This is a genomic window from Candidatus Dependentiae bacterium (assembly GCA_026389065.1).
Lineage (GTDB): Bacteria > Babelota > Babeliae > Babelales > Chromulinivoraceae > JACPFN01.
Map to the genome: position 1 here is coordinate 1 of JAPLIP010000034.1, position 43,692 is coordinate 43,692.

General features: G+C 36.2%; 44 protein-coding genes. 25 read left to right on the forward strand and 19 right to left on the reverse strand.

The genetic code is table 11. From position 1 onward, the window contains the following. The 4 genes from NTU89_01790 to NTU89_01805 all read right to left on the reverse strand — a co-directional run. On the reverse strand, positions 1–403 hold a 403-nt coding region (locus tag NTU89_01790; GenBank protein ID MCX5923277.1), incomplete at its 3' end, for a hypothetical protein. Positions 404–418: 15 nt separating this feature from the next. After that, entirely contained in the window at positions 419–1,258 is an 840-nt protein-coding gene (gene prmC, locus NTU89_01795) for a peptide chain release factor N(5)-glutamine methyltransferase (protein MCX5923278.1), read from the reverse strand. Positions 1,259–1,275: 17 nt separating this feature from the next. Then, on the reverse strand, positions 1,276–2,193 hold the full coding sequence (gene ftsY / locus NTU89_01800) for a signal recognition particle-docking protein FtsY (protein MCX5923279.1): 918 nt from the start codon (positions 2,191–2,193) through the stop codon (positions 1,276–1,278). A 97-nt stretch (positions 2,194–2,290) separates the two neighbouring features. Next, complete coding sequence (locus NTU89_01805; GenBank protein ID MCX5923280.1) at positions 2,291–3,151, reverse strand: glycosyltransferase family 2 protein; 861 nt, start codon at positions 3,149–3,151, stop codon at positions 2,291–2,293. A 193-nt stretch (positions 3,152–3,344) separates the two neighbouring features. Here NTU89_01805 and NTU89_01810 point away from each other — a divergent pair, with 193 nt between their 5' ends. Further along, positions 3,345–4,097 carry a hypothetical protein gene (locus NTU89_01810; protein ID MCX5923281.1) on the forward strand — a complete coding sequence of 251 codons (753 nt, stop codon included), beginning with the start codon at positions 3,345–3,347 and terminating at the stop codon, positions 4,095–4,097. A gap of 3 nt (positions 4,098–4,100) precedes the next feature. Here the strand turns inward: NTU89_01810 and NTU89_01815 are convergent, their stop codons facing one another. Together NTU89_01815 and NTU89_01820 are read right to left on the reverse strand one after the other, a co-directional pair. Next, entirely contained in the window at positions 4,101–4,712 is a 612-nt protein-coding gene (locus NTU89_01815; GenBank protein MCX5923282.1) for a hypothetical protein, read from the reverse strand. After that, positions 4,675–5,334, reverse strand: coding sequence for a ribonuclease HII (locus NTU89_01820; GenBank protein ID MCX5923283.1), 660 nt, complete (start codon positions 5,332–5,334; stop codon positions 4,675–4,677). Before NTU89_01820 ends, NTU89_01815 begins: the two co-directional genes overlap by 38 nt. 151 nt (positions 5,335–5,485) lie before the next feature. On the opposite strand from NTU89_01820, the gene NTU89_01825 reads away from it, so the two are divergent. The 7 genes from NTU89_01825 (at position 5,486) to NTU89_01855 (ending at position 10,008) form a co-directional block, all read left to right on the forward strand. Continuing rightward, the gene (locus NTU89_01825) at positions 5,486–6,160 is read left to right on the forward strand and encodes a helix-turn-helix domain-containing protein (GenBank protein ID MCX5923284.1); all 675 of its coding nucleotides are present in this window, start codon (positions 5,486–5,488) and stop codon (positions 6,158–6,160) included. Between the two features lie 132 nt (positions 6,161–6,292). After that, positions 6,293–6,883, forward strand: a complete 591-nt coding sequence (locus NTU89_01830; GenBank protein MCX5923285.1) for a 30S ribosomal protein S6 — start codon at positions 6,293–6,295, stop codon at positions 6,881–6,883. Further along, the gene (gene rpsR / locus NTU89_01835; protein MCX5923286.1) at positions 6,861–7,148 is read left to right on the forward strand and encodes a 30S ribosomal protein S18; all 288 of its coding nucleotides are present in this window, start codon (positions 6,861–6,863) and stop codon (positions 7,146–7,148) included. Before NTU89_01830 ends, rpsR begins: the two co-directional genes overlap by 23 nt. Before the next feature lie 12 nt (positions 7,149–7,160). Next, positions 7,161–7,925, forward strand: coding sequence for a tRNA pseudouridine(38-40) synthase TruA (gene truA, locus NTU89_01840; GenBank protein MCX5923287.1), 765 nt, complete (start codon positions 7,161–7,163; stop codon positions 7,923–7,925). After that, on the forward strand, positions 7,912–8,487 hold the full coding sequence (locus NTU89_01845; GenBank protein MCX5923288.1) for a GNAT family N-acetyltransferase: 576 nt from the start codon (positions 7,912–7,914) through the stop codon (positions 8,485–8,487). The genes truA and NTU89_01845 overlap by 14 nt, the downstream gene beginning before the upstream one ends. A gap of 135 nt (positions 8,488–8,622) precedes the next feature. Beyond that, on the forward strand, positions 8,623–9,252 hold the full coding sequence (locus NTU89_01850; GenBank protein ID MCX5923289.1) for a hypothetical protein: 630 nt from the start codon (positions 8,623–8,625) through the stop codon (positions 9,250–9,252). Positions 9,253–9,258: 6 nt separating this feature from the next. Continuing rightward, the gene (locus NTU89_01855) at positions 9,259–10,008 is read left to right on the forward strand and encodes an RsmE family RNA methyltransferase (protein MCX5923290.1); all 750 of its coding nucleotides are present in this window, start codon (positions 9,259–9,261) and stop codon (positions 10,006–10,008) included. Positions 10,009–10,016: 8 nt separating this feature from the next. Here NTU89_01855 and NTU89_01860 read toward each other — a convergent pair whose 3' ends face one another. From NTU89_01860 to ruvX, 4 genes are all read right to left on the reverse strand, one after another. After that, positions 10,017–10,304: a hypothetical protein gene (locus NTU89_01860; GenBank protein MCX5923291.1), complete on the reverse strand. Its 288-nt coding sequence runs from the start codon at positions 10,302–10,304 to the stop codon at positions 10,017–10,019. Between the two features lie 86 nt (positions 10,305–10,390). Then, on the reverse strand, positions 10,391–10,798 hold the full coding sequence (locus tag NTU89_01865) for a nucleoside triphosphate pyrophosphohydrolase (protein ID MCX5923292.1): 408 nt from the start codon (positions 10,796–10,798) through the stop codon (positions 10,391–10,393). Between the two features lie 47 nt (positions 10,799–10,845). Further along, entirely contained in the window at positions 10,846–11,496 is a 651-nt protein-coding gene (tsaB, locus tag NTU89_01870; protein MCX5923293.1) for a tRNA (adenosine(37)-N6)-threonylcarbamoyltransferase complex dimerization subunit type 1 TsaB, read from the reverse strand. Positions 11,497–11,751: 255 nt separating this feature from the next. Continuing rightward, positions 11,752–12,147 carry a Holliday junction resolvase RuvX gene (ruvX, locus tag NTU89_01875; GenBank protein MCX5923294.1) on the reverse strand — a complete coding sequence of 132 codons (396 nt, stop codon included), beginning with the start codon at positions 12,145–12,147 and terminating at the stop codon, positions 11,752–11,754. A gap of 163 nt (positions 12,148–12,310) precedes the next feature. On the opposite strand from ruvX, the gene NTU89_01880 reads away from it, so the two are divergent. The 7 genes from NTU89_01880 (at position 12,311) to rho (ending at position 21,805) form a co-directional block, all read left to right on the forward strand. Beyond that, positions 12,311–13,648 (forward strand): amino acid carrier protein, encoded by a 1,338-nt coding sequence (locus NTU89_01880; protein MCX5923295.1) that lies wholly within the window; start codon positions 12,311–12,313, stop codon positions 13,646–13,648. Further along, positions 13,641–15,095, forward strand: a complete 1,455-nt coding sequence (locus NTU89_01885) for a UDP-N-acetylmuramoyl-L-alanyl-D-glutamate--2,6-diaminopimelate ligase (protein MCX5923296.1) — start codon at positions 13,641–13,643, stop codon at positions 15,093–15,095. The genes NTU89_01880 and NTU89_01885 overlap by 8 nt, the downstream gene beginning before the upstream one ends. Next, the gene (locus tag NTU89_01890; protein ID MCX5923297.1) at positions 15,085–15,915 is read left to right on the forward strand and encodes an A/G-specific adenine glycosylase; all 831 of its coding nucleotides are present in this window, start codon (positions 15,085–15,087) and stop codon (positions 15,913–15,915) included. Before NTU89_01885 ends, NTU89_01890 begins: the two co-directional genes overlap by 11 nt. A 90-nt stretch (positions 15,916–16,005) precedes the next feature. Then, positions 16,006–18,807, forward strand: coding sequence for a DNA polymerase I (polA, locus tag NTU89_01895; protein ID MCX5923298.1), 2,802 nt, complete (start codon positions 16,006–16,008; stop codon positions 18,805–18,807). A 252-nt stretch (positions 18,808–19,059) separates the two neighbouring features. Beyond that, positions 19,060–19,335 (forward strand): 50S ribosomal protein L27, encoded by a 276-nt coding sequence (rpmA, locus tag NTU89_01900; GenBank protein MCX5923299.1) that lies wholly within the window; start codon positions 19,060–19,062, stop codon positions 19,333–19,335. Between the two features lie 57 nt (positions 19,336–19,392). Beyond that, complete coding sequence (secF, locus tag NTU89_01905) at positions 19,393–20,262, forward strand: protein translocase subunit SecF (GenBank protein ID MCX5923300.1); 870 nt, start codon at positions 19,393–19,395, stop codon at positions 20,260–20,262. A 91-nt stretch (positions 20,263–20,353) separates the two neighbouring features. Further along, a complete protein-coding gene (gene rho / locus NTU89_01910) occupies positions 20,354–21,805 on the forward strand; it encodes a transcription termination factor Rho (GenBank protein ID MCX5923301.1) in 1,452 nt (483 codons plus the stop codon). Between the two features lie 102 nt (positions 21,806–21,907). Here rho and NTU89_01915 read toward each other — a convergent pair whose 3' ends face one another. The 4 genes from NTU89_01915 to NTU89_01930 form a co-directional block, all read right to left on the reverse strand. After that, positions 21,908–22,264 (reverse strand): hypothetical protein, encoded by a 357-nt coding sequence (locus NTU89_01915; protein MCX5923302.1) that lies wholly within the window; start codon positions 22,262–22,264, stop codon positions 21,908–21,910. A gap of 10 nt (positions 22,265–22,274) precedes the next feature. Then, positions 22,275–22,640, reverse strand: a complete 366-nt coding sequence (locus NTU89_01920; GenBank protein ID MCX5923303.1) for a hypothetical protein — start codon at positions 22,638–22,640, stop codon at positions 22,275–22,277. A 165-nt stretch (positions 22,641–22,805) separates the two neighbouring features. Then, positions 22,806–23,828: a tRNA (adenosine(37)-N6)-threonylcarbamoyltransferase complex transferase subunit TsaD gene (gene tsaD, locus NTU89_01925; GenBank protein ID MCX5923304.1), complete on the reverse strand. Its 1,023-nt coding sequence runs from the start codon at positions 23,826–23,828 to the stop codon at positions 22,806–22,808. 1 nt (position 23,829) lies between these two features. Then, the gene (locus NTU89_01930) at positions 23,830–24,492 is read right to left on the reverse strand and encodes a hypothetical protein (GenBank protein MCX5923305.1); all 663 of its coding nucleotides are present in this window, start codon (positions 24,490–24,492) and stop codon (positions 23,830–23,832) included. A 146-nt stretch (positions 24,493–24,638) separates the two neighbouring features. On the opposite strand from NTU89_01930, the gene smpB reads away from it, so the two are divergent. Together smpB and NTU89_01940 are read left to right on the forward strand one after the other, a co-directional pair. Beyond that, positions 24,639–25,094: an SsrA-binding protein SmpB gene (smpB, locus tag NTU89_01935; protein ID MCX5923306.1), complete on the forward strand. Its 456-nt coding sequence runs from the start codon at positions 24,639–24,641 to the stop codon at positions 25,092–25,094. Positions 25,095–25,121: 27 nt separating this feature from the next. Continuing rightward, positions 25,122–27,092, forward strand: a complete 1,971-nt coding sequence (locus tag NTU89_01940; GenBank protein ID MCX5923307.1) for a sodium-translocating pyrophosphatase — start codon at positions 25,122–25,124, stop codon at positions 27,090–27,092. 90 nt (positions 27,093–27,182) lie between these two features. On the opposite strand, the gene NTU89_01945 is transcribed toward NTU89_01940, so the two are convergent. Then, entirely contained in the window at positions 27,183–28,028 is an 846-nt protein-coding gene (locus NTU89_01945; GenBank protein ID MCX5923308.1) for a hypothetical protein, read from the reverse strand. 170 nt (positions 28,029–28,198) lie between these two features. Continuing rightward, the gene (locus NTU89_01950) at positions 28,199–28,690 is read right to left on the reverse strand and encodes a thioredoxin family protein (protein ID MCX5923309.1); all 492 of its coding nucleotides are present in this window, start codon (positions 28,688–28,690) and stop codon (positions 28,199–28,201) included. Positions 28,691–29,102: 412 nt separating this feature from the next. On the opposite strand from NTU89_01950, the gene NTU89_01955 reads away from it, so the two are divergent. Next, the gene (locus NTU89_01955; GenBank protein MCX5923310.1) at positions 29,103–31,640 is read left to right on the forward strand and encodes a ribonucleoside-diphosphate reductase subunit alpha; all 2,538 of its coding nucleotides are present in this window, start codon (positions 29,103–29,105) and stop codon (positions 31,638–31,640) included. A gap of 64 nt (positions 31,641–31,704) precedes the next feature. Continuing rightward, positions 31,705–32,700, forward strand: coding sequence for a ribonucleotide-diphosphate reductase subunit beta (locus tag NTU89_01960; protein MCX5923311.1), 996 nt, complete (start codon positions 31,705–31,707; stop codon positions 32,698–32,700). A 34-nt stretch (positions 32,701–32,734) separates the two neighbouring features. Here NTU89_01960 and NTU89_01965 read toward each other — a convergent pair whose 3' ends face one another. Continuing rightward, positions 32,735–33,640 (reverse strand): hypothetical protein, encoded by a 906-nt coding sequence (locus NTU89_01965; GenBank protein MCX5923312.1) that lies wholly within the window; start codon positions 33,638–33,640, stop codon positions 32,735–32,737. Continuing rightward, on the reverse strand, positions 33,633–34,385 hold the full coding sequence (locus tag NTU89_01970; protein MCX5923313.1) for a hypothetical protein: 753 nt from the start codon (positions 34,383–34,385) through the stop codon (positions 33,633–33,635). Before NTU89_01970 ends, NTU89_01965 begins: the two co-directional genes overlap by 8 nt. A 226-nt stretch (positions 34,386–34,611) precedes the next feature. On the opposite strand from NTU89_01970, the gene NTU89_01975 reads away from it, so the two are divergent. The 5 genes from NTU89_01975 to NTU89_01995 all read left to right on the forward strand — a co-directional run bounded on the left by NTU89_01975 (position 34,612) and on the right by NTU89_01995 (position 40,565). Next, positions 34,612–37,041, forward strand: a complete 2,430-nt coding sequence (locus NTU89_01975; GenBank protein ID MCX5923314.1) for a hypothetical protein — start codon at positions 34,612–34,614, stop codon at positions 37,039–37,041. A 32-nt stretch (positions 37,042–37,073) separates the two neighbouring features. After that, complete coding sequence (locus NTU89_01980) at positions 37,074–39,233, forward strand: hypothetical protein (GenBank protein MCX5923315.1); 2,160 nt, start codon at positions 37,074–37,076, stop codon at positions 39,231–39,233. 133 nt (positions 39,234–39,366) lie between these two features. Beyond that, entirely contained in the window at positions 39,367–39,528 is a 162-nt protein-coding gene (locus NTU89_01985; protein MCX5923316.1) for a hypothetical protein, read from the forward strand. Between the two features lie 87 nt (positions 39,529–39,615). Then, entirely contained in the window at positions 39,616–40,176 is a 561-nt protein-coding gene (locus NTU89_01990) for a hypothetical protein (GenBank protein ID MCX5923317.1), read from the forward strand. Positions 40,177–40,271: 95 nt separating this feature from the next. Beyond that, positions 40,272–40,565 (forward strand): hypothetical protein, encoded by a 294-nt coding sequence (locus NTU89_01995; GenBank protein ID MCX5923318.1) that lies wholly within the window; start codon positions 40,272–40,274, stop codon positions 40,563–40,565. Between the two features lie 59 nt (positions 40,566–40,624). Here NTU89_01995 and NTU89_02000 read toward each other — a convergent pair whose 3' ends face one another. Then, entirely contained in the window at positions 40,625–41,260 is a 636-nt protein-coding gene (locus NTU89_02000; GenBank protein ID MCX5923319.1) for a hypothetical protein, read from the reverse strand. Between the two features lie 164 nt (positions 41,261–41,424). Between NTU89_02000 and leuS the strand changes: the two genes are divergently transcribed. Further along, on the forward strand, positions 41,425–43,692 hold a 2,268-nt coding region (gene leuS / locus NTU89_02005; GenBank protein ID MCX5923320.1), incomplete at its 3' end, for a leucine--tRNA ligase.

The window sequence follows — 43,692 nt, forward strand, 5'->3', positions numbered from 1 at the left end:
AGATAGCTTTCCAAATAGGCGTTCTATTAAGTCCCTCCCCCGAAGGTTGGTTGGGATTTGCACCAGCCTTTAAAAGCAACTCGCACATTTGGTAGTTGTTTTCCAATGCTGCATAATAAATTGCCGGTCTGTTTTCTACCCGTATATTATTAACATCGCATCCATGTCCATCTGATTTTTTTAAAGATAAAAGATGCTTAAGTTCTTCAATATCTTGACGCTTAATTGCCTTGCGCACCCATTTATCAATGCATTCATCAGCAAATTGATCGTCAACTGATGATTGTATTTTTGGAAATTGAAATTTTGCAAAAAAAGCTAAGGCAGATTGCAAGCCCCACCAAGGTGCTTGTAGGCTGCAAGAAAAAAGAGAGAAAAGAAGGGCAATTTTGTAAGCATTCATGCTAAATAACCACTATCAAGTATTTTTTTTGCACCAAAGGGTGCGCCAATTTCCAAAAGAGTCTTTACATGCGGTTGCAGACCAGTCATAATTTTGCGCGCAGGACAGAGCACCGTCTTTGTGGTATTGGTCGATTTCTAAAACGAGCTGAAAAGGCATATTCAAGCAAGGTTTTAAAAAGTCATCCGCTTGTTGCAAAATTTTATCAATAATTGCCATTCCTTGATTGTCTGCAAAAAGAGCCGCGTGATCTTCCCAGTCTTTAACTTGCTTTGAAAGAGAGTGAATCATGCTTGGGTCGATGTATGGAGGATTTGAAACGATAAGATCAAATCTAGATCCTGAGGGGATAGATGCAAAAAGATCAGACTGAATAAATGTGATGTTTGAAATGCCATTTGTTTTTGAGTTGTGGCGAGCGAGTTCTAGGGCCGATCTGTTTATGTCAATAGCTGTGATATGTGCGAGTGGGAACTGCTTGGCAATCGCTAGGGCGATGCATCCTGAACCGGTTCCGATATCAAGAATTGAAAAATTCTGAGCAGGCTTATTTTTTAAAGTTTCAATCAACTCTTGTACCCATTGCTCTGTTTCTTGCCGAGGTATTAAAATAGGCGGCTTTATATGAATTTTTAGGTCTAAGAAGGGTACAAAGCCTAAAATGTATGCCAGTGGCATATGCTCATCTTTCATCTTTAAAATGAGACTTTGTAGGCTTAATTGCTCTTGCTCACTTAAAGAGCCTTGCGTGATTAATGTTTCTTTTTTCTTGCCAGTTACATGCTCGAGAAGCCACCAAGCTTCTTGGGTTGATAAGCTTGTTTGGGCTGTTATTGTTTTTATAAAACTATTCATTTAGTCTGCCTTATTTTTTATCGATTCTTGTTCGATTGAAAAGAGACTTCACCTAGTAAGTTTTGTATGTATGCTTCTGGCTCAAAAGTAGTCATATCATCAATGTGTTCACCCCAAGAAAGATAGGCGATTGGTATGTTTAATTTTTCAACAATAGCAAATAGTATTCCGCCCTTTGCGCTCCCGTCAATTTTGGTTAAAACTATCCCGTCAAGGTTTGTTGATTGGTGAAATATTTCTGCTTGCTCAAGGGAGTTTTGTCCAAGCATTGCGTCAACTGTTAGAAGGGTGCAAATTGTGTGGCTTGGTAATTGTTTGCTAATTATTCGCTTTATTTTCTCTAGTTCTTTCATCAAAGAATCTTTGGTTTGCAGTCGACCAGCGGTATCAATTATTAATGTGTCAAATTGTTGTTTTTTAAATGTTTCACATGCGTCAAAAGTAACGGATGCGGGATCTTGGTTTGGTTTTCCGATAACGAGTTGAGATCCAGACTGGTTAGCCCATGATGCTAACTGCTCAGGTGCTGCAGCTCTAAAAGTATCTGCGGCGGCAATTAAACAACGTTTGTTTTGCGCAGAAAAGTGTTTTGCGAGTTTTCCAACAAAGGTTGTTTTGCCGCTACCGTTAATTCCAACTAAAAGAAAAACCGCAGACTCTTTGCATGGTTTTGGTTTTTCTAAAATCTTTGCAAGTTCTTGATGTAGTATTTTTTGCATGTCGCTGCCTTCTTTCAGGCTGCCATCTTGATATGATTTTTGTAGGTGATCAATGATTGCTTTTGTTGGCACTACCCCTGTGTCAGCTTTGAGCAAAAGTTCTTTAATTTCATTAATCGTTGATTGATCGATTGCTTTTTGTTGGAAAATCGTTTGTAGCTGTGCAGTTAAGCCAGAATAAACTTTTTTTAATTTGTCTTTGATAAATTGAAACATTTCGTTGGCCTTGGTTTATAAATTTAAAGTAAATTTAGTATTCCATAGATTTTAGGTTTAGCCAATCACGAGTGTAAAAACAAATTAAAAAAGGCTTTTATTGGTTGTTTGTCCATGAAAGAACCCCGGGAACCGTGGTTTCTTGTTCAAGCTCTTGGGCGGTTTCAGCAAAAGTAATGAGCCCATAGACGTCTCGATTATCGATATACTGATCAATGTTGTTTTTTCTGGCAACATCGCTAAAAATAACATACTCATATCTATAGCTGTTGTCGTCATAAGACATAAATGGAAGGGCGCTATTTTGAATAAAGTATGAGCAGTGAACAACTGGAACTTTGTGGCATCCAGGGTCTATTTGATTGAAGATATCGTAATATAATTGGCATCCTTTAAAATATCCATGATCATCAACATCTGCATGATAATTTGAATAAAGAATTGGCCTTGCAAGCTTTAAAAAAGGAGCAACTATAGGAAGGTTTGCTGATGCAAGAGACTCAATTGTATGAGCCTTGATAAAATTGTCGCAATCTACCACAAAGTAATCAGAATCATTTTCAATTGCCCATTTTATAGAGTTGCCTCTTATTTTTCCAAGCACTTTAAATCTAACGCTGTTCCAGGTGTGCTGAGAGAATTGTTCTATGTTTTCTGTAACATTTTCGCAGTCAAAGTAGATTTTTGGGTATCGGTCTTTTACTGTCTCGATCCATTTTTCAAGGATTTCTACCGTGTTGTCGTTGTTGTTGTTGGTTTTGATATAAAGATAGGTCTTTTCGCTTGGCCAGGTTTGATTTTCTATGCATTTTAAAAACAATGGAAGCGTGTGAGCCTTGTCCTTTGCTAGAATAGCAATTGTTATTGGTCGGACTTCTTGAGCCTGAGTTACCAAGGCACTAAGTGTTGTCAAAAAATAGAGGGTCGATATGACTGTTTTTAATAGTTTTTGAATCATTTTTTTATTTTCGGTTAATATTTTTGAATGCCAGCATATTTGCATATATTCCAATTATTGTCAAAGCTTGAACTGGTCTGCTTTTCTTAGAATTAATTTTAAAGCCATGTTCAAAAAAGCTTTTTAGAATAGACTTTTTTGCCAACTTTGTTATTCTTTTAATAAGGGTTTTCGTTTTATTAGGGTCAAAATTATGTATAAAAAATCATTAAAAGTTTCAAAACAGGTTAAAGTTCTGGTTTTAGCTCTTTTGCTTATTCCATCGTATGGCAGTGCTTTGTGGGAGATCCCAACGGCAGTTGCTGTAGGATGGTGGTTAAGAACCCCAATGGGTCAAAAAGCAAGCATGATGATACTTGCAACCTGTAAGCAGAAGATGGTAAGTAAAAAAATTGTTAATGATTATGTGATTTCTCCATTTAATTCAGCTAAGGATGCTGGGTCTCAAAAGGCATTGCAAATTTACAGCGCTAAGCAGGTAAAATATTTAGCGGGATGCCTTGTCAAGTCATTTCAAAGACTTAAGGGTTTAAAGCCGTTAGATCAAAAATTGGTAGACCAAGAGTCTTTCTCAAAGCCGGCGGCTGCTCCTGAGGTAAAAAAAGCAGGATTTGGATCAGTTCTAGCTTCTCTCCAGCCAGCTTCCATAAAATCCTTTTTAGGATCCCTTGATGATTCTACTTATAATAAAGATGGGGATAGCCAGGGTTATTCATTCTCGCAAGATGATACAGCTCAAGGCTGTAATTTTACAAAGGTTGATGCGTCTGTAGCAAACCAGTCGGCATCTGGCATTTTTCCAAGAATTACAAATAATTATTACAGTGGTTCTTCTGGCGATACAAACTCAGAATCTGGAAAGAAACGATTTTTCCAAGGAGCTTTTGCAGGATCTTTGGTAACAAGTTGGATGTATGGAAAGCAGGGTCAAAAGGCAAAAGCCTAAGCGCTATTCTATAAATAAGTGATTCGTTCTTTTTAAAAAGATTTTTAATTTTTGATAATCGTTTTTATAAAGCATAGAAAATGTCTCAATAAAATCATGAAAATTGGTTTTGTTGAGACATTTTTTTTCGTTCATATTTTTTAAAAGAGCTAGTAGTAGCTCGTCCAGATTAGAAAGCTGCGAGGAAAGATTAAATAAAAGATGTAAAAACTGGTCGCTTGAAAAAAAGCTTTGATATTGGTCTGCTGTGGCATTTCCAATAAATGCGTGGATCTTTGGCGGGTGTGGTTGCAGGTGATAAAAAGTTTTTCCGTTTTCTTCGTATCCAACAGTTACGCAGGTAAAGGTGGTTTGCAGAAATTCAAAAATTTGAGGCTGCTCGCGTAACAGCTCTTCTTCTGTTTTTTGGTATGGGGCAGGAAATCTTATTGGGTCCATCGATCCTGTTTTAATGGTGTGAACGATCCCAAAAATTTTTATTGGTCCGTGTGAAGTTATTACCAGAGATCCAAAGGTTGGCATGATGTCCCATTTCCAGCATTGACCTGTCCACTGCGATAGATTTCCCTCTATGATTTCAGAGAAAAAGTGATCGTTGCTCGTTTCTTTGTTCATGTTGTTGTTCCAATAAAAAGTTTTTTAGAAAAGTTTGTCTGTGGATAATTGATGCTTGGTTTGATCTAAGTGCTGCGTAATGGTCTGCGGTGCCGTAGCCTTTATGCTTTGCCATGCTATAGGATGGAAATGTTTCGTCGAGGCGTTTTAAAATTAAGTCTCTGGTTACTTTTGCAATAATTGAGGCTGCAGCAATCGATGCAGATTTCGATTCTCCTTGGGTGAAAGATTGAATTTCTATTTTGTCGTATGGCGTTCGTAGTAAATTTAGGGGCATTGCATCAATTAAAATAATGTCTGGAAGTTTACTTAAGGTTGAAAAGAAGTGTAAAAGATTAGACTTCATGGTTTTCGCCGTCGCCTGATAGATATTTATTTGGTCTATAACCCTTGGGCTATTTATTGCTATAGAGTATGAACAATTTTGTATTAACCATGAGTGCATTTTGATTAATTTTATTGGGGATAGCTTTTTAGAGTCTATAAGATCTGGATGGTAAACATTTTCATTGAGAATAACTGCGCATGTAACAATTGGACCAGCTAAGCATCCTCTGCCAACTTCATCCATTCCACAGATCTGGAGGCTTTTACTCCAAAATTCTTGCTCAAATTTGTACATGTTATTATTTATAATCTTTTTTCTCATAGTGTTAAAAAAAATGGACTGGTTTTCCATTTGACAGAAAGCGGTTTTTCGATATTCTCTATGCTAATAAGAATCATGTTACCATACTATCATACTACCAAAAAGATCAAAATAAGGAGTTATTATGTCTCTTTCAACCGAACTTCGGGTTAAAGAATTACTTAGAGAGAAAGGGTGGACGACACGAGTTTTGGCAGAAAAAACTGGAATGTCTGAAAGCTATTTAACTCATATCAAAAATGGAACAAGAAGATGGAATGAGGATTCGCTTAGAAAGCTAGCAAATGCTTTTGAGCTTAATCCGATAGATCTTTTTACACAGCGCCGAAAAAGAACCGATAATATTGACAACAATGTTAGCCTTCCTGAAAAAACAGACGTTCAGTTAAAGTTAGGCGTTATACCAGTTGTTGGAGATATTCCATCAAATCCTTCGCCCTACACAAACCAATTAATGCAAATAACAACAGGCTTTAAGGATATATTTGTTCCTTGTTTAAATTCGACAGATTCCTCTATGTTTGCGCTTTCTATTGATAATAATAGCATGGCGCCTATGTTTTATAAAAACGATCTGGTTTTGATCTCTCCTGAGGTTTGGACTAGGACTGGTGATGTTGGAGCTGTAGAATATGGCAACGATAATCCTAAAAAGGCGATCATGCGCGTGACTTACGCAGATGACTTTATTTTGCTGTCACCGGTTAACCATAAAGACTCTCCCGTGGCTTTAATTCGTGGCAAAGACTACTTTAGAATTATTGGACGAGTGGTTCAAAGAATTCAAAATTATATGTAAATATTGCTGTTTTTTGTTTTATGCTGGACGTTTTTTCTAATTTTGTTAATATTAAAGCATGTTTTTATTCGTATAACCTATTATATTGGTCACAGAGTTTTCCGGTATAGAATTCAAATAGGATGTTAGTTTATGTTTCGATACGAGATTCTGTTTCTCACAGTGCCTGAGATAACAAAAGATGAATCTGAAGCGATAAAAAGCCACTTTTTAAAAGTAGTCCGTGCCCACAAAGGTACATTGGTCTCTTTTGATCGTTGGGGTAAATATCGTCTTGCATACCCAGTTAACAAAAATGAGTATGGAGTCTATTTTTTAACTCGTTTTGAAGTTGAAAAAGAAGAAAAAGTTAAGCTGCTTGAAGCTCTTAGTGAGATTTTTGTCTTTAAGTTTAACACGTTGATTACAAAGCATATTGTTGAGCGTTTGGATATTGATGCGTCGCTGGAATACAGACGACCTGATTCATTAGAAGATAGCCCACAAGATGTTGATTCTTTCTTAAAGCGTCATGATATGGAAGGCTTACTAAAAAAAGGCCCTGTTCGTAAAAGCGCTGAAAGCAGAGAAAGATATCAAGACGTTGACGGCATTGACGGAGATGATCTTGGAGATTTGAAACCAGAAGCGCGCCGTGGTGCCTTTGCTGGTAAAGATGTAAAAAAACATGTTGAAACTAAAAACGAAGAGAATTTAGATTATGACGAAGAAAATCAAGCTTAAGATTAGCGCTCGCCTTTTAAAAAAGAAATTTCGTAAAAAAACGGCGCTTTCAAAAAAACAATGTAGATTCACTAACAACCCAGATATGATTCATGATCTGAATTATAAAAACGCTGTGTTGTTATCAAAGTTCTTGACTGAGCGTGGTAAAATTTTACCTTCGCGAATTTCAGGAAATTCAAATAAATATCAAAGATTGGTATCTCGAGAAATCAAAAAAGCAAGAATCATGGCATTGTTGCCTTTCTGTGCTACCGAGTATTAAACTTTAGAGTTTATGGCGTACTATAAAATTGTTGTTGCATATGACGGAACTAGCTATCATGGATGGCAAGTTCAGCCAGGTGCAGCAACAATTTCTCAAGCATTAATCGATGCTTTTTCAAATGTATTTTTTCAAAAAATCTCAATCCTTGGTGCTTCTCGTACTGATGCTGGAGTGCATGCTTTGCGACAGGTTGCAATTGTAAGGTCTCCTGTTGATATTGAGATAGACGTTTTGCGCAAGGCGTGGAATAAAGCAATTCCAACAGACATTGTTGTTCGAGATGTTCAAAAAATTGATAAGCTTGTTCATCCGCATGATGGAGTTGTTCAGAAGGTATACGCCTATCATTTTTTTCTAGAAAGACCGCTTCCTTTTGTTCAAAGGTTTGGTTGGCATTTTAGAAGAAGCGTAGATCTTGATATTTTGCGAGCATCGCTTAATCTCTTTGTTGGCACGCATGACTTTAGGTCTTTTTGCACTGGAGATGACTTGGAAGATACGATTCGCACCATTGATAGCGTAGATGTGAGCTATGTGGCTGCTTGGAATGCGTATCGAATTGAAATTAAGGGTAAAAGTTTTTTAAGATATATGGTTCGACGAATTGTTGGAGCTTGCTTAGAAGTTGCATCGCGTGATCAGCTCGGGCTTAATGATATTGTTTCTATTCTTAATAATAAAAATCCTAGACATACTCTTCCAAATGCACCCGCAAAAGGGTTAGTATTAGAACAAATCATATATAAAGAAGGGGGACTATTTGAAAAGAGTTAAAAATATTAAATTAATAGGTCTTTGTATGCTAGCTGCATTATTTATGTCGGCTGGTATATTTTTTTGGAATAAAAACAATTCTCGACCGGCGTCAAGTTTTGATATTCAGGATTTTGACTTTGATAGAGACAGTGCGAGCGTTGATAAGCTTTTTCATAAGGGTGACAATTGGTATTGGATGCTTCATAATGGCATTTTAAATACATATTCACTAGATTTTATGCTTAGATATAAGACGTCATCGCAGTCTAAAAAGTTGCACAATCTTATTTTTAAGGTGCTAAAAATTGATGGGAAGCTTGCAGGCTTTTTAGCCTACTATCCTCACTCTAAGCACGTTTGGCAATTGTTGTTCTTGCTCGTTGATCAAGATTTTAGAAGACAAGGAATTGCAAAAAAACTATTGAAGTTTTCATTGGATGATATGGCTGCGAGAGGAGCTTTAAAGGTTGATCTCGCAACAAGAAACAACAACTTTAGGTCTCAAGGGTTATACAAGGGGTTTGGAATGAAGCAAACTGGCAGCGATGAACAGTTTGTTTTCTTTTCTTGGTATAAATAGTAGAGTATAGAAAGATTTTTTACATAGATAAATAGAATCAAGGCAAAAACATATTTTGTATGTTTGTGCTGTAGTTTTGCCAGAAATTGTTATGGTCCAAAATATTAGACGTTAAAAAGTTGAAAGGATAATAATATGAAAAAAAGTATCATGTTTTTACTGTGCTTATCTTATTTGCATGCAGCATCTTTATTTGCTTGTTCATTTGCTATAAAAGTTCCTGAAAAATTTCTTATGCAAAAAGCATCGTTGGTTATTTATATGGTTGATGAATTTGGCAATCAGTGTGCTGGAAAATGCCAACTTGATCAATATAGCGGCTCTAGAAAAATCGCTCAAAGCGAGCTAGAGATAACATCTTGTGCTGATATTGATCATTTGCCCAACGCTATCGACTTGATGGTATCAATCAGCCAAGCAGATCAAGCGGTTATTCTTAACTTTGAATTTGATAAATCTATGGCTGTTCTTCGTATTTTAGTAATTAAAGATACGCTTCTTGAAGAAAATCCATTTGATATAATATCTTTTCCGGTCGGTCAACATTCCTCTGTAGACAATGCAGATGAGTTTGATGAGTTTTCCAATCTTGTTGATAATGTTGATATGACCATGGTAGAAACTTCTATGAAAAAAAGTAAAAATAGTCGGTCGCTATTTCAGCAATATATTACATATGCAGAAATTTTTGCCCTTGTTCAGTATGGCAAAGCAAAGCGCGCTGCAAGCAATGTAGCATCATGGCTTAATTCTTCTGGAAATTAATAAACAATGTTAAATAAAGATCATGGCCAAAAACATATATTTTCATTTTTTTGTCCAAGCATAATTCAATCTTCTTGGTCTTCTGGTTCAATAATCTGGCTACAAGATGAAGACTTGGTGCATCGGCTTATCAAGGTTGTAAAGGTTGAAAAAGATGATGAATTTGTGTTGTTTGATAAAGAACGCAATGTTTTTATCAAAGTTCTTTCAGTGTTGAAAAAAGAAATTCAAGCTCAAGTGCTTTCTTTGCAAGACAATGTTTTGTTGCAGCCAAAAATTACTTTTTTATTGCCACTTTTAAAAAAAGAGGCTCTTGAGCAGGCGGTGTATTCCTTGACCGAAATAGGTGTAAGTGAAATTCGCTTAGTGGTAACTGCAAAATCAAGACAATCGTTGATGTCACCAAAAGAATATCAACGCCTTTGCGGAATTGTCGTTGCTGCAGCAGAGCAATCAAAAAATTATAATTTCTCTGAGCTGTTCGAGCCTGAGACCCTATCAAACACTGTTATTGATAAATTATTGCCATCTTGCAAAATTGTTTTTGATGCTGCAGGAGAGTCGTTTTTTGAAATAAAAAAAGATATAACAAGAAATCAAAGCGTTACTCTTTTTGTTGGTCCAGAGGGCGGCCTTCTTGAAAAAGAGCTTTCCTTTTTAAGTTCTGAAAAGTTTCAAAAATGTGCTTTAACACAAACAACGCTTCGAGCTGTTCAGGCTGTTGCTGTAAGCGCTGCCTTATTTCGATTGTCATAGAAAATAAATTATTGCTTAGCTGGTGTTTCTTGCGCGGGTAAAGATACAGGATCTATATTTATGAGATTAAGGTCTTGTAGCATTTGATCTGTAGCTGCAAATGATTCACCCGGATATTGTTCCATAAATTGATTGATTGCCTCTTGTAAGGTATTGCAATTTTGATACAGGTGAAACTCTCCTTGGCTGTCAATAATTATTTGCGCTGGTTTTTCATTTATAAAAACAGTACAAAGAGCTTCACGGTTTACAGTCGCAAGCGATAAGCAAATCAATATGCCAATTATTTTTTTCATTTAAGTCGTTCCTTTATAATGCATGATTAATAGCATTAGGAGCTTAGAATGGATTTTGTAATAGGTCAAGCTATTGAGGTAAGGTCTTATGTTTGATTTTTTATTTCAGGATATTTGTCAGGGTTTGCTAGGCAATATTTCTCAGCAAGGCTACCAACCGGGTGTTCAGCAACAGTGATAAATCTTTTACCATCAAAACCACCTTTTTCTTTACGTTTTTTTAGCTTGCAGTCATTTAATTCTTTTGTTGTAAATCCGTGTGATTTTCTTAGTGCGTCTACAACTTCAAGTACGTCAGCAAGCTCTTCAAGCATGTTTTCTTTTGTCGTTGCATGCTGAACTTCATGAGCTTCTTCTATCAATTTTAAGCTTAATTGTTTTTGAAATTCTTGATCAGACAGCTCTATCCAATAAAGCCTTGATCCAAGTGGCTCAAGAATGTTGCTTATTTTGTCTCGAAATAATTTGTTTTGTTTAAATGCGCGTGATGTCATTATTTTATAATTCCTTTTTTGTAAAAAAGATAAGTAGGTGCAGGAGTTTATTTCGTAGATAGGTCTTCAAAGTAGATTGGCTTTAAATAATCTGTTTCAAGTTTATTTTGTAAAAACAGATCCAAAGATTTTTTAGCCATAGACTCAATTGAATTAAAAAGCGGTATTGTGCTTGGAAAAGTTACGTTATTGCCTGCATGTTTTTGTAACTTCTCTTTGTACATTTGCGCTCCATTGCCAAGAGCTAGAAAAACGGTCGATTGTTTGTTTAATTTTTCAATGAGTTGGTTTATAGAGCAAGCGCCTGTTTTGGTTTTTGTATTTTCTTTATATTGATAAAAAACATTATCAGCAAAAGCTTGGAAAATAATTAATGTGTTTTCATTTTCATGCTCGAGGCTTAAAAGTTCTAGGGCTGTTAGTTTAATTAATGGGATTTTTGAAGCAAAGTGTATACCGTTTGCCATTGTCAGTAAGGCTCTAAGTGTGTTATAAGGCCCGGGACCAACATTAACGCCGATAAATTTTAGATCGCTTAGCTTAAGATTGTGATTTTCTAGCATGCTTGAAATATGAGGAATTGTTGATTTTATAGCGTTGAATTTATGCTCTTGGGCTAATTGTATGATATTGCCATTGTCGCAGAGTGCGACTTCAATTTTATCATAAGGATATTGCAAGATGATGTAAGGCAGCATAGAGATTATTTTTTTCTAGGTTTTTGTTGTTGTAAATAGATTCCAAAGTAATCATACTCCAAAACCTTTTCTTTTTTCAGTGTTATTTTTCCGCAGTTGAGACATCTCCACCCTTCAAAGTTGAGAAAGTGATCAAAAAAGAGCTGCTGAATCATTAATCCTGAACATTTTCGGCATTGCATACATATCTCCACTTAAGGGGAATGGACAAATTCTATGTTAAGATTATTTCTCAGCCATTGTCAAGACATCTAATTAATTTAAAAACTGTAGATAGGTTTGAAGTATTATAGCTGCGGCGATCGAGTGTTCTTGAGCCCCATCTGTTTTTGCTTTTTTCCCTTGAATGGTTCGAGCTCCTTTGCTTGAAAGTCTTTCGTCCCACAAAATATATTTTTTGTCTGGGAACTCTGCCTCAATTAAATCTTTTTGGGCCAGGACTTTTTTTGTCTGCAGGCTTTCAGTGTCTCTCATTGTTCTTGGATAGCCGATTACAACGGTTTCTATTTTCTCTTTAGCAAATAGTTCGTGTAAAAAAGGCATAAGGAGTTCTAGTTTTGTGGTTTTATAAGGAGTCGCAATTATTTTTAAAGGGTCGCTCATCGCAGTTCCTATCCAAACATCTCCAAGATCAAGAGCTAATACTTTCATGGTTTTTTTTCTTTCAGCATATCGACAAATTTGTGGTTTTGATGGAGAATTTTGTTACTTTTTGTAAAAATATGGTACAGTTTTTTTATGCATTTTACGAGCGCATATTTTATAAAACCTCTTATAAATTTATAGATACGAATTAAAAAAATAAAGGAATATTGTGAATTTTTCTACAATGCTATCAGATCTTGAAAACATAATTTGGGGACTGCCTTTTTTACTGTTTTTCTTTGGTACGTGCGTGTACATGACCATGCAGCTTGGATTTGTTCAATTTCGTTATTTTGCTAAAGCTATTCGAGTAGTTTTTAAGTCAGATGAATCGAGCAGTACTGTTGTAGCCGCAGGAAAGCTTTCTCCATTTCAAGCATTTATGAACACTCTTGGTGGCAATATTGGAAATGGCAGCTTAGCAGGAGTTCCAACCGCTATCGCTCTTGGTGGTCCAGGTGCAATTTTCTGGATGCTGTTGATGTCTACTTTTTCTGTCTCGCTGCGGTTTGCAGAAGTTTACCTTGCAACCTATTTTAGCGATAAAGCAACAGCAGAAAAATCTGGCCCGATGTATTATTTAAGCTTGCTGCCTTTTGGTGCAGTTCTTTCTTATTTGTTTGGTGTTTTTGGTTTAATTTATATGCTGACTGGCGGAAACTTAATTCAGTGTAATGCTGTTGGGTCTGCATTAAGTCGATCATGGGGAGTAAGCCAAGAAATTTCTGCGGTATTTGTTTTTCTTTTCATATCCTATGTCATTATTGGTGGATCTGATAGAATCGTTAAATTTTTAGATAAATTAGTTCCTGTTAAAGTTTACGGTTTTTTAATTACCGCTGTGATGGTTTTAATTTATAATTTTGCTTCTATTCCTCATGCGCTTTACCTTATGATTTCTTTAGCTTTTAATCCACAAGCAGTTGTTGGTGGAACATTTGGTTTTGCTATTCAACGCTCGCTTGCAGCAGGTTTTTCTCGCGGCGTTAATGCAAGTGAGGCTGGCCTTGGTACCGCAGCTGTAGCATTTGGTACAACAAAAGGCCAAGACCCAATAGAAAATGGTATAATGTCTATGCTTAGCATTTACATCAACACTCACATAGTTTGCTTTTTAGTTTCTCTTTGCGTTATTGCAAGTGGTGCTTGGCAAACGGGAGAAGTTGGAATAGCAATGCTTGTTTCTTCATACGAAACAGTTTTTGGTTCTTTTGGTGGACTTATTGTTACGGTTCTTGTTTCAATGTTTGCTATGAGCGTTGTGGTTGCTTATGCATACAATGCTCGAATCTGCTGGAGCTTTTTATTTAAAGGAAAAGCTGATTGGTTATTTTCGGTTGTTTATATATTGTGTGCAGCGGCTGGAACATTAATGCGCGCTGATGTTGTTTGGAATATTAATGGTATTTCAACTGCCGCGATCTTTGCAGTAAACGTTTTGGGCTTGTTATGGTTTACGAGCACGGTAAAAACAGGCTTAACTTCTTACAGAAAAAAATATGCTTAACGGTACAAATACTATAGTTCTTCGCGATATTTATCCTGTTACTGCCCATACAGATTTTGTTGGAGCTGGATCAACGTTTGTTGCAATTCCTGGCGCGAAAACTGATGGACTAAATTATATTTCACTTGCTTTGCAAAAGGGAGCTACAACAATTGTTGTTGAGCAGGGCGTTTTGTTATCACAAGAGTTAAGTGATTTGGTTGAAGCTTTTGGGGCTCAAATTATATTTGTTCCAAATTGCCGCAAAGCTCTTTCTCAAATGGCTGCTCAAGCCTTAGATTTTCCAGCAAAGAAATTAAAAATTGTAGGAATTACGGGAACAAAGGGCAAAACCTCAACGGCTTACATGGTTTATCACATGCTTCATGCATTGGGTAAGAAAGTTGCCTTGATTAGTACTGTTGAAAAGCGCATTGAGTCTGACTATGTCACGATCTCTTTAACTACTCCTCTTCCCGATCAAATACATATATTTTTAGATGAATGCGTGAAGCGCAGCATTGAATATGTTGTTATGGAAGTTTCTGCGCAGGCATTAACTTTGCAACGCCTAGAAGGCATAGAGTTTGAAGCTGGAGTTTTTACCAACTTTTCACATGAACATCTGGAGTTTTATGATGATTTGCAGCAATACTTTAAAGCAAAAACTTTGCTGGTTCCAAAAATAAAAAATCCAAAAAACATGTTTATAAATATTGATGATAAGCATGGGCAAGTTTTGCATCAAGAAAATCCTGAATGCTCATCATTTTCTTTAGTTGATAAAAATGCAACTTTGTACGGTTGTGCGCATCCACAAAGCTCAGAAGTTTCTGTGCATGTTAAAATTGATGGCAATACTTATGATGTTTATACGCCGCTTTTAGGTCAGTTTAATGTTTATAATTTGCTTGGTGTTTTAGGCCTTGTGCAGGCTTTGGGAATTAGCATTGCAGATGTTAGATGGAGCTTGAAAGGCTTGCAGCATGTTCCTGGTCGCATGGAGCAATATATTTTACAAAATGGGTCTCGATGTTTTATTGATTACGCTCACAATCCATCATCATTTGAAGCGGTTCTTTCAACGCTTAGATCAATGACTTCTCATTTAATAGTTGTGTTTGGCGCTGCAGGAAATCGAGATAAGCAAAAGCGTCCATTGATGGGATCTGTTGCTCAAAAATATTGCGATGTTGTAATTTTAACTTCTGACAACCCTCGAGATGAAAACCCTGTGTTAATTGCAAAAGAGGTTGAAACTGGTTTTGATTTTGATAAGCCGTTTGAATTGTATAGAGAGTTAAATCGTGTAAAAGCTATTGAGTTTGGTTATGAATTAACTAAAAAAGGTAGCATTCTTGCAATTCTTGGTAAGGGTCGCGATGAATATCAAATTGTTGGAGATTTAACTTTTCCGTTTAAAGAACGTTCAATTATTAAACCATTCATTGCGCAAAATGAAGATTAAGGCTGATAAATTCTTAGATTTTCAAAAAATGATTCAGGATTTTTATCGAGTTAGCAAACGAGATTTCATCTGGCGTCAAGATATCACGCCTTATAAGATTTTAGTTTCAGAAATTATGCTCCAGCAAACTCAAACAGCTCGTGTCGAGCCAAAATTTATTTTGTGGCTGCAAAAATTTCCAGATATCTTTTCTCTGGCTTGTGCCTCAAGGCTAGAAGTTTTAAGCGCTTGGCAAGGCCTTGGCTACAATCGCCGTGGTCTGTGGTTGCACGAAGCTGCAAAGCGCATGGTTTTAGAGTTTGAGGGTCAAGTTCCTGATGATCCTGAAATATTAAAAACTTTTACAGGAATTGGTCCGAACACTGCAGCATCGATTTGTGCTTTTGCTTTCAATCAACCGGTTGTTTTTATTGAAACAAATATTCGTACAGTTTTTTTACACCATTTTTTTTCGGACTCAAGAGAGAAGATTCATGACAAGCAAATCCTGCCATTGGTTAGATCTTGTTTGGATTATGATAACTCTCGCCATTGGTATTATGGTTTGATGGATTATGGGGTTTATTTGAAAACAAAGGTAAAAGCGAGCAATAAATTGAGCTCTCATCACGCCTTACAAACAAAGTTTGTTGGATCTAAGCGCCAAGTTCGTGGAGCAATTATTAGAATTTTAAGTAAGGGTTTATCGTTATCTTGTGATGAGCTCTGTCAGTTAGTGGCTTATGAATTACCAGAAAATCTTTATGATGTTTCAAATGTCGTTCAAGATTTGATGGAAGAATGCCTTATAGAAGAAGATAATGGCTTAATTAAAGTTTGATTGTCGCGAGCCCTGGTCTTGGTCTTGTCAAAAAAAGATGGTCGACTATGCTAAAGAAAATATAAAATTCACAGATAAGGCTTTATAAAAATGTCAGATAAAATTTCAAAAAAATCAGTTTTTATTATTGATGGCTCTTCGTTTTTATACCGAGCTTATTATGCAGTTAAACCGCTTTATACGAGTAAGGGTTTGGCTGTTCAAGCTGTCTATGGTTTTTGCAGAATGATAAAAAAAATTATTGATCTTTTGCGGGTAGATCATGTCATTATCGTTTGGGATAGCAAAGGGAAAACTCATCGACACGAAATTTTTTCTGAGTACAAGGGAACCAGGCAAGCACCACCAAGTGACATTTTTGAACAAAAAGCATTGATTCAAGAGTTTGCGGATTTGGTAGGGATTTTGCAGCTTAGTCAGGTTGGAAAAGAGGCTGACGATCTGATGTTTAGCTTTGCAAAGAAAGTAGAAAAATCTGGGTATCAAGCAGTGCTTGTTTCTTCTGATAAAGATATGCGCCAGGCCTTGTCTGAAAATATTATAATTTTTGATCCATTTAAAGATGCTGTTATGGATGTAGCTGCTTGTCAGGATAGATATGGATTTGAAGTTTTTAAGTTGCCGTTTTACTTTTCAATTCTTGGCGATGCTTCTGATAATATTCCCGGAGTAAAAGGTATTGGTGAAAAGGGTGCAACTGATTTAGTAACGCAGTTTTCAAGCCTTAATGATATGTATGAAAATATTGATAAAATACCCAAGCAGCGGATCAAAGATCTTTTAATCGAGCATAAAGATAAGGCATATTTAAGTGAAAGATTATTTTTACTTCGCCTTTTTGACATTGATTTAACCGTTGAAGATACTGTTTTAAATCCAGCATCTTGGGCTAAAGCTGCACAGTTGTTCCAAAAATTAGAATTTAAAAGCTTGGTCAAAGATATTGAATTAAAGTATGGGATAGCCGAAATTGATGCTGTGGGCAATCAAATCTCATTAGACGTAGCATCAGAGAGTAGACCCTTACATGAAAAATATGACTTTGTTTTAATCAATCAAGAAAAACAGCTTGTTGATTTGTGTAAAAATTTATCTGAAGCAAAATCATTTGCAATTGATACTGAAACGACAAGGCTGGATCCTATGCAAGCAGAGCTTGTAGGTATTTCCATTGCTTATAAAGTTGGTCAGGCTTTTTATATTCCCCTTGGCCATAAACAAGAGTCTCAGCTTTCTATTGTGCAAGAAGCATCACCTTTAAAAAATGAACAGCAGCTTTCAAAAAAAATAGTAGTGGATCATCTTGGTCCAATTTTAAAAAATAAAAACATTGAAAAATATATGCACAATGCAAAATTTGATCAACTTGTGCTTAATCAAGCTGGGCTTGAAGTAGTTGGTGTGTCTTTTGATACTATGATTGCAGCAAGTTTGGCAACAAAAGAATGGGAAAAAAATGGGTTGAAAGATCTTTCTGAGCAGTTTTTTAATGAGACTATGTTGAACTATAAAGACATGATTAAGCAGCACAAGGCTCAAGATTTTTCTTATATTCCAGTATCTGTGGCAACACAGTATGCAGCGTCTGATGCGCATCAAACATTAAAATTGGTTTCAGTTTTCAAAAAAGAGCTTAAAGAGCAACTCTTAGATGATTTATTTTATAATATAGAGTTTCCAATAAATGATATTTTAGTGGCGATGCAACAAGAAGGTATTTTTTGCAGCGTTGATTTGCTCAAGCATTTAAGTGTTCAGGTTGATAAAGATTTAAAAAAAATTGAGCAAGAAATATTCTTGGTAGCCGGAAAAGAGATTAATTTAAACTCGCCAAAGCAGATAAGAGAGCTCTTATTTGATCAGTTAAAGCTAACGCCTCAAAAAAAGAGCGGGAAGGGGGCTACGTTTTCAACAGATGCAGAAGTTTTAAAAGCTTTGCAATTGGAGCATGAAGTTCCAAAAATGATGCTTGCTTACAGAGAGCTGTATAAATTAAAAAGTACATACATTGATGCTTTGCCAACATACATTAATCCAAAAACCCAGAGAATTCACACATCTTGGAATCAAACCATTGCTGCAACTGGTAGACTTTCAAGCTCAAACCCGAATTTACAAAATATTCCAAAAGATCGGCTTGAGTATGGAAAAGAATATGATGTTGATGTTCGATCTGCTTTTCAAGCAAAAAGTGGATGGAGTTTTATTTCGGCAGATTATTCTCAAATAGAGCTTCGGGTTCTTGCTCAACTTTCAAAGGATAAAAATCTGGTTCATGCGTTTTTATCAGGGCAAGACATTCATGCTCAGACAGCAGCAAAGATGTTTGATGTTGACTTGCCTCAAGTTACAGACGAACAACGATCGATTGGCAAGCGCTTAAACTTTTCGATTTTGTATGGCTTAACCGCTTATGGTCTATCAAAAGATATGTTAATTCCTTATGCTGATGCAAAAAAATATATAGATCTTTATTTTGAGCAGTATCCAGGAGTTTGTGCTTGGATGGAGGGCGTTGTGGAGTTTGTGAAAAAACATGGATATACACAAACTTTGTACGGTCGAAGACGTTACCTGCCTGGCATTTATGAAAAAAACAAAGGACTATTTGATCTTGCTAGGCGCATTGCTATAAATACTCCGGCTCAGGGAACTGCGGCAGAGGTGACAAAGCTTGGTATGATTTCTTTTGATAAAGCCATTAAAGACAGAGGCTTGCAAGCAAAGGTCTTGCTTCAAATACATGATGAATTGCTCGTTACCTGCCCAGACCAAGAGGTTGAGGAAGTGTCAAAATTATTAGAGAAAACATTGATTTCTGCGGTAGCTTGGGATATTCCATTGCAAGCTGCAATTAGGGTGGGTAAAAACTGGAGAGAAGTTACGAAGTAATCGCGCTTGCTGACTCTTGACATTGAGCCATAGATGGTCGAAAGGCAGCTTGAAAAGTGTTATTGAAAAAGGCTTTTTGTTGATTGATGCAAGCAGAGCCAAAGGGCAATATCTTGAGGTTGACATTTTAAATGAACCTGTGCACACTGTAACTATTAGAAATGCTTTAGCAGTCTGCATTTCAGTCTATAATTTTGGTCATTAGTTTTAAATGAAATCTTAACAAAAAACAATAAATTCTAAGGAATACGTATGGCAACCAGTAAATCCGGCGGTTCAACCTGTAACGGCCGGGATAGTAAAGGTCAAAGACTTGGCGTTAAACTTTATGCAGGAGAAGTAGTTACCGGTGGTGAAATTATCATCAGACAGCGCGGAACTAAATATCATCCTGGTAAATTTGTAGGTCGTGGAAAAGATGATACCTTGTATGCATTAGGTGCAGGATTTGTTGAATTCCATCGTGGATACAAAGATAGATTATTCGTATCCATCGTTGCTGAGCGAAAAACAGCAAAAGCTGCTTAAAAATTAAGTTGTTGTGAAGTATCATTTTCATCTGCGAGAAGAAAGAGAGAGAGTATTATGTACAAGTACAATTTTTTGAAATATAGCATTCCAAGTGTTTTGTTTACCATGGTAATTATTGGTGCTGGTGTTGCAAATTACTTTGTTCAAGGTGGTTTTAAATATAGTGTTGATTTTGCTGGTGGTACAGAAATGAGAGTTCAGTTTGAAAAAGCTGTAGATCTTGAGCCTATCAAAGCAGTTATTCATGATAAATGGCAGGGAACTGTTTATGGCGTGATTGGAACACCAGAAATTATTGTGCGTGTGCAAGAAATGCCTGAAAAGTTAGATGGTTTAAGCGATAAGATTATGGCATCTATCGACTCAGCATCGCAAGACAATCCTGGCAAGTTGGTTCAAATCAATAGCATTAGTCGTACAATTAGCGACAAGCTATGGATGGTTTGGCTTAAGGCAATAACAATAGCTCTTTTAAGTTTAGTTGCATATCTTTCGATACGATTTCAGTTTGCATTTGCTATCGGAGCGGTTATCGCTTTAGCCCATGATGCAATAATTGTTTTAGCTTGTTTTATGTTGCTTGGTAAAGAAATTTCAATTGATTTTATTGGCGCAATTATGGCAGTGCTGGCTTATTCAATTAATGACACAATTATTGTGTTTTCTCGCATTAGACAAAATATGAAAACTTTAAAAGGTAAGTCACTTTACGATATCGTAAATATTAGCCTTAATGAGCGTCTTCGTAGAACAATTTTAACAAGTTTTGCAACAGCGCTTGTTGTTATGTCATTGTTCTTGTTTGGTGGAGAGTCTATTAGAGATTTTGCATTAGCTATTTTGTTGGGAATCCTTTTTGGAACATTCTCTTCAATTTACATTGCAAGTCCAATTATGATGCTTTTTATGAGAGATCAAAAATAGACCATCAGATAAAAGCTGTTGCTTGAGTCCTGTAAATATTTCAGTTTAATAAAATTCAAAAACAGATAATTAAATCTATATGGAGAATCATTTGCAAAGATCGAATGATAATAAAGGACCGCGACCTGGTGCTGAGGCTAAGCCTCAAAAGCCAGCAGCCCCCTTAAAAAAACAAACAGTTCGTCCTTTAACGGAAGCAGAGCTTTTTGACATGCAAAGTGTTGAATTGGGTTACGTTGCTAAACGTTTGGGGATTATTGGATCAAGTTTTCTTTCTAAAGATACATTAATAAAAACAATTTTAGAGCAACAAGTAAAACCAGAGGTTGAGATTTTTGTTCTAGGTGTACTAGAAAGACTTCCTGATGGGTTTGGTTTTTTGCGATTCTCTGAATATGATTATATTTCTGGTCCAGATGATGTGTATGTTTCTCCTTCTTTAATTAGACGGTATAATTTACGAACTGGTGATGAAATTCACGGTAGCATCAGAAAGCCAAAAGAGGGTGAAAAATATTTTGCCTTACAAACAATTGATAAAATTAATGATCGACCAACAGAAGATACAACTTCAAGATTAAATTTTGATAGATTGACTCCTTTGCATCCAGATCAGAGATTTGATCTTGAGACAAATCCAAATTTTATCTCAACTCGAATTATGAACATTTTTACTCCGATTGGCAAAGGACAGCGTGGTCTTATCGTTGCGCCTCCAAAGGTTGGTAAAACGATGCTTCTTAAAGAAATTGCTTTAAGTTTGCTTCAAAAATATAAAGATATTCATATGATTGTTCTTTTAATTGATGAAAGACCTGAAGAGGTTTCTGATATGAAGCGAACAATCAAGGGCAATAATGTTGAAATTATAAGTTCTACTTTTGATGAATCTGCAGAAAGACACGTTCAGGTTGCAGAAATCGTACTAGAAAAAGCAAAGCGCTTGGTTGAGTATGGGGAAGATGTTGTAATCTTGCTTGATTCGATTACTCGTTTAGCCCGTGCTTATAACACAACAGCTCCAACTTCTGGAAAAGTTTTAACTGGTGGTATTGATGCGCATGCTCTTCAAAGACCAAAGCGTTTCTTTGGTGCTGCTAGAAAAACAGAAGAGTCTGGATCTTTGACAATTATAGCAACAGCTATGGTTGAAACTGGTTCGCGTATGGATGAAGTCATTTATGAAGAGTTTAAAGGTACTGGAAACATGGAGCTTCATCTTACTCGCAAGCTTTCAAATCGTAGAACCTTTCCGGCTTTTGACATTCTTTCTTCAAGCACTCGTCGCGATGATTTACTTCTTTCTGAAGATGAATTAAATCAAGCATGGATTCTTCATAGATTTTTATCAACCATGAATGTGGTTGAAGGAACTGAATTTGTTATCAACAAAATGAAGCAGTACAAAACGAATGAAGAGTTTTTTGAAAGCGTGAAAAAAACTGGTGGCAGCAATGCTGTCAGTGGCGGTGGAAGCAGCGGAAACACTGGTGGAGCTAACAATGGCTCAAGTCATAGTTCTGTAAATGGTGATCACCACTAAGGCTAGATTTTAAATGTATTTTAGATTTATTTAATAAAAAACGCTCCTGTAAAACGGAGCGTTTTTTGTTGAGATATTTTGCACTTTGCGGCTAAGGTTGATTTATGTTTTAGAGCAAATTAATACAAGCGCGGCTGTGGCAGAAGCGACAAGTACGCTGGTTGTGTATATTTTTTCAATTCTATATCCAGCGTCTAATCCCATATCGCTGCAATCGTCTCGCTCTTCAATAGAAAATCCAATAGGTCTTTGGTCGATAGGCTTGTCGTTTATGGTTAAATCATTGATCTTGGGCGCTGTGTGTATTTTTTTTTGAAAATCCTGCTTGATCTGGATGGCTAGTTTGAATTTATATTTTTTTAGTGCTTTGCCGTTGAATTTTAGTGGGGCTGCGCTTGAATTATTGAAGGTAAAAATAAGAGCAAGGGAGAGGGCTATATTGATTATAGCTTGTTTCATAAGAATCCTTTTATTGTTGAATTTTTTTCTGGTTGTATGCATTAAGTAAAAACGCAACGCCAATAAGAATTAAAGCTCCGCCTGATGCATAAGTTGTTGCTTTGCATTGTAGATCGTCATCTTGCTTTTTAGCAGCATCTATGAATTTCATTACCTGAGAAGAATTGTTAACAATTTGATCACTATCTTTACTTGGTGTTTTGTTTGGGCTTTGTTGATCAGGTAATTTTTCTAGGCTTGCGGTAGAAGAGTTTTTACTTAAAATAGGAGGGCTGTTTTTTCTAAGACTTAGTTCGGTTAATGATTCCAGTCTTGCAGGTGGGGCAAATAAAATTGAGTTGCAAAAGAACAGCGCTATAAAAGTTGATTTTTTCAACATTTTCCTTTCTAAAATATTACAAACAGTAATTGTTCGTAGTTATTTTATTTTCTTTTTAATAAAAAGCATAGTTTTTTGTTAAAATATGCTCTGAGTCGACAAAGTGAGTTGCTTGGTATTGTTTTTTTGTAGAAATTCGTAATTCTTTAAGGATAGCTTTTTCTAAAAAACCTGTAGCGACAAGTCATCAAATTTGTTCTGTTGTGCTTTGTAGTGTCCAACAAATGCAATCATGCCAGCGTTGTCAGTACAAAGCTTGACAGATGGGTAGAAAAGTTGTTTGGTTTCTATTTTGCAAACGTTTAATAATCGTTGTCGTAAATATTTATTACAAGCAACTCCGCCAACAAAACATACAGATTGAATTGTTGGATATGATTTTAAGGCCCTTGTTATTTTTTCTTCAAAAATATCACCGATGCAGACCAAAAGAGAGCTCGCAACTTTTTGTTGGAACTCTATGTCGTTAGATTTTAAAAATTCTTTAGTTGTTTGGTCGTATGCTTTTTGCTCAATCAGGCTATACAAAACAGCTGTTTTTAATCCAGAAAAGCTAAAGTTTAAGTTTTTCATGTTGCCGCGAGGGTATGAAAAAAAATCTTGAAAGTTAACTTGCTCAGCAAGCTTTTCAATTACTGGTCCACCAGGATATGGTAAATTCATAAGTTTTGCTATTTTATCAAAGGCTTCACCAGCAGCATCGTCAAGAGTTGTTCCAAGTATTTCATAGTTTCCAAAGTCATGCACAAGGTACAAAGACGAGTGGCCACCAGACGCAGTAAGAGCTAAGAATGGAAATGAAACATTGTTTTCAATGCAGGCAGAAAAAACATGGCCCTCTAGGTGATCAACGCCAATTAATTTTTTATTAAGTGAAAATGATATAGCTTTTGAAAATGCAACGCCAACCATGAGTGCGCCAGGTAGTCCTGGTTTGCTGGTAACAGCAATCGCATCTATGTCTTCAAGTGCTTTATTAGCCTTTGCAAGCGCTTGCTGCGTAACAACTATTATTTTTTCCATATGTTCTCGAGAAGCTATTTCTGGAATGACCCCACCAGTTGCAGCATGAAATGGGATTTGAGAAAATAGTTCGTTTGATAAAAGTCCGTCTTTTGTCGTATAAATGCTTGCCGCTGTTTCGTCACAAGAGCTTTCAATGCCCAAAATAGTTAAATTTTTCATTTTATTGCAACGCCGTAACAAGAACAGCTTGGGTAGGTATATTTTTTGTGGTTTTTGCATGAATTGCATCAATATCTAGAGCTGCAAGTCTTGCAATGGTAATTGCTCTATCCAGTTCTTTTTGGGTTGCTGTAGGCACAGCAATTATTGTTGGAACAATTCTAAAAACACATTCAGGTTTCCAGGATTGGATTTTAAGTCCAGCAATAAGAGATGGATCAAATAAAAATATAAGGCTGTTTTGTGGAATAACTCGCTGAGTTAATGCGTGCTCTTCAATTTTCCAGGTAAGAATTTGATGATCATCATCTTGCATTTCTCGTTGTGCTTGAAGTTTGTAGCAGATGTAAGAGTTGTCTTTAGTGAGCTTTAGGTGCTCAATGGTATTGCTTTCTTCGGTGATGCAAGTCATTGAGTGCGTAATTATTAGAAAAATAGTTTGGGTTTCGTTTTTGTCTACAAAAGAAAACTGAATTGAGTCATTGTTAATGCTTTGTTCTGTTTTTAACTTTTCTCCTTTGTAAAATATGCAAAGGTCATAATCCATTTGAATTGGAAATTCGATAGATCCTGAAAAAAGCTTTGTCGAGTCTTGCAAAAATGCTTGAGTTTGTTGAAAAATAGTTAGAAAAATTGCAATTATTGATAAATATGATTTTTTCATAAAACCCCGTGGTTTATAAGATTGATTTAGAAGGTTATCAGCCATCATCCTCTTTTTGGGCTATTTCTTATTTGTAATGTTATGATATACTAACTTATAAAATTGTACAAAATATTAAGATTTAAGCGTTTTAAATATTAAAATCTATGAAAATAATAGTTCAAAATAAAAAAGCTTTATTCGATTATGAAATAACTCGAAAAATTGAAGCAGGGGTTGTGCTCACTGGTGATGAGGTCAAATCACTTAGAGCGAAACGAGGGTCCTTAAATGGATCATTTGCAACCGTTAAAGGAAACGAGCTTTTTTTATTGAACTGCAATATCTCTATGTATTCACATGCATATTCAAAAAAAGATGACGACAGCGTAACGCGCAGTAGAAAACTTTTGTTACACCGCAAAGAATTGAATAAATTAATCGGTGAGATTTCGCAAAAGGGCGTCACGGTTGTCCCATTAAAAATATATTTTAATGGAAAAGGTCTGGTAAAAATTGAGCTTGGTGTTGGAAAACATCGTAAGGCTGAAGGTAAAAAAGAATTATTAAAAGAGCGAGACATTAATCGCGAAACTCAACGTGAATTGAAAAATCTTCGATAAAATCTAATTAAATAAGGTGTTATGTCTATGTTGATCAATACAATGTATTATTTTTTCTCTGCGGCTGCAGGGGTCGGTTGCTTGGTAATGTTTGCGTTGCAAACAAAAATCAGAGCTCAAAAGGTTACTGATGAGCGGGCTGCAAAAATTGCTTCATACATTCGTCGCGGAGCAATGACGTTTCTTTTAGAAGAGTACAAATTAATTGTGGCTGTTGCTTCGGCCATGGGCATCATTCTTTTTGCTTGCACCAAAGATCCAATTATTCCTATCGTTTTTATGGGCAGCGTTTTTCTTTCGCTCGTAGCAGGGTTTATAGGAATGCGTGCTGCAACTGATGCAAACGTTAGAACTGCATGCGCAGCAAAAGATAGCGGAGAGCGAGAAGCTTTGCTTGTTGCTTTCTTTGGTGGTGGAGTTATGGGCTTTGCCGTTGCAAGTTGCGGGCTTTTTGGATTAACTGTTTTATTTTATTTCTTTTTAGATAATGCAAATTTAAGTCAAATTATTACTGCTTTTGCAGCAGGTACGAGCTTGGTAGCTTTTTTTGCTAGAGTTGGTGGTGGAATTTATACAAAATCTGCTGACGTTGGTGCTGATTTAGTTGGAAAAGTTGAAGCTGGCATTCCGGAAGATGATCCTAGAAACCCAGCTGTTATTGCAGATAACGTTGGTGATTGCGTGGGCGATACCGCTGGAATGGGAGCAGATATTTATGAGTCATACATCGGCGGCATGGTTTCATGTTTCCTTCTTGCAACAAGTATGAACATGGGCGCTTTGTACATGACGCTTCCTTTGGTTCTTTGCGCAATTGGTCTTTTTGCTTCTGTGGGTGGGCTATTGTTTGGTTTGTTTGTAAAACAATCTCCATCAGCTCTTCTTCGTAACGCTCCATTCGTTGCAATCGTTTTATTCTTGATTGGTGCTTACGGATACATGTCTACAGCTGGCGTTGAAATGTGTTATTTTCTTGCTTGCTTTGTTGGTTGCATGTCTGGCTTACTTATTGGGTTTATCACAGAATATTACACTGGCATGTCTCCTGTTAGAAAAATAGCTGAAAGTGCACAGTCTGGTGCAGCAACTAATATTATTTATGGTTTGTCTGTTGGCATGGAATCGACAGCGCTTCCAACATTTTTAATTTGCGCAAGCATTTTAACTTCATTTACGCATGGTGGTGGCCTTTATGGAATCGCTCTTGCTGCAGTGGCAATGCTAGCTACGGTTGGAATTTCTATGACAGTTGATGCGTATGGTCCGATTGCAGACAATGCAGGCGGAATTGCTGAAATGTCAGGATTTGGAAAACCAGTCAGAGATATTACTGATGGCTTAGATGCGCTTGGAAATACTACAGCTGCAATCGGTAAAGGATTTGCAATTGGTTCAGCTCTTATGACAGCTGTTGCATTGTTTAGTGCTTTTGCAAAAGAAGCTGGCATTGTTTCTTTAAATGTTTTAGAGCCAATCGTTCTAGTTGGTGTTTTTATCGGTGGAGTAATTCCATTCTTGGTTTCATCTATGACTATGAGATCAGTTAGCCAAGCTGCATTAAAAATGGTTTTTGAGGTTCGTCGTCAGTTTAAAACTATTCCTGGACTTATGGAAGGAACTGCTGAACCTGACTATGAACAATGTATCTCAATTGCAACAAAGGCTGCGTTACACGAAATGTTGCTTCCTGGCTTGCTAGCTATCGCAACTCCAGTTATCGTTTTTTATAGCCTTGGCGTGCACGGTCTTGGCGGCATGTTAGTTGGCTCAACGGTTGTCGGTATTCTTCTTGCCTTGATGATGGCAAATGGTGGCGGCGCTTGGGACAATGCTAAAAAATATATCGAAAAAGGTAATTTGGGCGGCAAAGGATCTGATACTCATAAAGCTGCAGTTATCGGCGATATGGTTGGAGATCCATTTAAAGATACATCTGGTCCAGCTCTTAATATTTTAGTAAAACTTATGTCGATTGTTGCACTTTTATTAGTGTCGTAAAAATATTCGTTTAAGATTTTAGAATTTAAAAAAAGCCCCGGAGGTATTAATTACCTCCGGGGCTTTTTAGTTGTATGTTTTTGTTTAAATTTAGCTAGGCATTGCAACTGAATCAAAAGAGTTTTCTTTATCTTTCAGGTGAGCGAGCGGTGATGCTTCAACCGATGATATCATATCTGATCCTTGAGATACAGTATCTGACCCTAAATCTTCATTTTCAGAAAAGCTAGAAGATAACTCATTAATTGTTGCATGTGCTTCGTAAAGCGCTTCTGGCGCTAATGCATTTACGTTTGGTTGCCCATTTTGCGTTATCAGCATTGGATATTCTTCTTCGCTTGTGCTTGTTATGTAGAATGTCTCATTGTTTTCTAGGCTTTCGAAGTCTACATGAAAATGAAGTAATTCATTAGCATCAGTGTCTTCTGAGCCTGCTTTTTCAAGTTGAATGCAAATTTCTTCTGTTGGTAAAAATACCCTTTTTCCGTCAATTTCTTCAGAAAATTGAGACGGAATGTTAAAAGAAATTGTTGGTTTTTTTTCTACTTTTTCATGAGCAGTTTTTAATTTTTTTATGGATTCTTTGCCTTGGTACGAATTCTCTTCATCATGAGACTCGTTAACTGGGATAACGATTACGCTTACTATTTCTCCGTTTCCAGCAGCTGATAAAGTAAATGTTTTTCTTATGGTTTTAAGGCTTTTTACTGGACTTGTTGTAACCATGTTGTATCGGTCTATAGATTGCTCGTCTATTTTACTTGTGCTTACTGGTTCGTCTTGCGCATTGGGTTGAAAAAATGAGGCTTGTTTGTAATAAGACATCGGTGGTGTTGGATTCATTGAAATTTCTGACAGCTTGTTACTTGACTGTGTGATTTGTGAGAGTGATAGCCCAGCTATAACACATAGCATTAGCTTTTTAGAGATATTCATTTTTTGCTCCTTTTTAAGAACGGTTTTTAATCTACTTTCAGTTTTTCATAAAAAGCCCTTTAATAGCAAGAGTTTTTTGAAATAATTAAGGGCCATTTGTTAACCAAGTGGCCCTTAGCTGATTGGGGGCTTCTGTGTTCAAATTTTTTTTTGAAAAATTCGTTTTATTCTTAGCTTTTTTTCCTTGATTCTTTTGATGCAGCAGCTAGTTCTAATGTTTTTTGATCAAGCTTTTGTTTGTTTCCGCCAATTACATGATCGACTATCTGGCCATTGTTGATAAAAATAGTTGTTGGGTAGCCAGGAATTTTTATAGAACTATTGCTCAGCGCGGAGACCTTTTTATGCATAACTAGTCTTGGTCCGTTAGCTGTTGCGAAGCTTATCTTAGGATATTTTTTAGCAAGAGCTTTCATGTGCGGCTTTATCGATGAGCAGTGAGGGCAGGGGTCCATGTAGCCAAGAATGACTGTCGGCTTGCTGCTTGTTAGGGCTGCGTGCAAATCGTCTTCTGTTGTTATTTCGCTAACAACTCCTTCAATTATATTTTTAATTTCATGAAAGGTGTCAGTTGGTGGATTTGTTGCATGGCTAGCTACAAAAGTTGGAATTACGATAAAAGTTATGGACAATAAGAAAATAAATTTGTTTTTTGATTGCATTGTAAAAACCTCCATTTTTTCAATATGCTTATCATGATGCTAGCAAAGCGACGACTTAATAGTCAACAAATGGTTTAAGTTTTTATTTTAATTTAGCTTTGTTTTAGGCATTTAAAGTAGCTAAAAAAAGCTCTGGGAGGTTTTCATATAGAAAATGTCAAGAGAGTCATAATTTATAAAAAAAGAAAGTTTTTTTTGAATAAATATCTTAATTTTTTGCTTGATTATCCGGTCCGGTATGTTACGCTATTTGAACAATCTTATTAAAAACCTCTTTCCTGTAGGGGTTCTTAGTAAGATTTTTCACAATCTATCGATAAAAAGGAAGATGAAGCGATCTAGCATTTATTGATTTGTATTGATGTGTATTGAATAGTATTGATTCTATATGTAATTTTAACCGGAGTTTGGTGTGAATAATCAGATATTGCATTCTTTTGAAGGCAGCCTGGAGTCCCTGAAAGATTTTCAGTTTTTGATAAAGAATAAAGATGGTGTTTCACAGAGCTATTCTTTGTTGGATATACGTCAGATGCTTACATCCTCAATAAAAGGATTTGAGGCCGATATTTCAATTGAAAAAATTCTTTATCAGGTTAAAAAAAATCTTTTTGATGGGATGACGATATCTGAATTAGAAAATGTTTTAATTCTTTCAACGGTTCAATTTATTGAGCTTGATAATTCCTATAGCTTTATTTCTGCCAGGTTGTTACTTCGTAATCTTCATAACGAGATAATTGGTTTTTGGCCAGAAAATATACAAGCTGCTGACTATAAAAAATCATTTATTTCAGGCATTCAGCTTGGGGTTTCGACTGACAAATTTGATAAGAGGATGGTTGATTTTGACTTAGATTATTTGGCGCAGTCGATTGATCCTTCTCGGGACAATCTTTTGCAATATCTTGGTTTAAAAACATTGCATTCTCGTTATTTTAAGAGGCATGAAGGTAAGCATTTTGAGATGCCTCAATCTTTCTGGATGCGTGTGGCAATGGGGCTTGCGTTACTTGAAACAGATAAGAATCAGAAAGCTGTTGAATTTTATGACGTCATTTCTCAATTTTTATTTGTACCATCAACGCCAACTCTTTTGCATGCTGGTTTAAAGCGCGCTCAATTGAGTTCATGCTTTCTGAGCTACATTGGAGATGATTTAAATCATATTTTTAAAAGCATTGGCGATAATGCTCAGATGTCTAAATGGTCTGGCGGGGTTGCAAATGATTGGACCGCCCTTCGTGCAACAGGAGCAATGATTAAATCTATTGACGTTTCAAGCCAAGGAACAATTCCTTTTATGAAAGTTGCAAATGATACTACTGCAGCAATTAATCGTAGCGGTAGTCGTCGTGGAGCTGTGGTTGCATACATGGAAACTTGGCATTACGACTTTGAAGAGTTTTTAGACCTGAGAAGAAATACTGGCGATGACAGACGGCGTACTCATGATATGAATACTGCGGCATGGATTCCAGATCTTTTCATGAAGCGTGTTTTAAATGATCAAGATTGGACATTGTTTTCTCCTGATGAAACTCCTGAGCTTCATGAGATCTACGGTAAGCAATTCGACGCAAAGTATGAAGAATATGAGCAAAAAGCTAGAGATGGAGAAATCAGACTTTTTAAAGTAATCTCTGCAAAGTCTTTATGGCGTAAGCACTTAACTCGCTTATTTGAAACTGGTCATCCGTGGCCAACATTCAAAGATTCTTGCAACATTCGTTCTCCGCAAGATCATGTTGGTGTAATTCATTCTTCAAATCTTTGTACAGAAATTACGCTCAATACTAGTCGAGAAGAAACTGCTGTTTGTAACATTGGCTCAGTTAACTTATCTCAGTTTGTTCAAAATGGTTCGATAAATGAATCCTTGTTAGAAAAAACAGTTACGGTTGCAATGCGTATGCTCGATAACGTGATTGATATTACGTTCTATCCAATTAAAGAGGGCCAGGTTTCAAACTTTAGGCATCGTCCTGTGGGAATTGGGATGATGGGCCTCCAAGATGCGCTTTATAAGCTTGACGCTGCGTTTCAATCAGAAAAAGGACTTGAACTTTCTGATCAGTTTACAGAATCAATTTCATACTATGCAATTATGGCATCATCCATGCTTGCAAAAGAACGAGGAGCATATAGTTCCTACAAAGGCTCTAAGTGGGATCGTGGTATTTTGCCAATGGATACTATCGATTTGCTTGAAAAAGATCGAGGTATTGCTATTCCAAGGTTTGGAAAAGTAAAAAAAGATTGGTCTATTGTTAGAGATCAAGTTAAAAAACATGGCATGAGAAATTCAAATACTATGGCGATTGCTCCAACGGCAACGATATCAAACATTTCTGGATGTTTTCCATGTATTGAGCCGATTTATAAAAATTTATACGCTAAAGCAAATTCAAGCGGTGATTTCACCATTGCAAATAGCTTCTTGGTTGATGATTTGAAAAAATTAGGACTATGGAATGAAGACATGAGAGATCAATTGAAGTTTTATGATGGAAGTGTTCAGCAGATCGCAACAATTCCTGATCATTTAAAAGAAAAATATAAAACTTCGTTTGAAATTGATCCAATGTGGATGATAAAAATGAGTGCCTCTCGTGGTAAATGGATTGATCAGAGTCAGTCGCACAATGTATTTGCGCATGGAACATCGGGAAAATTACTCAATGATATTTACATGTATGCTTGGCAGTGTGGTTTAAAAACTATGTATTATCTGCGATCTCTTGGTGCTAGTCAGGTAGAAAAATCAACGCTTGATGCTGAAAAGTATGGTTTCACTCAAAAAAGAAATAATGACAAACCTGTTTCTGTGGAAGAAAAAGTCATTGTGCTGCAAGAAAAAACTGCAGATTTGATATCTGGTGGTTTAGATTTAGAAGTTGATGGAAAAGCCTGTAGCTTGGAAAATCCTGATTGCGAGTCTTGCCAGTAAAAAAGATTAAAATATAGCACTGCGCCTTGTTGATCATAGCAAGAAGCAGTTATGATGAAAGTAAATGATGTCAATTATTAAAGATAAAAAAACAGATCCAAATAAAATTTTGCCTATGAAGTATTTGTGGGCAAGGGGTTATTATAAAAGCGGCGTTGCCAATAATTGGACACCCGAAGAAGTCTCTATGCAGCAAGATGTAGAGCAGTGGAAAACTCCAGGCGCTATATCTTTAAAAGAAAGAGAATTAATTCTTTTAAACCTTGGTTTTTTTGCTACAGCTGAATCGTTGACAGCAAATAACATTGTTTTAGTTTTGTATAAACATGTGACTAATCCAGAGTGTCGACAATATTTATTGCGTCAGGCATTTGAAGAGGCTGTTCACACGGATACATTTATTTATTGTTGTGAATCGCTTGGTCTTGACCCTGAAGAAATTTATACCATGTACGAAACTGTTGATGTTATCAGAGAAAAAGATGAATTTGTCGTAGGTCTGACAAAGTCTATTTTTGATAGCAACTTTGAAATAGTCGATGCAAACACAACTCAGATGTTTGTTAGGGATTTGATTGGGTTTTACGTTATCATGGAAGGAATTTTCTTCTATGCTGGCTTTGCGATGATGCTTTCTTTGAAGCGTCACCAAAAAATGGTTGGAATTGGTGAGCAGTTTGAATATATCATGCGCGATGAGAGTATTCATCTTGCTTTTGGTTGTGATTTAATAAGCACAATTATTCAAGAAAATCCAGAAATTTGGACAGTTGCTTTTAAGAGCGAAGTAGTTGATTTAATCAAGAAGGCTGTAGAGCTCGAAATGGCGTATGCTATTCAGGCTTGCCCAGACGGTCTTTTGGGAATTACAAGTAAGCAATTTTGTGACTATGTTCAGTATGTTGCAGATCGAAGACTTGTTCGCTTGGGATTGCCAAAAGTATACAACAAAGAAAATCCATTTTTATGGATGTCTGAAGCGACTGATTTAAGCAAAGAAAAAAACTTCTTTGAAACTCGAGTAACTGAGTATCAATCTGGTGGATCGCTTGAGTGGTAGGTAAAAAAAAATAAATTTAAGAAATAATTTAAGATTAAAAAGCTCTGGTTTTGGCCGGAGCTTTTTTTGTTTTCCGGGTAAATTCGGACTCACGCTCCGAGATTACTTGGAGCTTTGGCGCATAGTCAATATACATTCTATTTTTTATCTGTTTTGCCATCGGAATAATCTCTATCGACGTTCCTTCAAATGCTTCTTTGGCCTTTTTAAAACAGTTTGATTTTGTAGTTACAATGATTGTTTTAACGTTGGTTTGCATGGCAAATTGGTGTGCGGCTTTTGCCAAAGAAGCGCTTGGCTTGCATAGCACAAGAGTGTCAATGCGTGTAATTCCCGTGGCTTTTATAATCGATGGAAGAATTGAGTAGTCGATATTGGTGTAAAAGTTTTGCTTCTCGCAAAGTGCGCCATAGTCGATCAAATATGTTTTTTTGTTGACATGAAGCACTGTCATTTCTTTACCGCTAATTTTTTTGCAAAGGCCTTTTGGCTGGATGAATTCACGAGAAATTATCAGCAAAAACCAGAAAACAAAAAGTACTCCGACGGCTTGTTTGGTGTTTGGTTTTATGTAGGTGTATAAAAAATATACCATGATGCAAAAGACAACAGATATCCACCAGGTTTGAAAAGAAAATCCAATTAGGTAGTTCGGGTTGCCAAAAGACAGAAGGTGGTGCCATAGGTCTGTGATCTTTTCTAGGGCCCATGTCAACCATGAGCATGGGAGTCCAATTATTGCAGAGACTGAAAATAAACAAGAAACCCAGAGAAATAAAATGAGCAGTGGGGTAAAAATCATGTTTGAAATGGGGCTCATGTATGAAATTGGTAGCCCCCAGTAGGTTAAAACAGGAAGTGACATTAAAGAGATTATGAGCTGTAGCTCTAAAAATCCATACAACCATTTAAGAAAAAGTGAGTTTGTTTTTTTAAGCATTGCTGTTAAAGGTTAAATAAAGATTTTTCCAGAAAAGCTTGCTGCTTCCTGCGAGAGGAAGTTGAGCAAGGGCAAGCTTAAGCAGAATAATTTTATCTGTAATCATAATCATTTTTTGTATATCTATTTCACCTTCAGCGCTTACCTTTATTAATTTTGCATGAAAATGTTCAAGCAAAAGATCAACTATTTCTTTGGTTTGAGATTCTTTGATGCTTAGTCGGTCAATGCTTTTCATAAATCCAGATGGATTTGAAAATGACAGTTGTATAAAAGGTTCCATTATTTCTTGATATGAATGCTCGATCTGTTGTTGTGCAAACTGTTTTACAAAACATCTTGATATCAGTGTTGGTAAGATGTCATCAGATCTGCTCGCTAGAAAGATAAAAAAGTATCCATCGTGCGGCTCTTCGATAGTTTTAAGTAATCTGTTGCTGCATGCAGGGGTTAGGTCTTGCGCATTGGTAAAAATAAAAAATCGTTTTTCGTTTGTGTCTAATTTAAATCGTACAGACTCAATTACGATATCAATTTCATCTAGGGTGTATGAACCGTCTGGTTGTAGCCAAGTAATCCAAGGGTGTTGTTTTTGCTCTATTTGTAAACAATTGTTGCAACTTTTGCAGCCCCTATCTTGGCATAAAGTACTTTGTAATTTGCTTATAGCTTGCTGTTCAAGCGTTGTACTGTCGCTGATCCAAAGGTGCGCATGATGAGCAGGTATGTAATTATGGCTTTGCATTATTTTTCTCTCGCTAGTTTTTTAATATGGCAAAACACAGAAAAGAATTTCTATGTGAAAATAGGCTTCTTGTTAAAAATTTATTTTTTCTATTAGTTGTTTGTAAAAATTATTAAGATAACGTAGTTTAGCTTATCAAAAATCGCAAAAAGTGTATAATTCAAAAATGGCAAAAGATACAATAAGAAATAAAAATATAAACATTTTGGGTAAGGATAGGTCGACAATGAATTTTTTCAGGAAAATACAAACATTATTATTTTTAACACATTTCTTTTATGGAAATTTAGGCTGCTCGCAAGAAAAAAAAGAAGTGCCAGCTTGGGCTACTGAAGAAATAAGTAGGCTTTGTGTTGAGTCTGCTAAAAAAAACACTTTTTTTATGAGACTAACTGCTGAAAGCATAGCTATTTTGATTGATAATGCATGTATTTCTTTAAAAATTGATGCAAAAAAAAATAAGGTTAATCTTTCTCGCACGCTAATGCTTTTGTATGGAGCTCTTGGCGATATATCGCTTAAAAACACATCAAAAATATCAGAAATTGGGTTAACGCCTGAGAGTTATATTGATTACTGTTCGAGTTTGGTGATTAAGTCTTTGCCTGAAAAAGAATTGCGCTTACTTATTAGATCAAGGGGTAATCATGTTGGAGTGCTTTATGAAGAAAGTCTGGCGCGATTTAGAGCAAATCTTGAGACGTCGATTAATGAAAGTATTATGCCAAAAGTATCTGAGGTTTTTGAAGCTGTTAACTTGTTAGAAAAACAAAGAGAAGAGAATTTCAAAAATCCGCCATTGCTTTTGCGACGGTTGCCAGATGGAACATTTAAGGCGTTAGCTATTGAAGACGGCGAGCAAAGCCTTAATGAGTCTCTTCCTCATTGGATAGAAGATGCTAAATACAATATTCAATGCCATTGCAAGAAGTCTAGAATTTCTTTTTCAGGGTCAATGCTAGAAAGAATAATTATATCATTTGATTCATTAATTGGTCATGCTTCTAACCGAAAAGAAGAGATTGATAGGGTTAAGATGGTTAGCGATTATTATATGAGAATACAAACCAGTATAATTGATACTTTAAAAGAAAAAGAATTAATAATTTTTCCGCAAATGTATAAAGATTCTGAGGATAATTTTATTCTGGCTATGAAGCAAATTCATGAAGAAAATGGTTGTGCTTTCTTTAAAAATCCTATTGCTGACAAGCTGAAGTCCAAACAAGCTATAATTGATGAATTTACTGAAAATATGATTAATAAAGTCTTAGAGCTGGAGGAGGTGGCGAAGTCTACTAATCTAACAGCTCAAGAAAAAGATTTAGCACAAAGTGCTGACTCTAAAATGTTAGCTAATTTTGTGGAAAAAGCTTGTGATAAAGAAGTCTTTAATTTTGCGCTTCATCAAAAAGTTTTGGCTGCTCTCGCTCAAAGAAAAAATAATTTATTGCTTGAAAGTAGGATAAGAAAAGTTTCATTTGAGGAAAAAATATTTGACAAGTTGGCTCAGGCTGTCGCTAGGTCTTATGAGTCTTTATCTGTTGATCAAAATGAAAGTCATTTAGATGTGTTTGGTCGTTCGGTAGAGCTTCTTTATTATACGATCGGTAGCATAATGAATAAAGAAAAAAAATCTTTTGGTTCTTATATTTCTTGTGCTGATGAATACACGGAGGTGTTTTTAGATGCTATAGAATCCCTTACAGATGAATCTTTAAGGTCTCTTATAAAAACAAAAGGTGCTAATACTGGCATGATTTCTGAGGATGGATCTGTGATATTTAAAAAAAGCATAGAAGATTATCTTGAAAGAAGCTTAAAGATCGCAAAATTGGTTAAGCGTGCAACAAAAGAAAAGATAGATGCACCAAAAATCTTACAAGAAGTTGTAGTTGGCAAAGATGGAAAAGTAACAGGGCTCACTGCTGACCAGTTTCAGCTTCTTCTTGAGTTAGAACCCGAATCTAAAAGTTTAAAATTAAATCCAGCGCACAAGCCTAAGGAAAAAAACAAAAAAACCATTGCAAAGCAAAAACCAGTTGTTGCCGTGGTTTCTCGCTTACTAGAGCCAATTCTTGGTGGTAAAGATAAATCTGCAAAGCCTGTAAATCTTGCACAGTCTGAATCAGCAGTATCAGCTGCGCCTGTCAAGGCTCTGCTTGTCAAATCATTGTCATCTGCTGCATCTGCCAAGGCATTGCCTGCAGAATCAGAAAAAGTTAAAAAGAAAACATTAGCTGATATTGAAAGAGAGATTTTGTTGGCACAAGAATCTGATTTGCAAACAAATGATATTTCTAAGTTGTCTCGCAGAAAGCAAAGAGAGCTTGATAAAGCCAAAGATAAAGAACTTCAGAAAAATAATTCTAGCAGCGTTTTACAATTTTCAGATAAGTTATTAGAGGTTCCTATTGCAACTTTGACTCCTGCCGAGTCAGATGCTTTGCTACAAGTCTTACCTGCAGCTCTTGATGACAAGGCCATAGCATTGATTGATTTTGAAAAAGGTTTAAATATTGTGCATCGTCGTAGACATGATCCATATAGCCCAGATAAGTCTTTTGTTTCTCACATAGAAGACTTTGCTTGCAATCAAGAGCCAGAAAGAGAAAGATTGATGATTAGGGGTCGTGGAGTGACTGCTCGGCAGTAAGTAATAGTTTTAGTAATTAATGTAGGGTTTTTATGAAAAATTATAAAAAAATATACTTTGCGTTGCTTTTCTGTTTTATTTCGCATAGCGGATTGTTTTCTTCAAATCAAGCGATTTCATTTGATACGCAGCAAGATTTTTTGCTTCAAGTTTTACATGATGAGATTTTGCAGGATTGTAAAAATAAAGGAGAAGATTTTTCTGAGAGCGTTTTTTGTGATGCTGCCATATTGATGTCAAATTTGTTTTTAGAGCAGGTTAAAAATAATCCTTCATTTAACATGAAGGATTATAACGCGTTTTTAGCTCGTGGAGTTGTTGATTATTATCGAAAAGAGATAGCTCGGACTGAGCGTTTGCTAAAAATTTACATTACTTTGTCAGAGGGTGAAATAATAGAAATTCAAAGACAAATGGCAGAAGATCTTAAGCAAACCGATATAAAAAACATGATAGATGTTAATGGTTGCTGTTTGAAGCAAGAGTTTTATGAAAAGCGCCTTGGTCGTGAAATTATAGTTATTGCATTGGTATCTAAAAGGAAGGTTGGAGCGCTTTCAGCAAATCAATTTGTCGAAGCTGCAACATCGGTAGAAGTAGGAAAAGAAGTTCATCCAGCCCTTGCTCAAGCTTCTAAGGCAAAGGTTAGGCGACTAACTGAGTGTCCTGCATGGGTAAGCGCTACAAGATCTGATTTAATTAAAAAAGCAAAAAGTGGAGGGTATGATTTTGATATTGATGTTTTCAAGTCAATTGTTATTGCAATAGAGGCAGCATTCAATCTTGTTTATGCAGACTTAAAGAATAATAAAAACAAGCAAGAAATTGTAAATTGCATTATTTCTCAGAGCTATTCAATTGTTTGCGGAGAAAGAAGGCAATGCAGCATTAATGAAGATGCTTGTTCTAAAAATCCTTCTGATTATATAAAAATATTGCAAAAAGAGTCCGTGATCCTTGCAAAAAAAGCTTTAAAAAATATGCCTGACAGTGTTATTTCTAGTCTTGTCAATCCAGGAAGCAAATCATTTAATGGTCACGAGTGGGATCGTTATATGTTTAGTTATGAAGAAGAGTTTAAAAATGCTGTTGAAGCTGAGAGGAACAGGATTAAATTTATTAATTCTAAAAAAACAGTTGAAAAATCACAAGTAGAACCTGCCCAATTATCTTCTATGACATCTGTAACAGGTTCAAAAGACAAAGAAGTAACAGTTGCGTGTAAAGAAATTTTGAATACAGCGTCTCATGTTCTTCTTGATGCAGAGGGGCCTATCCTAAGTCCAATTTTAAAGGTCCTACCTCCTAAGGCAGAAGAGCCAGATTGGATTAAGGCAAATAGGCTGTATGCAGAGTTCATCGCAGATCAATTAAAACAACAGTCTAAAAATAAAAATATGTTTAAGCAGGCAAAGGGTTTGAGTAAGACTCAGCAATTGAAGTTTCTTTATAAAAAAGAATCGGATGATGCTTTGAAGGCTCGTCAAAAAGAAGATTTTGAGATACAAAAACTAGAGGCTGATAGGCTACAAGAAGAAAAAAGAATACAAAGATCTTTAGAGCAAGCTGAGTTTGATAGAAAAAACCTTGAAAGAGAAAAGGAAGAAAAAAAGGCAATCCGAATTCAGGCTCGATTGAAATTACCTGAACTTGAAGAGAAATCATGCAGGGTGGGTTGTTTGCTTGTTGCTGGCTCAGCATTGAAGAGTTGGATTATGTATGCCTTTTTAAAAAAAGAAAAAACGCTGCAAAAGCTTTCTTGCCAGAAAGCAGAGCTTGAAAAAGAGCTTGAAGAAAAAAATGAAAGATTTAAAGCTTTTCAAGAAGCTATGCCTCCTGTCAGGATCGTTGGAGAAGATAAATATAAGCCTTGGCTTAGCTGCTTTCTCTATCGCAAAGAAATTGATCCTTCTTGCTATACATGGAATCCATACGATAAAACTTCTTCTATTAAGCCAGGGACCAATCTTTTTAGAAAAAATGCAGATATTTATAGGGTGGAAAATCCAGAGATTGGCGATATTGAAGAAAATATAAAATTGTTGCAGCAATTTATTTCAAAGAAAGATAATGTAGCGTCTGGCCAGGTCGGAGTTGAATCGTCTTTCGATGGACAGCGCTTGCTCGAAGGCTTAGATGAAACTTTAACATCAAGGCCGAGGCTTATGGTTAGAGGTCGAGGCAGAAGTTAATATATAACGACTGAGTCGAAAGGTTTTGCTTCTCAACTCTTTTAAATACAAAAATTATTGATTTTATGACGTGGGATAATATATTTTTAGATCAACTATAAATTGATGGGTTTTGTTATAAAAGGGGGAAGATATGAAAAAAGATCTAAGTGCCAATGGAATGCGACCATTAAATGACCGTATGCGTGGATGTAAATATTGTATGACATCTCGTGGCATCAAAAAAATGCAAGATGTTGCGTCAAGAGTCAAAAAACATTTTAATGATTTGTGGTCTGGGCGAAATAAAAAGTAAGTAACTTAAGGTAAAAGTTGTAAAGAGATCTCTCTTTTTGATAATGTGCTCAGTAAAAGTATGGATATTAAAAAGGGGGATTTTTTTATGGTATCAAAATTTGGTAAAACAAAATTACTTGAAACAACAAAGTTGATTGTTTCAACATTGGTGATTGTTCTGGTTAGTTTATTTGGCTGTGGTTGCAACATTGAGGCAAAAAGCCTCGATTCTGGTTTTATACCAGGAAGCCAAGTTCGGCTTAAGCTCATTTCTGTAGAAAATGAAACTGATGGATTAGAATTTCAAACTTTTTATGGCGGTGAATCTGCGAGTTCTTTAGTTTTTCCACAAACAACATTTCATTTTTCTCCGTCCAAGGCAATAGGCTTAGCAAGCAATGAAATGCTTGTTATAAAATGTTGCAAAGGTTCTTTTCTTCCTGTTTTTATTCAAGATGGCGGGGTTGCTAGCGGTGCTGCCGAGCTTGGATACGAAGGGCCATTTTACATTTCAATGTGGATGCAATATCCACAGGCGTCTACATCTTCTAAAATAAACATAAGATATCTGATAAAAAAGGGTCAAGTGGGAACCGTTGGAGTTAGAATTGGGAAAAAAGGCGACTACAGATTTTTAGCTTATGACAATGTTAAGTTTGTCTCATAGAAAGGATGGCATCCTTGTAACTTTTGACAGAGTTTGAATTTCGTGGATAGAATATATCCATCTAATTTATTTCTTTATTAAAAAGGTTAATAAAAATGTTGAAATCAATGTTTGTTGCAGCACTTTCAAGCTCATGGGTTGTTAAAGCATCAGAAGAATCAGAATCATACGCAGATCGCGCAGAATCATTTGGCGATGAAATCTTAGAAGGCGTTGAGTCACTTCCAGAAAGAATGGAAATGGGCTGGAAAGATTCAGTTATGGCACACTGGGACATGATGCCTTCATGGCAAAAAGTAGTTGTCGTTGTTGTCCTTGCATTAGGTGCTTTCTGGTTAGTTTGCAAGCTGATGAAATCTGGAAAAGGCGGCTGCTGCAAAGGCGAGTAAAAGTTTTGATTTTGTTTCGATAATAAAAAAGGGCTCTTTTTATAAAGAGCCCTAAGTTTTTAAATTAAATTCATTTTTTCAATAAAGTCGATGCAAGTTTGGCTCCATGATTCCATTTGATTGTATAAAGCTTTACACTCATCAAGCGTTAAAAGCATTCCGCTTTTATGTTCGTTTTTAATAGAAATTTGATCAGAGCTTCCTTTGAGCAAAAGAATCATTCCCAGGTGAACTTTGCCAACGTCATTAGTGTCATCATTTAAGATTCCAATTTTACTCATTTCTTTAGAGCCTGAGTAGTTTACTTCCTCTTCAAACTCTCGCAGAGCCCAGTTGAAAATATTGTTGCTCGATAAATCTTCTTGGCGCATGTGGCCACCAATGCCGATTGAATATTTGTGAGCAAGTCTTTGTTCTGATGCAGTAGTTTTGCGTTGCATGACAAATATTTTTTGGTCAACGGTAAAAATTACGTAGGGAATTATTTGTTTGTATGTTGGATTGGTTTCAGCGTGGGATCTGGGCATAAATGCACTATGTGTTTGTATGGTTTGCATGCACTGATCAAATATTTGATTATTTATGCCGCTCCATGCATTGGTTTCATTAAAAAGAATTGAGCGTTTTACGACAAGAATTTCTTCACTTAAATGGGATGGTTGAACTTTAGTTGATTGTATTTGAGGGTTGTTCATTTGGTTCCTTTTTTTTATATCTTTTTTAAAAAGTATATCCCAAAAAACGAAGAAAAAAAATCAATGTTTTTTATGCTTTTGTGCAATTGATGTATACTAAAAAAGTAAATATTTAATACTTAATTTTAAAAAACTTAATGTTATCGTAACCGCAAAGGTAAGGCATGTCATACAACTTTAAAGATGTTGAAAAAAAATGGCAGGAGCAGTGGGAAATCAAACCTTATGGGGTTGTAGATCCTAAAAATAATGGCAAAAAATATTATTGCCTAGATATGTTTCCGTACCCTTCAGGATCAGGTCTGCATGTCGGGCATTGGCGTGGTTACGTGCTCTCAGATGTCTATGCGCGCATTAAAGTTTTACAAGGTTATAATGTTTTACATCCGATGGGCTGGGATGCATTTGGTTTGCCTGCAGAAAACGCAGCAATTAAAGAAGGTATTCAGCCTAAGGCCGCAACAGAAAAAAATATTGCTGTCTTCAAAAGTCAGCTTAAACAAATTGGTGCAATTTACGATTGGTCAAAAGAATTAAATACCACTGATCCAAGTTACTATAAATGGACGCAGTGGATTTTTATTGAAATGTTTAAACGTGGTCTTGCTTACGAGTCCATGTCACAAATCAATTGGTGTCCTTCTTGTCTTACCGGCCTTGCAAATGAAGAAGTGGTTAATGGCGGTTGTGAGCGTTGTGGCTCTGCGGTAGAGCCTAAAAAGGTTCGTCAATGGGTTTTAAAAATTACCGATTATGCAGAAAAGCTACTTGAAGGGCTTGATCGTTTAGATTGGCCAGAAAAAGTAAAATTGATGCAAAAAAACTGGATAGGCAAAAGCAGCGGCTTGATTTTTACATCACCAGTTAAAGACATGGACCTAGAAATAGAAACATTTTCTGCTCATTTTGAAATGTGTTATGCAGATACTTTTGTAGCCATAGCTCCAGATCACAAGCTACTTTCAGTCTTGCTAGATGGTGTTCAAAACAGAGAAGAAATCGAAAAGTTTTGCAGTACTATTTTAGCAAAGCGACTTGAGAAAAATTATTCAGGAAACGAAGTAGAAGGTATTTTTACCGGACGCTACATTGTTGATCCTTTGGGAAATGGAGATCTGCCGATCTGGGTCGCTAGCTTTGCGCTTGCTGACTACGGAACTGGAATTATTAAATGTTCTGCTCATGATCAACGCGACTTTGATTTTGCTAAAAAATATAATATTCCTTTAAAAGTTGGCATGATTCCACAAGATCTGTCAATTCAAAAACAAGTTGAAAATTTTGAAGTTTGTTTTACTGATGCAAGCAGTGGAATTTTACTTGAGCCAACGCCATTTAAAGGTAAGATTGCATCTGAAAGCAGACAAGAAATTATCGAGTATCTTGTTTCTCGTGGTCTTGCAAAAGAAAAAGTAAGTTATCGTTTGCGTGATTGGGTTTTTTCAAGGCAGCGGTATTGGGGTGAACCAATTCCTTTAATTCACTGTCAAGCATGTGGAGTCGTTGCAGTTCCAGAAAGTCAGTTGCCAGTTAGATTGCCAGAAGTTGAGCGCTATGAGCCAACGGGAACAGGCCAATCGCCACTTGAAGCGATTCATGATTGGGTAAATACTACCTGTCCGCAATGCAAAGGCCCGGGAAAACGGGAAACAAACACGATGCCACAATGGGCTGGATCATGTTGGTATTTCTTGCGGTATCCAAATCCAGATTTAAAAGATGAAGCTTTTTGCCAAAAAGATTTAAATTATTGGCTTCCTGTTGATCTGTATGTCGGCGGTGTAGAGCATGCAATTTTGCATCTTTTATACTCACGTTTTTATGTAAAAGTTTTATATGATGCTGGTTACTTGCCCTTTGATGAGCCATTCAAACATCTTTTTAATCAAGGAATGGTTTGCAAGCTTTCAGAAAAATCTGGTGCTGTAGAAAAAATGTCAAAATCTAAGGGAAACGTGGTCAACCCTGATGAGATTGTACAAATGTATGGTTCTGATGTTTTGCGCATGTATATTTTATTTATGGGGCCTCCTGAGCTTGATTGTCAGTGGCAAGATGCTGGTATCGAAGGTATCAAACGCTTTACCTCTCGGTTCATTACTTTTGTTTCAAGTCCAACAACGCTGCTACAAAGTGGCTATGAGCATTCAGAAACAACAAGGCGCCTAAGTCTGTTAATCAAACAGGTGCAAGAGCGCATCGCAGAATTTAAGCCAAATACGGCACTTGCTTCATTTATGGAGTGGACCAATGATGCCATGAAGTCTGACATGAAGCTGAGTAAGGATTCCTTAGAAAAAGTTTTAACTTTGTTTTCTGTTTTTGCACCACATGCATCATGTGAGCTCCTAGAAAAACTTGTCGGCAAGGATTTAACTCAGTGCGCTTGGCCTAGCTATGATGCAACTTTGTTAATTGAAAGCAACGTAACT

Coding starts and splice junctions, on each gene's coding strand:
- prmC (MCX5923278.1), bottom strand. CDS start 1,258: ATGAATAGTTTTATAAAAACAATAACAGCCCAAACAAGCTTATCAACC.
- ftsY (MCX5923279.1), bottom strand. CDS start 2,193: ATGTTTCAATTTATCAAAGACAAATTAAAAAAAGTTTATTCTGGCTTA.
- NTU89_01805 (MCX5923280.1), bottom strand. CDS start 3,151: ATGATTCAAAAACTATTAAAAACAGTCATATCGACCCTCTATTTTTTG.
- NTU89_01810 (MCX5923281.1), top strand. CDS start 3,345: ATGTATAAAAAATCATTAAAAGTTTCAAAACAGGTTAAAGTTCTGGTT.
- NTU89_01815 (MCX5923282.1), bottom strand. CDS start 4,712: ATGAACAAAGAAACGAGCAACGATCACTTTTTCTCTGAAATCATAGAG.
- NTU89_01820 (MCX5923283.1), bottom strand. CDS start 5,334: ATGTACAAATTTGAGCAAGAATTTTGGAGTAAAAGCCTCCAGATCTGT.
- NTU89_01825 (MCX5923284.1), top strand. CDS start 5,486: ATGTCTCTTTCAACCGAACTTCGGGTTAAAGAATTACTTAGAGAGAAA.
- NTU89_01830 (MCX5923285.1), top strand. CDS start 6,293: ATGTTTCGATACGAGATTCTGTTTCTCACAGTGCCTGAGATAACAAAA.
- rpsR (MCX5923286.1), top strand. CDS start 6,861: ATGACGAAGAAAATCAAGCTTAAGATTAGCGCTCGCCTTTTAAAAAAG.
- truA (MCX5923287.1), top strand. CDS start 7,161: ATGGCGTACTATAAAATTGTTGTTGCATATGACGGAACTAGCTATCAT.
- NTU89_01850 (MCX5923289.1), top strand. CDS start 8,623: ATGAAAAAAAGTATCATGTTTTTACTGTGCTTATCTTATTTGCATGCA.
- NTU89_01855 (MCX5923290.1), top strand. CDS start 9,259: ATGTTAAATAAAGATCATGGCCAAAAACATATATTTTCATTTTTTTGT.
- NTU89_01860 (MCX5923291.1), bottom strand. CDS start 10,304: ATGAAAAAAATAATTGGCATATTGATTTGCTTATCGCTTGCGACTGTA.
- NTU89_01865 (MCX5923292.1), bottom strand. CDS start 10,798: ATGACATCACGCGCATTTAAACAAAACAAATTATTTCGAGACAAAATA.
- tsaB (MCX5923293.1), bottom strand. CDS start 11,496: ATGCTGCCTTACATCATCTTGCAATATCCTTATGATAAAATTGAAGTC.
- ruvX (MCX5923294.1), bottom strand. CDS start 12,147: ATGAAAGTATTAGCTCTTGATCTTGGAGATGTTTGGATAGGAACTGCG.
- NTU89_01885 (MCX5923296.1), top strand. CDS start 13,641: ATGCTTAACGGTACAAATACTATAGTTCTTCGCGATATTTATCCTGTT.
- NTU89_01890 (MCX5923297.1), top strand. CDS start 15,085: ATGAAGATTAAGGCTGATAAATTCTTAGATTTTCAAAAAATGATTCAG.
- polA (MCX5923298.1), top strand. CDS start 16,006: ATGTCAGATAAAATTTCAAAAAAATCAGTTTTTATTATTGATGGCTCT.
- rpmA (MCX5923299.1), top strand. CDS start 19,060: ATGGCAACCAGTAAATCCGGCGGTTCAACCTGTAACGGCCGGGATAGT.
- secF (MCX5923300.1), top strand. CDS start 19,393: ATGTACAAGTACAATTTTTTGAAATATAGCATTCCAAGTGTTTTGTTT.
- NTU89_01915 (MCX5923302.1), bottom strand. CDS start 22,264: ATGAAACAAGCTATAATCAATATAGCCCTCTCCCTTGCTCTTATTTTT.
- tsaD (MCX5923304.1), bottom strand. CDS start 23,828: ATGAAAAATTTAACTATTTTGGGCATTGAAAGCTCTTGTGACGAAACA.
- NTU89_01930 (MCX5923305.1), bottom strand. CDS start 24,492: ATGAAAAAATCATATTTATCAATAATTGCAATTTTTCTAACTATTTTT.
- smpB (MCX5923306.1), top strand. CDS start 24,639: ATGAAAATAATAGTTCAAAATAAAAAAGCTTTATTCGATTATGAAATA.
- NTU89_01940 (MCX5923307.1), top strand. CDS start 25,122: ATGTTGATCAATACAATGTATTATTTTTTCTCTGCGGCTGCAGGGGTC.
- NTU89_01945 (MCX5923308.1), bottom strand. CDS start 28,028: ATGAATATCTCTAAAAAGCTAATGCTATGTGTTATAGCTGGGCTATCA.
- NTU89_01950 (MCX5923309.1), bottom strand. CDS start 28,690: ATGCAATCAAAAAACAAATTTATTTTCTTATTGTCCATAACTTTTATC.
- NTU89_01960 (MCX5923311.1), top strand. CDS start 31,705: ATGATGTCAATTATTAAAGATAAAAAAACAGATCCAAATAAAATTTTG.
- NTU89_01965 (MCX5923312.1), bottom strand. CDS start 33,640: ATGCTTAAAAAAACAAACTCACTTTTTCTTAAATGGTTGTATGGATTT.
- NTU89_01970 (MCX5923313.1), bottom strand. CDS start 34,385: ATGCAAAGCCATAATTACATACCTGCTCATCATGCGCACCTTTGGATC.
- NTU89_01975 (MCX5923314.1), top strand. CDS start 34,612: ATGAATTTTTTCAGGAAAATACAAACATTATTATTTTTAACACATTTC.
- NTU89_01980 (MCX5923315.1), top strand. CDS start 37,074: ATGAAAAATTATAAAAAAATATACTTTGCGTTGCTTTTCTGTTTTATT.
- NTU89_01985 (MCX5923316.1), top strand. CDS start 39,367: ATGAAAAAAGATCTAAGTGCCAATGGAATGCGACCATTAAATGACCGT.
- NTU89_01990 (MCX5923317.1), top strand. CDS start 39,616: ATGGTATCAAAATTTGGTAAAACAAAATTACTTGAAACAACAAAGTTG.
- NTU89_01995 (MCX5923318.1), top strand. CDS start 40,272: ATGTTGAAATCAATGTTTGTTGCAGCACTTTCAAGCTCATGGGTTGTT.
- NTU89_02000 (MCX5923319.1), bottom strand. CDS start 41,260: ATGAACAACCCTCAAATACAATCAACTAAAGTTCAACCATCCCATTTA.